The sequence below is a fragment of the Cupriavidus sp. Agwp_2 genome (assembly GCF_040784895.1).
Taxonomy (GTDB): Bacteria; Pseudomonadota; Gammaproteobacteria; order Burkholderiales; family Burkholderiaceae; genus Cupriavidus.
Window position 1 is genome coordinate 2,711,261 of record NZ_CP088083.1, and the last position, 56,177, is coordinate 2,767,437.

Annotated in this window: 52 protein-coding genes (1 of these 52 cut by a window edge); 35 read left to right on the top strand and 17 right to left on the bottom strand. The window is 67.7% G+C overall.

Features of this window, described 5'->3' with window-relative positions; translation table 11 throughout:
* The 3 genes from LPA45_RS12715 to LPA45_RS12725 all read left to right on the top strand — a co-directional run.
* Positions 1–445 carry the end of a LysR substrate-binding domain-containing protein gene (locus tag LPA45_RS12715; RefSeq protein ID WP_116320844.1) on the top strand. The gene continues 452 nt to the left of window position 1, outside the view, so the window shows 445 of its 897 coding nt (coding positions 453–897); the start codon falls outside the window, past its left edge; it ends in the stop codon at positions 443–445.
* Between the two features lie 126 nt (positions 446–571).
* Positions 572–2,056 (top strand): nodulation protein NfeD, encoded by a 1,485-nt coding sequence (locus LPA45_RS12720; protein WP_317924123.1) that lies wholly within the window; start codon positions 572–574, stop codon positions 2,054–2,056.
* A gap of 2 nt (positions 2,057–2,058) precedes the next feature.
* On the top strand, positions 2,059–2,832 hold the full coding sequence (locus tag LPA45_RS12725) for a slipin family protein (protein WP_317924121.1): 774 nt from the start codon (positions 2,059–2,061) through the stop codon (positions 2,830–2,832).
* Between the two features lie 62 nt (positions 2,833–2,894).
* Here LPA45_RS12725 and ltrA read toward each other — a convergent pair whose 3' ends face one another.
* Positions 2,895–4,292, bottom strand: a complete 1,398-nt coding sequence (gene ltrA, locus LPA45_RS12730; protein ID WP_317925466.1) for a group II intron reverse transcriptase/maturase — start codon at positions 4,290–4,292, stop codon at positions 2,895–2,897.
* 478 nt (positions 4,293–4,770) lie between these two features.
* Positions 4,771–7,395 (bottom strand): alanine--tRNA ligase, encoded by a 2,625-nt coding sequence (gene alaS, locus LPA45_RS12735; protein ID WP_317925464.1) that lies wholly within the window; start codon positions 7,393–7,395, stop codon positions 4,771–4,773.
* Positions 7,396–7,690: 295 nt separating this feature from the next.
* Between alaS and LPA45_RS12740 the strand changes: the two genes are divergently transcribed.
* From LPA45_RS12740 to LPA45_RS12750, 3 genes are all read left to right on the top strand, one after another.
* Positions 7,691–8,911 (top strand): CaiB/BaiF CoA-transferase family protein, encoded by a 1,221-nt coding sequence (locus LPA45_RS12740; protein WP_317925462.1) that lies wholly within the window; start codon positions 7,691–7,693, stop codon positions 8,909–8,911.
* A gap of 134 nt (positions 8,912–9,045) precedes the next feature.
* Positions 9,046–9,501, top strand: coding sequence for a DUF2214 family protein (locus LPA45_RS12745; protein ID WP_116320839.1), 456 nt, complete (start codon positions 9,046–9,048; stop codon positions 9,499–9,501).
* Positions 9,502–9,537: 36 nt separating this feature from the next.
* A complete protein-coding gene (locus LPA45_RS12750) occupies positions 9,538–10,536 on the top strand; it encodes a tripartite tricarboxylate transporter substrate binding protein (RefSeq protein WP_317925459.1) in 999 nt (332 codons plus the stop codon).
* A gap of 293 nt (positions 10,537–10,829) precedes the next feature.
* On the opposite strand, the gene LPA45_RS12755 is transcribed toward LPA45_RS12750, so the two are convergent.
* The gene (locus LPA45_RS12755) at positions 10,830–12,611 is read right to left on the bottom strand and encodes a potassium/proton antiporter (protein ID WP_317920116.1); all 1,782 of its coding nucleotides are present in this window, start codon (positions 12,609–12,611) and stop codon (positions 10,830–10,832) included.
* A gap of 376 nt (positions 12,612–12,987) precedes the next feature.
* Between LPA45_RS12755 and LPA45_RS12760 the strand changes: the two genes are divergently transcribed.
* From LPA45_RS12760 to LPA45_RS12770, 3 genes are all read left to right on the top strand, one after another.
* Positions 12,988–13,449 carry a tripartite tricarboxylate transporter TctB family protein gene (locus tag LPA45_RS12760; RefSeq protein ID WP_116320836.1) on the top strand — a complete coding sequence of 154 codons (462 nt, stop codon included), beginning with the start codon at positions 12,988–12,990 and terminating at the stop codon, positions 13,447–13,449.
* Between the two features lie 13 nt (positions 13,450–13,462).
* Positions 13,463–14,965: a tripartite tricarboxylate transporter permease gene (locus LPA45_RS12765; RefSeq protein WP_116320835.1), complete on the top strand. Its 1,503-nt coding sequence runs from the start codon at positions 13,463–13,465 to the stop codon at positions 14,963–14,965.
* Positions 14,966–15,140: 175 nt separating this feature from the next.
* Positions 15,141–15,614, top strand: coding sequence for an aminoacyl-tRNA deacylase (locus LPA45_RS12770; protein ID WP_116320922.1), 474 nt, complete (start codon positions 15,141–15,143; stop codon positions 15,612–15,614).
* 109 nt (positions 15,615–15,723) lie between these two features.
* Here LPA45_RS12770 and katG read toward each other — a convergent pair whose 3' ends face one another.
* Together katG and LPA45_RS12780 are read right to left on the bottom strand one after the other, a co-directional pair.
* The gene (katG, locus tag LPA45_RS12775; RefSeq protein WP_317920115.1) at positions 15,724–17,988 is read right to left on the bottom strand and encodes a catalase/peroxidase HPI; all 2,265 of its coding nucleotides are present in this window, start codon (positions 17,986–17,988) and stop codon (positions 15,724–15,726) included.
* 348 nt (positions 17,989–18,336) lie between these two features.
* Complete coding sequence (locus tag LPA45_RS12780) at positions 18,337–19,221, bottom strand: LysR substrate-binding domain-containing protein (protein ID WP_116320833.1); 885 nt, start codon at positions 19,219–19,221, stop codon at positions 18,337–18,339.
* 157 nt (positions 19,222–19,378) lie between these two features.
* Here LPA45_RS12780 and LPA45_RS12785 point away from each other — a divergent pair, with 157 nt between their 5' ends.
* From LPA45_RS12785 to LPA45_RS12800, 4 genes are all read left to right on the top strand, one after another.
* Positions 19,379–20,356, top strand: a complete 978-nt coding sequence (locus LPA45_RS12785; protein ID WP_317920114.1) for a tripartite tricarboxylate transporter substrate binding protein — start codon at positions 19,379–19,381, stop codon at positions 20,354–20,356.
* 71 nt (positions 20,357–20,427) lie between these two features.
* A complete protein-coding gene (gene ggt, locus LPA45_RS12790) occupies positions 20,428–22,053 on the top strand; it encodes a gamma-glutamyltransferase (RefSeq protein ID WP_317920113.1) in 1,626 nt (541 codons plus the stop codon).
* A gap of 170 nt (positions 22,054–22,223) precedes the next feature.
* Entirely contained in the window at positions 22,224–23,084 is an 861-nt protein-coding gene (locus tag LPA45_RS12795; protein ID WP_317920112.1) for a PhzF family phenazine biosynthesis protein, read from the top strand.
* Between the two features lie 76 nt (positions 23,085–23,160).
* On the top strand, positions 23,161–23,778 hold the full coding sequence (locus LPA45_RS12800) for a pyridoxamine 5'-phosphate oxidase family protein (RefSeq protein ID WP_317920111.1): 618 nt from the start codon (positions 23,161–23,163) through the stop codon (positions 23,776–23,778).
* 3 nt (positions 23,779–23,781) lie between these two features.
* On the opposite strand, the gene LPA45_RS12805 is transcribed toward LPA45_RS12800, so the two are convergent.
* On the bottom strand, positions 23,782–25,218 hold the full coding sequence (locus tag LPA45_RS12805) for a CoA transferase (RefSeq protein WP_317920117.1): 1,437 nt from the start codon (positions 25,216–25,218) through the stop codon (positions 23,782–23,784).
* Between the two features lie 256 nt (positions 25,219–25,474).
* Here LPA45_RS12805 and LPA45_RS12810 point away from each other — a divergent pair, with 256 nt between their 5' ends.
* From LPA45_RS12810 to LPA45_RS12840, 7 genes are all read left to right on the top strand, one after another.
* Complete coding sequence (locus LPA45_RS12810) at positions 25,475–27,232, top strand: glutamine--tRNA ligase/YqeY domain fusion protein (RefSeq protein ID WP_116320827.1); 1,758 nt, start codon at positions 25,475–25,477, stop codon at positions 27,230–27,232.
* Entirely contained in the window at positions 27,232–27,468 is a 237-nt protein-coding gene (locus LPA45_RS12815; protein WP_116320826.1) for an RNA-binding S4 domain-containing protein, read from the top strand. Before LPA45_RS12810 ends, LPA45_RS12815 begins: the two co-directional genes overlap by 1 nt.
* A gap of 73 nt (positions 27,469–27,541) precedes the next feature.
* Entirely contained in the window at positions 27,542–27,925 is a 384-nt protein-coding gene (locus tag LPA45_RS12820; protein ID WP_116320825.1) for an MAPEG family protein, read from the top strand.
* A 3-nt stretch (positions 27,926–27,928) separates the two neighbouring features.
* A complete protein-coding gene (locus tag LPA45_RS12825; RefSeq protein WP_367394578.1) occupies positions 27,929–28,528 on the top strand; it encodes a YceI family protein in 600 nt (199 codons plus the stop codon).
* A gap of 102 nt (positions 28,529–28,630) precedes the next feature.
* Positions 28,631–28,939 (top strand): hypothetical protein, encoded by a 309-nt coding sequence (locus LPA45_RS12830; RefSeq protein ID WP_116320823.1) that lies wholly within the window; start codon positions 28,631–28,633, stop codon positions 28,937–28,939.
* A 136-nt stretch (positions 28,940–29,075) separates the two neighbouring features.
* Positions 29,076–29,624, top strand: coding sequence for a YaeQ family protein (locus tag LPA45_RS12835; RefSeq protein ID WP_116320822.1), 549 nt, complete (start codon positions 29,076–29,078; stop codon positions 29,622–29,624).
* Between the two features lie 61 nt (positions 29,625–29,685).
* Positions 29,686–30,033, top strand: a complete 348-nt coding sequence (locus LPA45_RS12840) for an FKBP-type peptidyl-prolyl cis-trans isomerase (protein WP_116320821.1) — start codon at positions 29,686–29,688, stop codon at positions 30,031–30,033.
* Between the two features lie 72 nt (positions 30,034–30,105).
* Here the strand turns inward: LPA45_RS12840 and LPA45_RS12845 are convergent, their stop codons facing one another.
* Positions 30,106–30,426: a hypothetical protein gene (locus LPA45_RS12845; protein ID WP_116320820.1), complete on the bottom strand. Its 321-nt coding sequence runs from the start codon at positions 30,424–30,426 to the stop codon at positions 30,106–30,108.
* Between the two features lie 267 nt (positions 30,427–30,693).
* On the opposite strand from LPA45_RS12845, the gene LPA45_RS12850 reads away from it, so the two are divergent.
* Positions 30,694–31,449, top strand: a complete 756-nt coding sequence (locus LPA45_RS12850; RefSeq protein ID WP_317924911.1) for a gamma-glutamylcyclotransferase — start codon at positions 30,694–30,696, stop codon at positions 31,447–31,449.
* A 15-nt stretch (positions 31,450–31,464) separates the two neighbouring features.
* Positions 31,465–32,265 carry an ankyrin repeat domain-containing protein gene (locus tag LPA45_RS12855; protein ID WP_116320818.1) on the top strand — a complete coding sequence of 267 codons (801 nt, stop codon included), beginning with the start codon at positions 31,465–31,467 and terminating at the stop codon, positions 32,263–32,265.
* Between the two features lie 68 nt (positions 32,266–32,333).
* On the opposite strand, the gene LPA45_RS12860 is transcribed toward LPA45_RS12855, so the two are convergent.
* Positions 32,334–34,049: a long-chain fatty acid--CoA ligase gene (locus LPA45_RS12860; protein ID WP_317924913.1), complete on the bottom strand. Its 1,716-nt coding sequence runs from the start codon at positions 34,047–34,049 to the stop codon at positions 32,334–32,336.
* A gap of 189 nt (positions 34,050–34,238) precedes the next feature.
* Between LPA45_RS12860 and trxA the strand changes: the two genes are divergently transcribed.
* Together trxA and LPA45_RS12870 are read left to right on the top strand one after the other, a co-directional pair.
* Positions 34,239–35,084 carry a thioredoxin gene (trxA, locus tag LPA45_RS12865; RefSeq protein WP_317924914.1) on the top strand — a complete coding sequence of 282 codons (846 nt, stop codon included), beginning with the start codon at positions 34,239–34,241 and terminating at the stop codon, positions 35,082–35,084.
* A gap of 17 nt (positions 35,085–35,101) precedes the next feature.
* The gene (locus LPA45_RS12870; RefSeq protein ID WP_317924915.1) at positions 35,102–35,479 is read left to right on the top strand and encodes a cupin domain-containing protein; all 378 of its coding nucleotides are present in this window, start codon (positions 35,102–35,104) and stop codon (positions 35,477–35,479) included.
* Positions 35,480–35,523: 44 nt separating this feature from the next.
* On the opposite strand, the gene LPA45_RS12875 is transcribed toward LPA45_RS12870, so the two are convergent.
* Positions 35,524–35,964, bottom strand: a complete 441-nt coding sequence (locus tag LPA45_RS12875) for a bacteriohemerythrin (protein WP_317924916.1) — start codon at positions 35,962–35,964, stop codon at positions 35,524–35,526.
* 133 nt (positions 35,965–36,097) lie between these two features.
* Here LPA45_RS12875 and LPA45_RS12880 point away from each other — a divergent pair, with 133 nt between their 5' ends.
* On the top strand, positions 36,098–36,676 hold the full coding sequence (locus LPA45_RS12880; protein WP_317924917.1) for an ATP-binding protein: 579 nt from the start codon (positions 36,098–36,100) through the stop codon (positions 36,674–36,676).
* 13 nt (positions 36,677–36,689) lie between these two features.
* Here LPA45_RS12880 and tcdA read toward each other — a convergent pair whose 3' ends face one another.
* Positions 36,690–37,559, bottom strand: a complete 870-nt coding sequence (gene tcdA, locus LPA45_RS12885) for a tRNA cyclic N6-threonylcarbamoyladenosine(37) synthase TcdA (protein ID WP_317924918.1) — start codon at positions 37,557–37,559, stop codon at positions 36,690–36,692.
* Positions 37,560–37,763: 204 nt separating this feature from the next.
* Between tcdA and LPA45_RS12890 the strand changes: the two genes are divergently transcribed.
* From LPA45_RS12890 to LPA45_RS12910, 5 genes are all read left to right on the top strand, one after another.
* A complete protein-coding gene (locus LPA45_RS12890) occupies positions 37,764–40,097 on the top strand; it encodes an AsmA family protein (protein ID WP_317924920.1) in 2,334 nt (777 codons plus the stop codon).
* A gap of 339 nt (positions 40,098–40,436) precedes the next feature.
* Complete coding sequence (locus tag LPA45_RS12895; protein WP_317924922.1) at positions 40,437–41,630, top strand: MFS transporter; 1,194 nt, start codon at positions 40,437–40,439, stop codon at positions 41,628–41,630.
* A gap of 161 nt (positions 41,631–41,791) precedes the next feature.
* Positions 41,792–42,430, top strand: coding sequence for a pyridoxamine 5'-phosphate oxidase (gene pdxH / locus LPA45_RS12900; RefSeq protein WP_116320809.1), 639 nt, complete (start codon positions 41,792–41,794; stop codon positions 42,428–42,430).
* A 210-nt stretch (positions 42,431–42,640) separates the two neighbouring features.
* Positions 42,641–43,882, top strand: a complete 1,242-nt coding sequence (locus tag LPA45_RS12905; protein ID WP_116320808.1) for a cyclopropane-fatty-acyl-phospholipid synthase family protein — start codon at positions 42,641–42,643, stop codon at positions 43,880–43,882.
* A 27-nt stretch (positions 43,883–43,909) separates the two neighbouring features.
* Positions 43,910–44,977, top strand: coding sequence for a DUF72 domain-containing protein (locus LPA45_RS12910; RefSeq protein ID WP_317924944.1), 1,068 nt, complete (start codon positions 43,910–43,912; stop codon positions 44,975–44,977).
* 12 nt (positions 44,978–44,989) lie between these two features.
* Here LPA45_RS12910 and msrA read toward each other — a convergent pair whose 3' ends face one another.
* The 5 genes from msrA to LPA45_RS12935 all read right to left on the bottom strand — a co-directional run bounded on the left by msrA (position 44,990) and on the right by LPA45_RS12935 (position 50,432).
* Positions 44,990–45,532 carry a peptide-methionine (S)-S-oxide reductase MsrA gene (msrA, locus tag LPA45_RS12915; protein ID WP_116320807.1) on the bottom strand — a complete coding sequence of 181 codons (543 nt, stop codon included), beginning with the start codon at positions 45,530–45,532 and terminating at the stop codon, positions 44,990–44,992.
* Positions 45,533–45,644: 112 nt separating this feature from the next.
* A complete protein-coding gene (locus LPA45_RS12920; RefSeq protein ID WP_317924925.1) occupies positions 45,645–47,216 on the bottom strand; it encodes a class I adenylate-forming enzyme family protein in 1,572 nt (523 codons plus the stop codon).
* Positions 47,213–48,466, bottom strand: a complete 1,254-nt coding sequence (locus LPA45_RS12925) for an acyl-CoA dehydrogenase family protein (protein ID WP_317924926.1) — start codon at positions 48,464–48,466, stop codon at positions 47,213–47,215. The genes LPA45_RS12920 and LPA45_RS12925 overlap by 4 nt, the downstream gene beginning before the upstream one ends.
* An 80-nt stretch (positions 48,467–48,546) precedes the next feature.
* Positions 48,547–49,365 carry an alpha/beta fold hydrolase gene (locus LPA45_RS12930; protein WP_317924927.1) on the bottom strand — a complete coding sequence of 273 codons (819 nt, stop codon included), beginning with the start codon at positions 49,363–49,365 and terminating at the stop codon, positions 48,547–48,549.
* On the bottom strand, positions 49,362–50,432 hold the full coding sequence (locus tag LPA45_RS12935) for a peptidase M29 (protein WP_317924928.1): 1,071 nt from the start codon (positions 50,430–50,432) through the stop codon (positions 49,362–49,364). The genes LPA45_RS12930 and LPA45_RS12935 overlap by 4 nt, the downstream gene beginning before the upstream one ends.
* 153 nt (positions 50,433–50,585) lie before the next feature.
* On the opposite strand from LPA45_RS12935, the gene LPA45_RS12940 reads away from it, so the two are divergent.
* Entirely contained in the window at positions 50,586–51,146 is a 561-nt protein-coding gene (locus LPA45_RS12940) for a flavin reductase family protein (RefSeq protein WP_317924929.1), read from the top strand.
* A gap of 17 nt (positions 51,147–51,163) precedes the next feature.
* A complete protein-coding gene (locus LPA45_RS12945; protein WP_116320801.1) occupies positions 51,164–51,601 on the top strand; it encodes a MarR family winged helix-turn-helix transcriptional regulator in 438 nt (145 codons plus the stop codon).
* Between the two features lie 19 nt (positions 51,602–51,620).
* Here LPA45_RS12945 and LPA45_RS12950 read toward each other — a convergent pair whose 3' ends face one another.
* Positions 51,621–52,106 carry an Lrp/AsnC family transcriptional regulator gene (locus LPA45_RS12950; RefSeq protein WP_116320800.1) on the bottom strand — a complete coding sequence of 162 codons (486 nt, stop codon included), beginning with the start codon at positions 52,104–52,106 and terminating at the stop codon, positions 51,621–51,623.
* Positions 52,107–52,255: 149 nt separating this feature from the next.
* On the opposite strand from LPA45_RS12950, the gene kynB reads away from it, so the two are divergent.
* The 3 genes from kynB to kynA are packed head-to-tail and all read left to right on the top strand — an operon-like array spanning position 52,256 to position 55,120.
* The gene (gene kynB / locus LPA45_RS12955; RefSeq protein WP_317924932.1) at positions 52,256–52,906 is read left to right on the top strand and encodes an arylformamidase; all 651 of its coding nucleotides are present in this window, start codon (positions 52,256–52,258) and stop codon (positions 52,904–52,906) included.
* Positions 52,907–52,941: 35 nt separating this feature from the next.
* Positions 52,942–54,198 (top strand): kynureninase, encoded by a 1,257-nt coding sequence (kynU, locus tag LPA45_RS12960; RefSeq protein WP_317924933.1) that lies wholly within the window; start codon positions 52,942–52,944, stop codon positions 54,196–54,198.
* A 13-nt stretch (positions 54,199–54,211) separates the two neighbouring features.
* On the top strand, positions 54,212–55,120 hold the full coding sequence (kynA, locus tag LPA45_RS12965; protein ID WP_317924935.1) for a tryptophan 2,3-dioxygenase: 909 nt from the start codon (positions 54,212–54,214) through the stop codon (positions 55,118–55,120).
* An 89-nt stretch (positions 55,121–55,209) separates the two neighbouring features.
* Here kynA and LPA45_RS12970 read toward each other — a convergent pair whose 3' ends face one another.
* A complete protein-coding gene (locus LPA45_RS12970) occupies positions 55,210–56,019 on the bottom strand; it encodes an IclR family transcriptional regulator (RefSeq protein WP_317924936.1) in 810 nt (269 codons plus the stop codon).
* Between the last annotated feature and the right edge of the window lie 158 nt (positions 56,020–56,177).

The following is a 56,177-nucleotide window of genomic DNA, read 5'->3' on the forward strand; positions in this document are numbered from 1 at the left end:
GGGACTGGCGGCCATTCCCGCCTTCGAGGAAGAACTGGTGGTGATCGCGCGTGCGGGCCATCGCCCGATCCACTCCTCCGCCGACCTCGAAGTGCCGACGCTGCTGGCGTTCGAGCCCGGCTGCAACTACCGCGCGCGGGTCGAGGCCTGGTATGCCGGCGGCGACTCGGCGCCGCCGCCGCGCGTGCTGGAACTGGGCTCCTACCATGCCATCGTCGCCTGCGCGGCGGCCGGGATCGGCGCCGCGATCGTGCCGCGTTCGGTGCTGGGCCTGTACCGGGACCTGCCCGCCATCAGCCAGCACAGCCTGGGGCTTGCGGGCCGCGTGCGCACCATGCTGGCCTGGCATCCGGCCATGGCCGGCGCCGCGCTGCATGCCCTGGTCGATATGCTGCGGGCGCACGCGCCCGGGCCGCAGGGCGAGGCCGAACTCGTCGCCGCCTGAACGACGGCCGGCGGCGACCGGCTGTCGCAGCATGCATCCGCCATGCATTGCCGGCATGCAAGATGTGGCCGGTGGCCTACACTGAAAGTGGCGCCACCCCGGCACCTTGCGTGCCCCGCCCTTGCGATGAAACCTGCCACCGCGTCCATGCGGGCGATTCGGCTGCTGGCCGGCCTGCTGCTGGCATGCAGCGCTGCATTGGCCATCGGCTTCGCTGCCCTGCATGCCCGCGCCGCACCCGCGTCCGCCCCCGCCTCCGCGCCCGCCGCCACGGCCACCGCGCCGGTCTACGTGATCCCGCTCAAGGGCGCGGTCAGCCCGGCCAGCGCCAGCTTTATCCTGCGCAGCATGGCGCGCGCCCGCGAAGCCGGCGCGCAACTGGTGGTGCTGGAGATGGACACGCCGGGCGGGCTCGACGCATCGATGCGCGAGATCATCCAGGCCATCCTGGCCTCGCCGGTCCCGGTGGCCACCTATGTCTATCCGGGCGGCGCCCGCGCGGCCAGCGCGGGCACTTACATCCTCTACGCCAGCCACGTCGCGGCGATGGCGCCGGGTACCAACCTGGGCGCGGCCAGCCCGGTGCAGATCGGCATCGGCGGGCCACAGAAGCCGGACGCCCTGCCGGGCGCGACGCCGGCCTCGTCTCCCGCCAGCGAACCGGCCGCGGCCGACACCATGGCCCGCAAGCAGATGCACGATGCCTCGGCCTATATCCGCGGCCTGGCCCAGTTGCGCGGGCGCAATGCCGAATGGGCCGAGCGCGCCGTGCGCGAAGCTGTCAGCCTGTCGGCTGACGAAGCCCTGGCCCAGAAGGTGATCGACGTGGTCGCGCCAGACCTGCCGGCGCTGCTGCGCCAGGTCGAAGGCCGCAAGCTGGCCACCGCCGGCGGCAAGACCAGCGAATTGCGCACGCGCGATGCCCCGGTGGTGACGCTGGAACCTGACTGGCGCAACCGCTTCCTGGCCGTGATCACCGAGCCCAGCGTGGCGCTGATGCTGATGATGATCGGCATCTACGCGCTGATCTTCGAGTTCTCCACCCCGGGCATGGTGGTGCCCGGCATCGTCGGCGCGATCTGCCTGCTGCTGGCGTTGTTCGCGCTGCATATGCTGCCGGTCAACTACGCCGGGCTGGCGCTGGTGGTGCTGGGCATCGGCTGCATGGTGGCGGAGCTGTTCCTGCCGACCTTCGGCGCGCTCGGCGTGGGCGGCATCATCGCCTTTGCCTTCGGCGCGGTGATGCTGATCGACACCGACGTGCCGGGCTTCGGCGTGCCGCTGTCGATGGTGGCAGCGCTGTCGGCGATGTCCGCGTTCTTCGTATTCGGCATGTCGGCGCTGCTGGTGCGCTCGCGCAGGCGGCCGGTGGTCAGCGGCGCCGACACGCTGGTCGGCAGCCGCGGCGAATTGCTCGACGACCTGCGCGATGAAGGCTGGGCCATGGTGCGCGGCGAGAACTGGCGCGTGCGCAGCGCCAGCCCGCTGGCGCGCGGCACGCCGGTGGTGGTCACTGCGCGCCACGGCCTGCTGCTCGACGTGATCCCCGCCGGTAACGCCCCGCCCTGCTCAACGACTCCACCCCAACCGACTCCAGACAAGGGAGCCTGACCATGGCATTCGGAATCAGCTTCGGCGGTTTCATCTTCCTGCTGGCACTGCTCGTCATCATGTCGTTCCGCGTGCTGCGCGAGTACGAACGCGGCGTGGTGTTCATGCTCGGGCGCTTCTGGCGGGTCAAGGGTCCGGGACTGGTGCTGCTCATCCCGGCCGTGCAGCAGATGGTGCGGGTGGACCTGCGCACGGTGGTGATGGATGTGCCGCCACAAGACGTCATCTCGCGCGACAACGTCTCGGTCAAGGTAAATGCGGTGGTGTACTTCCGCGTGGTGGACCCGGAACGCGCCATCATCCAGGTCGCTAACTTTCTCGAAGCCACCAGCCAGCTGGCGCAGACCACGCTGCGCTCGGTCTTGGGCAAGCACGAACTGGATGAAATGCTGGCCGAGCGCGAGAAGCTGAACCTCGACATCCAGCAAGCGCTGGACGCGCAGACCGACGGTTGGGGCATCAAGGTTTCAAACGTCGAGATCAAGCATGTCGACCTGAACGAGACCATGATCCGCGCGATTGCGCGGCAGGCCGAGGCGGAACGCGAGCGGCGCGCCAAGGTGATCCATGCCGAGGGCGAACTGCAGGCTTCGGTGAAGCTGCTCGAAGCCGCCCAGATGCTGGCGCGCGAGCCGCAGGCCATGCAGCTGCGCTACCTGCAGACCTTGACGCAGATCGCCGGCGACAAGAGTTCGACCATCGTTTTTCCGCTGCCGATCGACATTCTCACCCGGCTGGCCGGCAAGCCGACCAGCGGCGAGGATCGCATCGAGTAGGGTGAGGGGTTACCCCCTCAGCCCTCTCACACCACCGTACGTGCGGTTCCGCATACGGCGGTTCACGAACGAGACTGCAAGCGCCGCTGAGTATCAAGCAGCGAGATCAGCCCCATGGCGTCGAAGTAGCTTTTGGGGAAGGCATCGCGCATGTGTAGGGCACCTGCGCTCCACCATGGCCCGCGCCCATTGAGGGCGGACTGGGCTGCCCGCTTGGGGGCCAGCCCTTGACGCCGCATGAGCGCCAGTCGAGTTCGCCAGCCTTTGGCTTGCCGCCATATCAGACAGCGCAACCGCCGGCGCACCCACCCGTCCAGTTCCTCCAATGGCCTCTTGCTCTGCGAGTACTGGAAGTAGCCAATCCATCCGCGCAGCACCGGATTCAGCACCGCTATCGTATGAGCCAGGCTCCTCCCTCGCCCCTTGCGCATCAGTTCCTTGATTCGTCCGGCCAGCCTTTGCAGACTTTCCGGTGCAATACGCAGCTTGGCCTGACGATGTGCTGTCACGCTGTAGCCTAGGAACTTGCGCGCCCACGGGCGACCACACGTGCTCTTGCCTTCGTTGACTTGCAGTTTGAGCCGTTCCGCAAGGAACGCCGTCATCCCGGCCAACAGCTTCTGTCCCGCCGCCTTGCTTCGGACGTAGATATTGCAGTCATCCGCGTAACGGCAGAACGCCAGCCCACGCTTCTCCAGTTCGCGGTCCCAATCCGTCAACAGGATGTTCGACAGCAGTGGCGACAGCGGCCCGCCCTGTGGCGTGCCCTGCCTCCTTGCCTCGACCACCCCGCTACGCATCAACCCCGCTTCCAGATACCGCCGGATCAGCTTGAGCACCCGGGCATCCTTCACCTGCCGGGCCACCCTCGACATCAGGATGTCGTGGTTGACCCTATCGAAGAACTTCTCCAGGTCGATGTCCACCACCCAGCGCCGTCCTTCCTGCACGTACCGCTGTGCCTGCAAGACCGCCTGCTGAGCGCTGCGCCCCGGCCGGAAGCCGTAGCTCGACTCGGAGAATCCCGGTTCGTAAATCGGTTGGAGTACTTGCAACAACGCCTGCTGGATCAGCCGGTCCACCACCGTCGGGATGCCCAGTGTCCTCATCCCACCCGAAGGCTTGGGGATGTCCACCGCGCGCACCGCCTGCGGGATGTACTGGCCGGCCAGCAGCGCCGCCCTGACGCTCGGCCAGTGCACCTTCAGCCAGTCGCGCAACGCCGTCACCGCCAGGGCATCCACCCCAGCCGCGCCGCCATTGCTGACCACCCTCCGGTACGCCAGCCACATGTTGCTTCTCTCGACCACCGCCTCCATCAGCGATGGCGCCTGCGCTTTCGTTTGCCCAACAGCCGCCGTGCCAGCCTCCGCACCCCCATCGGCACCAGGCAGGTTCCGCCCGCCTTCCTCCGCTGTGGGCTGCACTCGTTCGTGCATTTGGGCTTCGTCGGTAAGCATCGAGGCCGGTCGTCCTAATCGCGCTCATTCATGTTCGGCCCTTCAGTGCCAACCGCGCACCTAATATGGCCTCTGCTGACTTCTGCACTGCCATCCCAGCGCCTCTCGACGCCGGTAGCACACCATGGCAGCAGTGCAGATCTCCCCGGGTATGACACACTCACCTTCACGCTTATGCCTGTCGGATATACGCCGCACCGTTCCGTGCAAGTACCGGGCTTTGGCTCTTTGGGCCGCCTCACCCCGATGCGTCGCCTCGTATCCGCTTCCTGTTCGTCAGGCCAGCGCTTTGCCTCGGGCTTCCTTCAGACCCCCAGTCGCCCGGGGAACCCTTGCCTCCGGCTAACACTTCCCCTTGCCGGGTGTGTAGGGGACTTGCACCCCCAAGTAAGTGCGCCCTGCCGGGCGCACCCATAGAAAATGGCGCCGAAGCGCCATTGAGGGAGTGCTGTTGGCGGGGGTTGCCCCCCTCAGCCGATCAGACCTTGCCCGCCACCCACTCGCTGACACCCGCCAGCGCCTGCGGCAGCTTGGCCGGCTCGGTGCCGCCAGCCTGCGCCATGTCCGGACGGCCGCCGCCCTTGCCACCCACCTGCTGGGCGACAAAGTTGACCAGTTCGCCGGCCTTGACCTTGCCGGTCGCATCGGCGGTGACGCCGGCGATCAGGCTGACCTTGCCGTCGGCCACGGCCGCCAGCACGATGGCCGCGCTCTGCAGCTTGTCCTTGAGCTTGTCCATGGTCTCGCGCAGCGTCTTGACGTCGGCGCCGTCGAGCTGGGCAGCCAGCACCTTCAGGCCCTTCACGTCGACTGCCTGCGCCGCCAGCTCATCGCCCTGCGACGCCGCCAGCTTGCTCTTCAGGCGCTCCAGTTCCTTCTCCAGCGCGCGCACCTGCTCCTGCACCTGGCCGATACGCGGCACCAGTTCGGACGGCTGCGCCTTCAGCACGGCAGCGGCTTCGTTCAGCCTGGCATCGAGGCTCTGCAGGTAGTGCAGCGCGTTATCGCCGGTGATCGCTTCCACGCGGCGGATGCCGGCAGCGACGCCGCCTTCCACCACGATCTTGAACAGGCCGATATCGCCGGTGCGGTGCACGTGGGTGCCGCCGCACAGTTCCTTCGAGGTGCCGATCGACAGCACGCGCACGTCGTCGGCGTACTTCTCGCCGAACAGCGCCATCGCGCCGCTCTTGACGGCATCGTCGAACGGCATGATCTCGGCGTGCGTATCGTCGTTGCGCAGGATCTCGGCGTTGACGATCTCTTCCACCCGGCGGATCTGGTCTTCCGTCAGCGCGGCGTTGTGCGAGAAGTCAAAGCGGGTCTTGTCCGCATCCACCAGCGAGCCCTTCTGCTGCACGTGCGTGCCCAGCACCTCGCGCAGCGCCTTGTGCATCAGGTGCGTGGCCGAATGGTTGCGCACGGTGCGCGCGCGGCGCTGCGCGTCGACCTGCGCCGACACGGCGTCGCCCACCTTCAGCGCGCCGCCTTCCAGCGTGCCCTGGTGGCCGAACACGTCGGCCTGGACCTTGGTGGTGTCGGCGACCGCGAATGCAGCATTGCCGGCCTTCAGCACGCCCTGGTCGCCAGCCTGGCCGCCTGACTCGGCGTAGAACGGCGTGTTGTCCAGCACCACCACGCCGGTCTGGCCGGGTTGCATGGTATCGACCGACGCGCCATCCACATACAGCGCGATGACCTTGGCCTGCGGCAGTTCCAGCTTTTCGTACCCGTGGAACACGGTCTTGTCGCCCGTGTACTCCAGGCCGGCGGCCATCTTGAACTTGCCGGCGGCGCGTGCCTGCTCGCGCTGGCGGTTCATGGCGGCGTCGAAGGCGGCCTCGTCCACCGCGATTTCCTGCTCGCGGCACACGTCCTGCGTCAGGTCCAGCGGGAAGCCGAAGGTGTCGTGCAGCTTGAACGCCAGTTCGCCGTCCAGCGTCTTGCCGCCCTTGAGCTTCAGGTCGGCCAGCGCGGCGTCCAGGATCGACATGCCGTTCTCGATGGTCTCGAAGAAGCGTTCTTCCTCGGCCTTCAGCACTTCGATCACGCGCGACTGGGCTTCGGCCAGTTCCGGATAGGCTTCGCCCATCTGCGCGACCAGGTCCGGCACCAGCTTGTGGAAGAACGGGGTCTTCTGGCCCAGCTTGTAGCCGTGGCGGATGGCGCGGCGCACGATGCGGCGCAGCACGTAGCCGCGGCCTTCGTTGCCGGGGATCACGCCGTCGACGATCAGGAACGAGCACGCGCGGATATGGTCGGCGATGACCTTCAGCGAGTTCTGGTTCAGGTTGTCGATATGGGTCTCGCGCGCGGCGGCCTTGATCAGTGCCTGGAACAGGTCGATCTCATAGTTGCTGTGCACGTGCTGCAGCACCGCGGCGATGCGCTCCAGGCCCATGCCGGTGTCCACGCACGGCTTGGGCAGCGGCGTCATGTTGCCCTGCTCGTCGCGGTTGAACTGCATGAACACCAGGTTCCAGATCTCGATGTAGCGGTCGCCGTCTTCCTCCGGCGATCCCGGCGGGCCGCCCCACACGTCCGGGCCGTGGTCGTAGAAGATTTCCGAGCACGGGCCGCACGGGCCGGTGTCGGCCATTTGCCAGAAGTTGTCCGAGGCGTAGCGCGCGCCCTTGTTGTCGCCGATGCGCACGATGCGATCGGTTGGCACGCCCACTTCCTTGGCCCAGATGTCGTAGGCTTCGTCGTCTTCCGCGTAGACCGTCACCCACAGCTTCTCGGCCGGCAGCTGGTAAGTCTTGGTCAGCAGTTCCCAGGCGTACTGGATGGCTTCGCGCTTGAAGTAGTCGCCAAACGAGAAATTGCCCAGCATTTCGAAGAACGTGTGGTGACGCGCGGTGTAGCCCACGTTCTCCAGGTCATTGTGCTTGCCGCCGGCGCGCACCGAACGCTGCGACGAGGTCGCGCGGGTGTAAGGGCGCTTGTCGGTGCCCAGGAACACGTCCTTGAACTGCACCATGCCGGAATTGGTGAACAGCAGCGTCGGGTCGTTCGCCGGCACCAGGCTGGACGAGCGGACCACGGTATGGCCCTTCGATTCGAAGAACTGCAGGAACTTGCTGCGAATGTCTGAGACTTTCATGGGATGGCGGACGCTTGCCGCTGCGTGGCAGGGCGCGACGAATGATGTTGGATTTGCAAACCGTTGATTATACGGGCAAGCCAGCCCGCAAGGCACACCGGGCGCGGCGTCACGGGGCCGGCCGGCTATCGCCCAAATCGAACACCAATAAGCGCCTCATGAATCACCCGCAACCTCGCCTTGCCGGTCCCCGATGGTAGAGTGCAGGCAACCCGCAGCCGGCCGCAACGCGATGCAGCGCCACAGCCGGATTTCCGATTCTTCCCCCAGCATTTCTCAGCCTTCGCCTATCGCCATGGGAGCTTTAAGCCATCTCCGCGTCCTCGACCTGACCCGCGTCCTCGCCGGGCCATGGTGCGCCCAGAACCTAGCCGACTTCGGCGCCGATGTGATCAAGATCGAGCGCCCCGGCGCCGGCGACGACACCCGCACCTGGGGCCCGCCCTGGCTCAAGGACGAAGACGGCCGGGACACCGCCGAGGCCGCCTACTACCTGGCCGCCAACCGCAACAAGCGCTCGGTCACCTGCGACATCAGCACGCCCGAAGGCCAGCAGATCGTGCGCGACCTGGCCGCGCAGAGCGACGTGGTGCTGGAGAACTACAAGGTCGGCCAGCTGAAGAAATATGGCCTGGACTACGACTCCCTGAAGCAGGTCAGGCCCGACCTGATCTACTGCTCGGTCACCGGATTCGGCCAGACCGGCCCGTACGCCGCGCGCCCCGGCTATGACTTCATCATCCAGGGCATGGGCGGCTTCATGAGCCTGACCGGCGAACGCGACGACCTGCCCGGCGGCGGCCCGCAAAAGGCCGGCGTGGCGATTTCCGATCTGATGACCGGCCAGTACGCCACCATCGCCGTGCTGGCGGCGCTGGCGCACCGCGACCGCACCGGCGAGGGCCAGTACATCGACATGGCGCTGCTCGACGTGCAAGTGGCGATGCTGGCCAACATGAACACCAATTACCTGGCCAGCGGCGAGGCGCCGCGCCGCTGGGGCAACGCGCATCCGAACATCGTTCCCTACCAGACCTTCCAGGCGGCAGACGGCTGGCTGATCGTGGCGGTAGGCAATGACGGGCAGTTCCGCAAGTTCGTCACCGACGGCGGCAAGCCCGAGCTGGCCGACGACCCGCGCTTTGCCAGGAACCCGCAGCGCGTGGCCAACCGCGACATCCTGGTGCCGATCCTGGCCGAGATGGTGCGCCCGCGCACCCGGGACCAGTGGATCCGCGACCTGGAAGCCGCGGGCGTGCCGTGCGGCCCGATCAACACGCTCGACGACGTGTTCGAGGACGACCAGGTCAAGGCGCGCGGCCTGCGCGTGGACCTGCCGCACCCGAGTGCCGGCGAGGTCAAGCTGGTCGGCAGCCCGATCAAGATGAGCGCGACGCCGCCGCAGGCGCTGCGCCACCCGCCGCTGCTGGGCGAGCACACGGACACGGTGCTGGCCGACGCGCTCGGCTACAGCGCCGGGCAGATTGCGGCACTGCGCGCAAAGGGTGTGCTGTAAGATTCTCCTCCTGCCGGCGGCGGCCGGATGGTCCAGGCGCGCCGCCGGTGCTTTCCCGGAAGTTCAGTCCCCACTGAAGCACTTTCGACGGGCCGGCGCGCCAGCGCGGGCCCGCGCAAAGCAAAGGAGAACCCATGCTGACCGATGCCATCCTGGCCTTCCTGCATTTCCTTGCGATCTTTGTCCTGATCACGCTGATGGCCGCCGAGGCCGTGGTGCTGCGCCCCGACCTGACCCCGGCCACGGTGCGGCGCCTGTCGCTGTACGACCTGTTCTATTTCCTGTCCGCGATGGTGGTGCTTGGCACCGGCCTGCTGCGCCTGTTCTACGGCGCCAAGGGCCTTGATTTCTACCTGCACAACCCGTGGTTCCACGCAAAGGTGGGCCTGTTCGTGCTGATCGCGCTGTGCTCGCTGCCGCCGACCTTTGCCATCTCGCGCTGGCGCAAGCAGGCGCGCCGGCTGCCCGATTACGTGCCGCCGCCGTCCGAGATCAAGGCGGCGCGGCGCTGGGTCATGATCGAATCGCACCTGGTGATCCTGCTGCCGCTGTGCGCCGTGATGATGGCGCGCGGCATCGGGGCCCGATGAGTTGCTTGAGAATTTCAATCCTTCCGTAGTCCAGACATGCTGAAGAAACTGCTTGCCGCCGCGCTGACCGCGGCGCTGCTGCCCGCCACCGCCGCCGTGGCGGCGACCAACGCCTACCCCACCAAGCCGGTCCGCTTCGTGGTTCCCTACCCGGCCGGCGGGCCGCTCGACACCGTGGCGCGCGCCATCGGCGAGAAGCTGCGCGACAGCCTCGGCCAGCCGGTGGTGGTGGAAAACAAGCCGGGTGCCGGCGGCAACCTGGGCGCGGACTACGTCGCCAAGCAGCCGGCCGACGGCTACACCATCGTCATGGGCGCGGTGGCCACGCATGCCATCAACCCGACGCTGTTCAGCAAGATGCCGTACGACCCGGTGAAGGACTTCGCGCCGATCACGCTGGTCGCCGACGTGCCCAACGTGCTGGTGATGCACCCGGGCAAGGCCGCGGAACTGCATATCAACAATGTGCGCGACCTGGTCGCCTATGCGCGCAAGAACCCGGGCAGGCTGGATTACGCCTCGGGCGGCAACGGCAGCGCCGGTCACCTGTCGGGCGAGCTGTTCAAGAGCATGGCGAAGATCAGCATGGTCCATATCCCGTACAACGGCGCGTCGCCCGCGCAGTTGTCGGTGCTGTCGGGCCAGACCGACCTGATCTTCGACAACCTGGCTTCGGCGTCGGCCAATATCAAGGCGGGCAAGCTCAAGGCCTTCGCCGTGACCACCGCCAGCCGCGCGGCGGCGTTCCCCGAGCTGCCGACGATTGCCGAGGCCGGCAAGGGGCTGGGGCTGGAAGGCTTCGATATCTCGACGTGGTTCGGCGTGTTCGCGCCGGCCAATACGCCGCGCGAGATCGTGGACAAGCTGAACCACGAGATCGTGGCGATCCTGAAGACGGATGACATGAAGGCACGCCTGGCCCGCATCGGCGCCCAGCCCGCGCCGACCACGCCGGAGCAGTTCGCGGCGTTGATCCAGAAGGAACTGAAGAAGTACGCGCAGATCGTGAAGGTGTCGGGGGCGAAGGTCGACTGAAGACAGGCGCTCGCAGCCCCAACGGTTTTCGGGTGCTCCCAAGCCGCGCGAGCTAGCCAAAGCAAGGTGTTCTCCCTCTCCCCTCAGGGGTCCTCAGGGGAGAGGGATGGGGAGAGGGGTGGGGAGAGGGGTGGGGAGAGGGGTGGGAGAGGGGTGGACTAGCCAGGTACCACATCAAGCAAGGCCAACGGTGTTACCCCACGGCCGTCAGCCTTTGATCCTCCTGCCCTCTCCCCCGGCCCCTCTCCCCGGCCCCTCACCCGCGGGCGGGAGAGGGGCGAAAACCGGAACAATTACACGCGATCGCGGCTCTCGTCGCCCCTGCGCCGCCGCACCCACAGTTTCCCGCCGGAATCCCCCTCCAGCCGCGGCAGCAGCAATCCCACCTGCACGATCTCCGCGCCCTCCATCCGCGTTACCGTCAGCGGCAGCCCCGCGATCTCGACGCTGTCGCCTTCCACCGGCGGCGACGTGAACACGCGCTGCATCGCCGTTTCCAGCGTGAGCGGTGCTTCCTCGGGCGTCAGCTCGCGCGTGCCATAGAGCGCCGCCACGTCCCGCAGCGGCGCATCGCCTGACAGCAGGAAATCGTGCGACACCTCTTCCCAGGTAGGCGCCCGGCCCGGGGTCTGGAACAGCGCCGACAGCATCGGCAATGTGGTGGTCGGCGCCAGCACGCAGACCGCGTCGCCGGCGCGCAAGACGGTCTGGCCCGGGTCGGCCAGCGCGTCGTCGCGCGCCACGGTCAGCAGGCGGCTGCGCGGCGGCAGCTCGAGCTGGTCGGCGCGTACGTTTTCCACGGGTGCATTCGGGCCCACGCAGAACTGCATGACTTCCAGGATCGGCGCGAGCGTGCCGCGCAGCCGCGAACGCGCCACCGGTTCCGGATAACCGGGCCGGCGCACGCGCGCCAGCCGCGCCGCGACCGATACGGTAGTGCCCTGGAACAGCAGGCTGGCCAGCACCACGGCAAAGGCAATGCGGAACAGCAGGCCTGCCTCGGGCACCTCGCGCAGCAGCGGGAACAGCGCCAGCACGATCGGCACGGCGCCGCGCAGGCCCATCCACGCGATAAAGCCCTTTTCGCGCGAATTGAAGCGGAACGGCAGCAGCGCGATCCATACTGCCACCGGCCGCGCCACCAGCATCAGGAAGGCGGCGACCGCCACCGCGGGTCCGGCCACTTCCCAGATCCGGTGCGGCGCTACCAGCAGGCCCAGCAGCAGGAACATCGCCGACTGCGCCAGCCACGCCATGCCGTCCATCGCGCGCATGGTGTCGGCGGTGACCGCGCGCTCGCGGTTGCCGATCAGCATGCCGGTCAGGTACACCGCAAGAAAGCCGCTGCCGCCGGCGGTCTGCACCAGCGCGAACACCATCGCCCCGCCGGCGCACAGCAGGATCGCCTGCAGCCCTTCGGCCACGTGGATGCGCTCCAGCACCAGGGCCAGGCAGTATCCCAGCCCCAGCCCGAGCGCGCCGCCCACCCCGAACTGCACCAGCAGCCGCGTCGCCAGCCCCAGCGGCGTCAGCCCGCCGGGGGCGGTCAGCCATTCGATCAGCGTCAGCGTCAGGAAGATCGCCATCGGATCGTTGATGCCGGACTCGATTTCCAGCACGCTGGCGACCCGGTCCTTGAGCCGGATGCCGCTGCTGTGCAGCATCGAGAAGACCGCGGCCGCATCGGTCGAGCCGACGATGGCGCCAAGCAGCAGCCCGAGCCGCCAGTCGATACCGAGCAGCCATGACGCAAACACGCCCACCAGCGCGGCCGTGGCCAGCACGCCCACGGTCGCCAGCGACAGCGACGGCTTGAGCGCGACCCGGAAGGTCGCAAAGCGCGTACGCAGGCCGCCGTCGAGCAGGATTACCGCCAGCGCCAGGTTGCCGACCAGGAAACTGAGCCAGGTGTCGTTGAAGCGGATGCCGCCGGGGCCGTCCACGCCGGCCAGCATGCCGACGGCCAGGAACACGAGCAGGAACGGCACGCCGAAGCGTGCCGAGAACGCCCCCAGCACGATGCCTAGCGACATCACGATGCCGCCGATCAGGATGACGTGGTCGATGCTCTCCAAGCTGCTCCTTGCGTCACGTTGAGGTTCCTTGCCGCAACCTTTCAAACCTTACAGGGCTTTCAGGCCGGCGACCCCGCGAGAGGCCGCTTCAGGATGCGCGAACTGCACCGGATGATAGCGCAGCACGCCTGCCGCCTCGCCCGCCAGCCCGCCTCCAGACTGGATTTGCGGAATGCGCCAGTGCCCTTTTAAGCGCCATCTCACTAGGGGATACCCGAACCATGACCCTGTTTGCAGACATCTGAAAGGTAGCTGAAAGGTCGCCCCCTTAACTTCCACCCTGCCCCGCAGGAGGGCCCTTCGCTGCAGACCGCATTGATGCGATGCAACAAAGGGTCAACCGCAGATTTCAAGCGTCTTAACGAGGAGATTCACTTTGCGCATACGTAGCCAAAAGGACTTTGCCTCCGGCCTGATGTTCATCCTGGTCGGATTCGGCTTTTCCTGGGTCGCCCGCGGCTATTCCATGGGAACCGCCGCAAAAATGGGACCGGGATACTTCCCGTTCTGGCTCGGCATCGTGCTCGCCCTGCTGGGCGTGCTGGTGCTGGCAGGCTCGCTGTCTTCCAAGATGGAAGAGGATCAGCTGGCCCGCTGGGATATCAAGACGCTGCTGTGGATCCTCGGCTCGGTGGTGCTGTTCGGCCTGCTGCTCAAGCCGCTGGGCATGGTGCTGTCGGTGCTGGTGCTGGTACTGGTGTCGTCAATGGCCAGCCACGAGTTCAGCTGGAAGGGTGCCATCCTGAACGCCATCATCCTGGTGCTGATCAGCCTGGGCGCGTTCGTGTACGGGATCAACCTGCAGATGCCGGTGTGGCCGGCTTTCCTGGCAAGCTAAGGAGCCCGCCAACATGGAACTACTCACTAACCTGGGCCTGGGCTTCTCCACCGCCCTGACCTTCCAGAACCTGGCCTACGCCTTCCTGGGCTGCGTGCTGGGTACCCTGATCGGCGTGCTGCCGGGCCTGGGGCCGCTGGCGACCATCGCCATGCTGCTGCCGGTGACCTACACGCTGCCGCCGGTGGCCGCGCTGATCATGCTGGCCGGCATCTACTACGGCGCCCAGTACGGCGGTTCGACCACCGCCATTCTGGTGAACCTGCCGGGTGAATCGTCGTCGGTGGTGACAACCATCGATGGCTACCAGATGGCAAGACGAGGGCGAGCGGGGGTGGCGCTAGCGACAGCGGGCCTGGGCTCGTTCTTCGCTGGCTGCGTGGCCACCATGATCCTGGCCGCCTTTGCCGCGCCGCTGTCGGAACTGGCCTTCAAGTTCGGCCCGGCCGAGTACTTCTCGCTGATGGTGCTGGGCCTGATCGGGGCCGTGGTGCTGGCCTCGGGTTCGCTGGTCAAGGCGATCGCCATGATCGTGCTGGGCCTGCTGCTGGGCCTGGTGGGTACCGACGTGAACTCGGGCGCCGCGCGCTTCTCGTTCGACGTGCCGGAACTGACCGACGGCCTGAACTTCGTCTCGGTGGCAATGGGTATCTTCGGCTTTGCTGAAATCATCGCCAACCTGGAGCAGAAGGAGCAGCGCGAGACCTTCACCGACCACATCACCAACCTGTTCCCGACCAAGGAAGACTTCAAGCGCATGATCCCGGCTGTGCTCCGTGGCACGGCACTGGGCTCGGCGCTGGGCATCCTGCCGGGCGGCGGCGCTTCGCTGGCTTCGTTCGCCGCGTACTCGCTGGAGAAGAAGACCTCCAAGTACCCGCAGGAATTCGGCAAGGGCGCGATCGAAGGCGTGGCGGGTCCGGAATCGGCCAACAACGCGGCTTCGCAGACCTCGTTCATCCCCCTGCTGACGCTGGGCATTCCGCCCAACGCGGTGATGGCGCTGATGGTGGGTGCGATGACCATCCACAACATCCAGCCCGGCCCGCAGGTGATGACCAGCAACCCGGCGCTGTTCTGGGGCCTGATCGCCTCGATGTGGATCGGCAACCTGATGCTGATCGTGCTGAACCTGCCGCTGATCGGCATCTGGGTGAAGCTGCTGAAGGTGCCTTACCGCTACCTGTACCCGGCCATCCTGACCTTCTGCTGCATCGGCGTGTACTCGGTCCAGAACACCACCTTCGACGTGTTCCAGACCGCCGCCTTCGGCGTGATCGGCTACCTGTTCATCAAGCTGCGCTGCGAACCCGCTCCGCTGCTGCTCGGCTTCGTGCTGGGACCGATGATGGAAGAAAACTTCCGCCGCTCGCTGCTGCTGTCGCGTGGTGACTTCAGCGTGTTCGTGACGCGCCCGCTGTCGATGGGCCTGCTGATCGCCGCTGCGGTGCTGGTGGTGATCGTGGCGCTGCCGTCGATCAAGGCCAAGCGCGAAGAAGCGTTCCAGGAAGAATAAGCAGGACTTGCCGCCGGCCTGCGGGCCGGCCCGCAATGCAACACTGGGGGCACCGCAAGGTGCCCTTTTTTTGTTGCCGGAATTGACGCAACGACCCGCCTCCGGCGGGCCCGCCGCGACCTATAGTATTAGCACTCGGACAACTGTCGCGATGAGCGCGTCGGAGGTTGACATCATGACCATGGCTAATACGCTGGCGAAATGCCTGAGCAACAAGCACAGCCAGTTCGACACCGTTCGGCACCCCTACAGCCTGAGCAGCATGGCCACTGCACACGCTGCACACATTCCCGGAGACCGGCTGGCCAAGACCGTCCTGCTGGAAGACGACAGCGGCTACGTCGCCGCGGTGATCCCTTCCACGCACCACCTGAAACTGTCGGAAATCCGCGAGCAGACCGGACGCAACCTGTCGCTGGCGCATGAGGATGGCGTGCGCGAAGTGTTCAGGGACTGCGATCACGGCGCGATCCCGCCCGTCGGCATGGCGTATGGCACGCAGACCTGGCTGGACGACAGCCTGTTGACGCATGCCGATGTCTATTTCGAAGCGGGCGACCACCAGGAACTGGTGCACATGAGCACCGACGAGTTCATGTCGCTGATGGTCGATGCAAAGCGCGGACATTTCGCGCACAGGATGATGTAGGGCAAAGCCAAACCATGGCGGCCGGCGCATGCCGGCCGTTTTTTTTTGCGCGGCCCACGCCACGGCATGACACCGTGACGGGGCCGCGCTGCCGCTCAGGCAGCAGGCGTCAATCCAGCAGGTCGAAGCGGTCCAGGTTCATCACCTTGGTCCAGGCCGCGACGAAGTCCCTGACGAATTTATCCTGCGCATCCTCGCTGGCATAGACCTCGCAAAGCGCCCGCAACTGCGAGTGCGAACCGAACACCAGGTCGACACGCGTGCCGGTCCACTTCTTCGCTCCGGTCTTCCGGTCGCGCCCTTCGAACAGCTCGCGCGCGTCTGACTGCGGCTTCCATTCCAGACCCATGTCGAGCAGGTTGCGGAAGTAGTCGTTGGTCAGCGTTTCCGGCCGGTCGGTGAGGACGCCATGCGCATCGGGGCCGGTATGCACGTTCAGCACGCGCAGGCCGCCGATCAGTACCGTCATCTCGGGCACGGTCAGTGTCAGCAGTTGCGCCTTGTCGATCAGCAGGTGCTCCGGCGGGATGCTGTACTTCGCCTTGACGAAGTTGCGGAAGCCGTCCGCCTTCGGCTCCAGCGATGCCATCGCCTCGACGTCGGTCTGTTCCTGCGATGCATCCGTGCGGCCCGGCGAGAACGGCACGGTGACCTTGTGGCCCGCCTTCTGCGCCGCCTGCTCGACGGCCGCGCCGCCGGCCAGCACGATCAGGTCCGCCAGCGAGATCTTCTTGCCGCCGGACTGCGCGCCGTTGAACTCGGCCTGGATGCCTTCAAGCGCCTTGAGCACCTTGCCCAGTTGTTCGGGCTCATTCGCGGCCCAGTCCTTTTGCGGCGCCAGCCGGATGCGGGCGCCATTGGCGCCGCCCCGCTTGTCCGAACCGCGGAAGCTCGATGCCGACGCCCAGGCGGTCTGCACCAGCTGCGATAGCGGCAGGCCCGAAGCCAGCACCTTCTGCTTCAGCGCGGCGACATCCTGGTCGCCGACCAGCGGATGGTCGGCCTCCGGCACCGGGTCCTGCCAGAGCAGGTCTTCCTTCGGGACTTCCGGGCCCAGGTAGCGCGCGCGCGGGCCCATGTCGCGGTGGGTCAGCTTGAACCAGGCGCGGGCAAAGGCATCGGTAAGCTGGTCGGGATGTTCCAGGAAGCGCCGCGAGATCTTCTCGTACTCGGGGTCGAAACGCAGCGACAGGTCCGTGGTCAGCATCGTCGGCCGCAGCTTCTTCGACGGATCGAACGCATGCGGGATGGTTTCGCCACCATCCTTGGCCACCCACTGGTTGGCGCCGGCGGGACTCTTGGTCGGTTCCCAGTCATGGCCGAACAGGTTTTCCAGGTAGCTGTTGCCCCATTTCGTTGGCGTCTTGCTCCAGGTCACCTCCAGCCCGCTGGTGATGGTATCGGCGCCCCTGCCGGTGCCGAAGCTGCTCGACCAGCCCAGGCCCTGCAATTCGAGATCCGCGCCTTCAGGTTCGGCCCCGACGTTGTCCGCCGGTCCGGCACCGTGGGTCTTGCCGAAGGCATGCCCGCCGGCGATCAGCGCGACGGTTTCTTCGTCGTTCATGGCCATGCGCGCGAAGGTCTCGCGGATATCGTGCGCCGCGGCAAGCGGGTCCGGGTTGCCCTCCGGGCCTTCCGGATTCACGTAGATCAGGCCCATCTGCACGGCGGCCAGCGGGTTTTCAAGGTGGCGGCCGTGGTCGGTGCGGCTGGCTTCGGCGCCATGCATGTCCTCGTCGGCAACCAGCACGCCGGCGTCGTCGTACTTGCCCGCGGCACCCTTGCCATAGCGCACGTCACCGCCGAGCCAGGTCTTTTCATCGCCCCAGTACACATCGCCGTCAGGTTCCCAGGTGTCTTCGCGGCCACCACCGAAGCCGAAGGTCTTGAAGCCCATGGTCTCCAGCGCGACGTTGCCGGTCAGCACCAGCAGGTCGGCCCACGAGATGTTCTGGCCGTACTTCTGCTTGATCGGCCATAGCAGGCGGCGCGCCTTGTCCAGGCTGACGTTGTCCGGCCAGCTGTTGAGCGGCGCGAAACGCTGCTGGCCGCGCCCTGCGCCGCCGCGGCCGTCGCCGATGCGATAGGTGCCGGCGGCGTGCCAGGCCATGCGGATGAACAGCGGGCCATAGTGGCCGAAGTCCGCCGGCCACCAGTCCTGCGAGTCGGTCATCAGCGCCGCCAAATCCTTCTTCACCGCGGCCAGGTCCAGGTCCTTGAACGCTTTACGGTAATTGAAGTCCGTGCCCAGCGGGTTGGACTTGCCCGAATGCTGGGAGAGCAGGTCCAGCCGCAACTGCCTCGGCCACCACTCGCGATTGGTCGTACCGCCGCCGGCGGTATGCGTGAAGGGACACTTTGCTTCGTTAGACATACGTTCTCTCCTTGTGGGGACGTACCGAACACGCATGCAGCGTTATCGCCAGCGTTCGCTCGTTTGCTCGTCTGCTCGATTGCTCGTTTCTTGTCTGACTTCGACGATCCCGCTCCGGCACTTGCGCCGGATCTTTCTGCATCGCAACACGGCTGGATACCGCCGGTGCGCGGACGCATGCGGGCGCGCAACGGCATGACGATCCGGGCGCGCCCAGGGCGAAGCCGCGCTTGTCTGAGTTCCGCGGCGGTGTCCGCAACCAAAATATATGCACAGCAAGGCCTGAGGAGAATGCGATTCTGTCTATCTGGCCGATAGATCGCGCTTATAGCTCCAGGACGACCTCCTTCAGGCGCCAAACAGCTCGCTGCACGCCGCTCGCACCGCTGCCGTTACCTGGCCGCGCCCGTGGTCGCGCCGCTCCAGCATGCCGATGTGGCGCATGACCGGCTCGCCGTGGACCAGCAGTGGCAGGATCCGCAGCGCCTCGTCGTCGTGCCAGCGCGCGCGCCGCAGCAGCGGCACCACGGTCACACCGACTTCCTGGCGCACCAGCTCGACCAGCGCCTCGATGGCGTTCAGTTCCAGGAACTCGTTGACCTTCAGGTGCGCGCGGCGCAGCGCGCGCTCGACCAGCACGCCGGTGCGCTGGCTGCGGTCGAAGCGCAGGTAGGGGTTCTGGGCCAGCGCCTCGCGCGCATCATGGCCGGGGCTGCCGCGTGCCGCGATCGCCACCAGCGGCTCCTGGTACAACGGCGTCCAGCGCAGCGTGCCGGGCACGCGCGTGGCGCCTTCGACCAGGATCGCCGCGTCGAGCTCGCCGGCCTCGACCTGTGCCGCCAGTTCGATCGACTTGGCGCCGACCAGGCGCACATCGAGCGCGGGGTAGGTGCGCTTCATGCGCGCCACCGCGTGCGACAGGCCGCCCATCACCGACACCACCGCGCCCACGGCCACGGCACCGGCCATGGCCTGGTCCGAGGCCAGCGGCAGGCGCATCTCGTCGTACAGCGCGAGCAGGCGCCGGGCCTGCGGCAACAGCGCGCGGCCATCGGCATTGAGCACCGCGACGCGGCCGTTGCGGTCGAACAATTCGCGCCGCAACTCGGTTTCCAGCGCGCGCATCTGCAGGCTGACGGCGGCCTGGGTCAGTGCCACCTGGCCGGCGGCCGCGGCGAAGGAGCCTTGTTCGGCCACGGTGACGAAGGTACGGATGAATCGGATAGTGCTCATCGGTGCAAGTGCAGAAGGGTTGCGAGGGTTCGCCGATACTTAAGATTTTCTTGTGACATCGGCAAGAAATATTAGCTTTCTTTGTGAACGGCGCCACGGAATAATTAAGCCGGCTCATCAATCCTTGCCCGCCTTTCGCCTGACTCCGGAGACAAGCATGAAATCCTGGCTGCGCCTCGCCGGCATCGCCGCTGCCTGCGGCATGTGCCTGGCCGCCACGCCCGCACTGGCCGACAACTTTCCCAGCAAGCCGATCCGCCTGATCGTGCCGTTCCCGGCCAGCGGCGCGACCGATTTGCTGGCCCGCGCCATTGCGCAGAAAGTGGGCGCCAACATGGGCCAGCAGATCGTGGTCGACAACCGCCCGGGCGCCGGCGGCGCGATCGGTTCGGACATGGCGGCCAAGGCCGCGCCGGACGGCTACACGCTGCTGATCGCGACCACCAGCACGCACTCGATCGGCCCGTACATCAACACCCGCCTGCCGTACAACACCGACACCGACTTCACCCCGGTCGGCCAGGTGGCGATCGCCACCAATGTGCTGGTGGTGCCGAACAGCCTGCCGGCGAAGAACGTGCGCGAGCTGGTCGACTACGCCAAGAAGCACCCCGGCGAGCTCAACTACGCCTCCAGCGGCAATGGCACCGTGGTGCACCTGACCGCCGAGGCCTTCAAGGCGCAGGCCGGCGTGTTCATCACCCATATCCCGTACCGCGGCACAGCGCTGGCCGTGCCAGACCTGATTTCGGGCAAGGTGCAGGTGCTGTTCGACAGCATCGTCTCAGGCCTGCCGCACGTGAAGGACGGCAAGCTCAAGGCGCTGGCAGTGACCAGCGCGAAGCGCTCGCCACTGGCACCGGAGATCCCGACGGCCAGCGAGTCGGGGCTGCCCGGCTTTGAGTCCGATACCTGGTTCGGCATCTACGGACCCAAGGGCATGCCGGCGGACATCGTCAACCGGCTGAATGCCGAATTCAACAAGGCAATCCAGTCGCCGGAAGTCAAGGAACGCCTGGGCAAGCTGGGCGCCGAGCCGGTCGGCGGCACGCCGGCGCAGTTCGCCGCCATGGTGAAGAAGGACAGCGCCCGCTGGGGCAAGCTGATCAAGGATCGCAAGATCACGGCAGAATAACGGCGCGGCGAGTGCCAACGCGGCCGGCGCCGACAACCGGCCGGCCGCCTCCTGAAACGACAGACAAAGCCATGCAGAACTTCAACTGGACCAACCCCTACCCCTCCGTGCGCATCCCGCTGTTTGCGCGCAACGTGGTGTCCACCTCGCACCCGCTGGCCGCGCAGGCCGGCCTGCGCATGCTGCTCAAGGGCGGCAACGCCGTCGACGCGGCCATCGCCGCGGCGGCCGCGATCACCATCGTCGAGCCGGTATCGTGCGGCCTGGGCAGCGATGCCTTCGCCATCCTGTGGGACGGCAAGGAACTGCATGGGCTGAACTCCTCCGGCGTGGCCCCGGCCGCCTGGAACCCGGAGTATTTCAAGAACAAGTACGGCACCGATGCCAACGGCCTGGCCAACCGCCCGATCCGGGGCTGGGACTCGGTCACGGTGCCCGGCGTGATCGCCGGCTGGGCGGCAATGCACGAGCGCTTCGGCAAGCTGCCCTTCGCCGACCTGATGGAGCCGGCGATCGAGATCGCCGAGCGCGGCTACGCCGTGCCGCCGGTGGTGGCGCACAAGTGGGCCGCCGCGGTGCCCGAGCTGAAGGACCAACCCGGCTATGCCGAGACCTTCATGCCCAACGGCCGCGCGCCGCTGGTCGGCGAGAAGTTCACCATGAAGGCCGCCGCCGAGACGCTGCGCAAGATCGGCGAGACCCAGGGCCGCGCCTACTACGAAGGCGAGATCGCCGAGAAGATCGCCGCCTTCAGCAAGCAGTGCGGCGGCGCGATGACGCTGGACGACCTGCGCAACTACCGTCCCGACTGGGTCAAGCCGATCAGCCAGGCCTACCGCGGCTACGAGCTGCACGAGATCCCGCCCAATGGCCAGGGCATTGCCGCGCTGGTGGCGCTGGGCATCCTCGGCCAGTTCGACATGGCCTCGATCCCGGTGGACTCGGTCGATTCGCAGCACCTGCAGATCGAAGCAATGAAGCTGGCCTTCGCCGACCTGTACCGCTACGTGGCCGATCCCCGCAGCATGGAGGTCACGCCCGAGCAGATGCTGGACGACGCCTACCTCAAGTCGCGCGCCAAGCTGATCGACATGCAGCGCGCCACGCATTTCAACTTCGGCATGCCCAAGGTGGGCGGCACCATCTACCTGACCGCCGCCGACGAGAACGGCATGATGGTCTCGTTCATCCAGTCGAACTACATGGGCTTCGGCTCGGGCGTGGTGGTGCCGGGCACCGGCATCAGCCTGCAGAACCGCGGGGTGGGCTTCTCGATGGATCCCAAGTCCGCCAACGCGGTGGCCGGCGGCAAGCGCCCGTTCCACACCATCATCCCGGCCTTCCTGACCAAGGGTGGCCACCCGGTGATGAGCTTCGGCGTGATGGGCGGCGACATGCAGCCGCAGGGCCATCTGCAGACGGTGGTGCGCATGCTGGACTACAACCAGCAGCCGCAGGCCGCGTGCTGCGCGCCGCGCTGGAAGGTCAACCGCGATTTCACGCTGGACGTGGAGGGCACCATGGACCCGGCCACGGTCGAAGGGCTGAAGGCACGCGGGCACCAGTTGAAGTCGGTGGAAGACCCGTACATGGACTTTGGTTCGGGACAGTTCATCTGGCGCCTGTCGGACGATCCGGAGCAAGGGTACGTGGCGGCCAGCGACAGCAGGCGCGACGGGCAGGCGGTAGGCTTCTGAGCCACGCCGGCCTGAACTGCCAAAGCCATGCAAAACGCCCCGAACGGGGCGTTCTTGCTTTCCGCCCCCCCATCCCGCAACTGGCCCGCTCGCGATCGCAGCAACTGTGCATGGCGCGGGCGCCACGGCTCCGTACACTGGTTCCCCGACAAGCCTCCGGAGCCTGCACCATGCCCACCTACGCCTTCCGCCTGCTCAACGTCTTCGCCGAATCCACCTTCGGCGGCAATCCCCTGTGCGTGTTCGAAGACGCGCGCGGCATGGACGAGGCCACCATGCAGGCGCTGGCGCTGCAGTTCAACCTGTCGGAAACCACCTTTGTCCTGCCGTCGGACAACGCCAGCGCGCGCGTGCGCATCTTCACGCCCGGCTATGAGATGCGTTTTGCCGGCCACCCCACGCTGGGCACCGCGCACGTGGTGCGCGAACTGGCTGGCACCAGCGACACGCTGACGCTGGAATTTCTCGCCGGCGTGGTCCCGGTGACGGCGCAGGGCGATGTCTGGACCTTCACCGCGCCCCACAGCGGCATGCCGAAGACCGCCCCGGCCAGCCTGCCCGATGCCGAGATGGCAAGCCTGCTCGGCCTGCAGGAAAGCGACCTGCTGGTTTCGCCGATGTGGGTCGACACCGGCGCCGACCAGCTGCTGGTGGCCGTGCGCAGCACCGATGCCGTGCGCCGCGCCAACCCCGACAGCGCGCGCCTCGACATCTGGCCGCAGAGCAGCCTGGGCCGCAAGACCGCCTACGTGTTCGCCTTCGATCCCGAGCAGCCTGGCCGCGTGCTGTCGCGCTACTTCTTCACCAAGCAGGGCGGCGGCGTCGCCGAGGACCCCGGCACGGGCTCGGCCTGCGCCAATCTCGGAGGCTGGTTGCTGGCCACCAGCCGCGCGCTGCCGGCCGAATACGCCATCGACCAGGGCGAGGCCGTCGGCCGCCCGTGCCAGCTGCGCTTGTCGGTCGACACCGGCGGCGACATCCGCGTGGGCGGGCGCGTGCTCGAGATCGGCCGCGGCACCGTGACACTCTGAGCGCACAGAGCGTCACGATGCCGCCCCGCCGGCTGCGCTACATTGTGGGCTTGCCCGCCAACCGCCCCGATCCGCCATGACCTCGCACGCCATCACCTCCCTGGCCGAACTGGAAGCGCTCTACGCCCAGCCCGCGGCGCCGTCGCTGTCAAAGGAAGTCGACTACCTGCACCCACACTACCGCGCCTTTATCGAGGCCGCACCGTTGTGCCTGCTGTCGACGGTCGCCGACGGCTGGGCCGAATGCTCGCCGCGCGGCGACACGCCCGGCTTCGTGCAGGTGCTGGACGAACGCACGCTGCTGCTGCCCGACCGGCGCGGCAACAACCGCATCGACAGCCTGCGCAATATCGTGGCCGATCCGCGCGTGGGCCTGCTGTTCGTGATCCCCGGCGTCAACGAGACCATCCGCGTCAACGGCACCGCGCAGATCAGCGTCGACCCGGCGCTGATCGCGCGCTGCGTGGTTGACGGCAAGGCGCCGACCACGGTGCTGGTGATCACGGTGCAGTCGATATTCTTCCAGTGCGCCCGCGCGCTGATCCGCTCGCGCCTGTGGGCCACGGATGCGCAGGTCGCGCGGCAGACGCTGCCGAGCAATGGCGAGATCCTGGCCACGCTGAGCCAGAACGCCATCGACGGCGCCGCCTATGACCGCGACCTGCCCGAGCGGCAGCGCAACACGCTCTACTAGCTGCTAGCGCGGCAGCCACACCGGCGCATGCGTGCCGAGCGGCTCGGACGGCAGCGTCCAGCGCGCCGGCGTCTCGGACAGCTGCGCGGCGTGGCGCACCACGGTCAGCATGCCAAAGCCGGATGGCACCGCTTCAAGCAGGTCGGCGACATCGTCGATCTTCTGCTCGGGCGCCTTCAGCCCCTCCGGCACCCGCCCCTGCCCGCGCAGCCACTGTCCCACCTGCGCCAGCGACACGCGCACGTGCCAGCTGCCGCCTTCCACCGCGCGCCGCTGCAGCGCGGCCATCGCGCCGAATGCCAGCAGGTAGCCCGCGGCGTGGTCAAGCACTTGCGCCGGCAGCGGCCGCGGCGTGTCGCTGCCGGCCGCCCCGGCCTCCGCATGGTTGAAGCCGGTGGCGGTCTGCACCAGCGAATCGAAGCCGCGCTTGTGCGCCCACGGCCCGACGTGGCCATACGCGCTCAGCGACACATAGACGATGCCCGGCCGCGCCCGCGCCGCTGCCTCGGGGCCGACGCCCAGTTCCGCCAGGCCACCGGGGCGGTAGCCCTGCACCATCACGTCGGCGCCGTGCAGCAGCTTGTGCAGCGTGCGCTTGTCGTCGGGATCACGCAGGTCGAGCTGGCAACTGCGCTTGCCGCGGCCGGTGTCGATCACCAGCGGCGCGATCGACGGCAGGTGCGCGGCGGTCACCAGCAACACGTCTGCGCCATGCGCGGCCAGCGTGCGCCCCGCCACCGGGCCGGCGATGATGCGGGTGAAGTCGAGCACGCGCACGCCCGACAGCGGCTGCGCGTCGGCGGACGCCGCCGGCGGCAAGGGCATCGGCGGCGCCTCGCCGATGCGCTCCAGCGTCACCGGCGGCAGGCCGCGCAACGCCGCGGCCTGCGGGTGCTGGTCCCATTCGTCGAAGCTGCGCAGCGCGGCGACCACCAGGCCGGCGTCGGAGGCGGCGGTTTCGAAAGTTTCGGCTTCCCACTTTTCCAGCGCCGCCTGCACCGCGGCCTTTTCATAGGCGCAGCCCAGCAGCCGCAGCACGCCGTCGCGGTGATGCGGGAAGTTGGTGTGCAGCCGGACCCAGCGGCCGTCGCCGCAGCGGTAGATGCCGGCGATCTTGTCCCACAACTCGGGCGCGGGGCCGCCGTCGACGCGCAGGTAGCGCTCGCTGCGGAACTCGGTGATGGCATGGCGCATGTCGACGCTGACTTCCTGCCAGCGGCCGGTGCGTCCCTGCCACAGCGCCGCCGCGGCGAGCGCCGAAGCGGCCAGGCTGGCCTGCGCCGCGGTGCCCACGGCAAAGCCTGAAGGCAGCACCGGCTCGGCGCCGTCCAGGCGCAGATGGGCCAGCGCCTCGGCCGGCAGCCCGGCATCGCGCCACAGCGCGCCGACAACATCGAGGGGCATGGGCGGCACTTGTGCCGCATCGGGGTGGGCGTTCATGGGCGTTCCTGCTGCGATGGACGACAGCCGGCCGCGGCCGGCACGGGTCTCCATGCTACTCCGACGCGTCACTTTCGGCGCGGTCAATCGGGACTGGCGACGGACAAGACCACAAATGAGCCGATGCTCACGGCGTGCGGCGCCGCCGGCACGGTAAAATCCCGGTATTGGCATTCCGCCACGCAATCTGACGATCCGACCGGCCAAGTATCGATCCCTACGTCGATCGATATCCGGCCGGCCAACCGGCGCCACCATGAGCCACGACAACAAGCCTACCGACAGCACCCCAGCCGCCTCCAACTTCCTGCGGAGCATCATCGACCAGGACCTCGCCGCCGGCACCTATGCCGGCCGCCAGGACAAGCAGGGCGAGCCGCTGCCGACCGTCATCACCCGCTTCCCGCCGGAGCCCAATGGCTACCTGCATATCGGCCATGCCAAGAGCATCTGCCTGAACTTCGGGCTGGCGCGCGACTACGGCGGCCGCTGCCACCTGCGCTTCGACGACACCAACCCGGTCAAGGAAGACACCGAATACGTCGATTCGATCATCGACGCCGTGCACTGGCTCGGTTTCTCCTGGGACAGCGAGGGCAAGGACGGCCAGAAGCAGCCGCACCTGTACTACGCCAGCGACTACTTCGACCAGCTCTACGCCTTTGCCGAGACCCTGATCGAGCGCGGCGCCGCCTATATCGACAGCCAGTCGGCCGAGCAGATCGCCGCCAGCCGCGGCAATTTCTCCGAGCCGGGCAAGCCGTCGCCCTACCGCGACCGGACCGTCGAAGAAAACCTGCAGCTGTTCCGCGACATGCGCGCCGGCAAGTACGGCGACGGCGAGCACGTGCTGCGCGCGAAGATCGACATGACCGCGCCCAACATCGTGATGCGCGACCCGGTGCTCTACCGCATTCGCCACGCCCATCACCACCGCACGGGCGACAAGTGGTGCATCTATCCGATGTACGACTTCACCCATTGCATCTCGGACGCGCTGGAGAATATCTCGCACTCGCTGTGCACGCTGGAGTTCGAGAACAACCGCCCGCTGTACGACTGGGTGCTGGAGCACCTGCGCGACGCCGGCGTGTTCGGCGACCCGCTGCCGCACCAGTATGAGTTCGCGCGCCTGAACCTGACCTACGCCATCACCAGCAAGCGCAGGCTCAAGCAACTGGTCGACGAGAACCGCGTCGACGGCTGGGACGATCCGCGCATGCCCACGCTGGTCGGCGTGCGCCGCCGCGGCTATACGCCGGAATCGATCCAGCTGTTCTGCGACCGCGTCGGCGTGGCCAAGGCCGACAGCTGGATCGACATGAGCACGCTCGAAGGCTCGGTGCGCGACGACCTGGACGGCCGGGCCGCCCGTGGCGTGGCCGTGCTGGACCCGCTCAAGCTGATCATCGACAACTACCCCGAAGGCCAGAGCGAGGAATGCTCGGCGCCGGTCCATCCGAAGAAACCGGAACTGGGCAAGCGTGTGTTCCCGCTGTCGCGCGAACTGTGGATCGAGCGCGAGGACTTCAACGAGACCCCGCCAAAGGGCTATTTCCGCCTGTTCCCGGGCAACAAGGTGCGCCTGAAGTACGGCTACGTGGTCGAGTGCACCGGCGTGGACAAGGACGCCGACGGCAAGGTCATCGCCGTGCATGCCAGCTACCTGCCCGACACCAAGAGCGGCACCCCGGGCGCAGACAGCGTCAAGGTCAAGGGCGTGATCCACTGGGTCAGCGCGGCGCACGGCTACGAGGCCGAGGTGCGCCTGTACGACCGCCTGTTCAACGACCCCAACCCGGATGCGGGCGGCAAGAACTTCCTGGACGCACTGAATCCGGATTCCAAGAAGGTGATCACCGCCTACCTGGAGCCGGGCCTGCGCGAGGCACAGCCGGAAGACCGCTTCCAGTTCGAGCGCCATGGCTACTTCGTGGCCGACCGCAATGATTCGCAGCCAGGCAAGCCGGTCTTCAACCGCATCGTCGGGTTGAAGGACAGCTGGGGCAAGTGATGGGCAAGGCAAGTTCGGTACAAACCATCACCTTCCCGCTCGAGGGCGAGTTCATCGCCCTCAACGACCTGCTCAAGCTGGCTGGCGTGTGCGACAGCGGCGGCGCCGGCAAGGCGCTGGTCGCCGCCGGCGAAGTCTCGGTGGACGGCGCGCCTGAATCGCGCAAGACTGCGAAGATTCGTGCCGGGCAGGTGGTGGGCCTGACGGGCATCGAGATCCGCGTGGTCGCCGCCTGACCGCGCTACCGGCCGCAGTGGCTGCCGCAGCCGCCGCGGCCGCTCCGGCACTGCAACGGAGAGGACGGGAACCATGCCGATCGCGTTCTGGTGCGTCTTGCTGGCCGGCGTGCTGCCGCTCGCCACGGTAGCCATTGCCAAGGCCAGCGGACCGGGTTTCGACAACCATGACCCGCGCGGCTGGCTCGACCGGCAATCCGGCCGGGCGCGGCGCGCCGACATGGCGCACCGCAACCACTTCGAGGCCTTTCCGTTCTTTGCCGCGGCGGTGCTCACCGCCAGCTATCTTCAGGCGCCGCAGGCGCGCATCGACGAACTGTCGATGGTCTTCATCCTCACCCGCATCCTCTACACCGTGTGCTACCTGACCGACCGGGCCACGCTGCGCACGCTGTGCTGGACCATCGGGTACCTGACGGTGGTGGGGATCTTCCTGCTGCCGGTGTTCGTGCACTGAGCCATGGCAACACGCGCCCCTCTCCTGGCCGCTGTTGCGATCGCGCTGCTAGGCAGCATCGGCGCCAGGGCCGCGCCGGTCGAGTACGTGCTCGACCCGGTCCACACCTCCGTCTATTTCGCCGCCAGCCATTTCGAGCGCAGTTCGGTGCGCGGGCGCTTCGGCAAGATCGACGGCCGCATCGTGTATGACGCCGACAGCGGCGCCGGCGCGGTCGACGTGACCGTCGACCTGGCCTCGGTCGACACCAACAACCGCACGCTCGACGGGGTGCTGCGCTCGGCACAGTTTTTCGATGTCGCGCAGTTTCCCCTGGCGCGGCTGCGCGCCGATCGCTTTATCAGCGACGGCGGCCGGCTCGTGGCGGTAGAGGGCGAGCTGAGCCTGCACGGCGTCACCCGCCCGGTCCGGCTGCAGGCCGAGCGTTTCCGCTGCGGCGAGGTTTCGCTGTTCGGTGTGGCGCGGCAGGTGTGTGGCGGCGACTTCCGCGTCGAAGTGCCGCGCAGTGCCTTCGGCATGACCCGTTTCCTGCCCGACGCGGGCGACATCGTGACGCTCCATGTGGCGGTCGAGGCATCGCCGGCGAGCAGCGCCCCGCGCTAGCCCGACGCGTTCACCTTCGGAACGGATTTCTCTTGTAGAATCAGCGCTTTGCCGAAATCCCTGCCACGCCCGCCGCGTGCGCGGCAACGCGAGACAGAGACCATGTTCGAGATCCATTCCGGCGACATCGTGGCGGCCGCCCTGGCCGCCGCTGGCGCCTGCCTGCTGTGCAGCATCCCCGGCGACTTCCTGCGCCGCTTCCCGCTGTGGGCGGTGCGTACCTATGGCCGCGGCGCCCTGCTGATGCCGTTCCTGGCCATGATGGTCGGAACGTGGCTGTTCCGCCTCGGTGTGGCCGGCCAGCTCGAGTCCGACGCCGGCCAGGCCTTGGTGGTGGCAGCCGGCTTCCTGAGCACGCTGCTGCTGTCGGCACTGCTGCGCTTCTACCTGAAGGAATACCGCAAGCGCTAAGCTCCCGGCCGGCGCCGAGTGCCGGCTGGCCCGCCTTGCCCCGCCTTCGCGCGTACGGCGGCGCCGCCGAATCGCGTATGATGCGGCCTTTCGCGCTCCGCGCCGCCGCGCCGGACGCAGCCGCACACTTCACCTCATGGCGCTCAAGTCCACCATCTTCAAAGCCGAACTGGCCGTCTCCGACATGGACCGGCCCTACTACGGCAGCCACGCCCTCACCATCGCCCAGCATCCGTCCGAGAACGACGCGCGCATGATGGTGCGCCTGCTCGCCTTTGCCTGCGAGGCCACCGAGACGCTGGCCTTTACCCGCGGTCTGGACGAGCCTGACGAGCCCGACCTGTGGGACAAGCGCCTGACCGGCGACATCGAACATTGGGTCGAGCTGGGCCAGCCCGACGAAGCGCGCCTGAAGCGCGCCGCCGCCCGCGCCGAGCGCGTGACCGTCTACACCTACAGTGGCGCCAGCGCGCGCGAGTGGTGGAAAGGCATGGCGGGCAAGGCCGGCAAGCTGCGCAACGTCACCGTCTACAATGTCCCGACGGAAGCGGTCGACGCGCTCGCGGCGCTGGCGCAGCGCGCGATGCGCCTGTCGGTGACGATCCAGGATGGCGACATCTGGGTCGCCGACGACGACCGCAACGTGCAACTGCAACTGGACGTGCTGCAGCGCGCCCAAGGCTGAGCGCAGCGCCCACGCTGCGCTCCCGATTCACCCCGTCTGTCCTCATCGGAAGGAAATCACCATGCAAACCACGCCCTCTGGCCTGCAATACGAAGACACCACCGTCGGTTCCGGCACCGAAGCCACCGCCGGCAAGCACGTCACCGTGCACTACACCGGCTGGCTGTACGAAAACGGCCAGGCCGGCCGCAAGTTCGATTCGAGCAAGGACCGCAACGACCCGTTCGTGTTCCCGCTGGGCGCCGGCCATGTGATCCGCGGCTGGGACGAAGGCGTGCAGGGCATGAAGGTCGGCGGCGTGCGTCGCCTGGTGATTCCGGCCGACCTCGGCTATGGTGCGCGCGGCGCCGGCGGCGTGATCCCGCCGAACGCGACGCTGCTGTTTGAAGTGGAACTGCTGGCGGTCTGATTGCCGCCGAGTCGCTCCCGCGCTGGCGGGAGCGGCATCGTGGGGCGCGCCGCGCGCGCCCCGGAACCCGACTCAGAACCCGATGGCGGCGTTGCCGACATCGACCCGGACCTTGTCGCGGTCCAGCAGCCGCGCCGCATGGCGCGCATAGTCCTGCGCCCAGGCAGGATCGCCGGAGAAGCGCGATTCTCCGGAAAACTTGGCGACATTCAGGATCTTGTCGATCACCAGCACCTTGCCAACCGGGCTCGACGCCTGGCAATCCAGCTCGGTGTACTCCCGGTCGAACCAGCGCCACGCCGCATCCTCGCTGACCGCGGCCAGCTCGTCCGCGCCGATCGTGAAGTCATATTCCTTGCCGCTTCCGAACACCACCGTAAGCGTACGCGCCATCGCAGGTTCCTCCTGGTCGGATTGAGGCTCCCATTGTAAAGACTGCCCGCCACCGCGGGCCAGCAAAACGCCCCGGGCTGACCGCGGACAAGCGTGCGCGGGCACGCATCGGTCCTGCTCCATGCCGGGTGGCAAGGCCGCCACGCGGCGGCAACCGTTGTCAGGCGCCCACACCGGCGCCGCAGACTCGGACATTTCCGGGAAAAACTGGCACTTATGTCATTTCCCCCACCTGCCCGGGACGCAGCTTTGATTTATGCTTGCAGCATGGCCATTACGCGACAGGACCTCGAATCCGACCGGCTGCGCACCTCGCTGTGCAGTACCCCGGTCGCGTCCTCGCTGTTGCCCGAACACGTGCTGGAGCAGTCCCTCTGCGACGCGCTGGCTTGCAAGCCCGACGATGCCGCGCTCGGCGGCGATGTCTGGGTGTTCGGCTATGGCTCCCTGATCTGGAACCCGATGGTGGTGCACACCGAGCGCCGGCGCGCGACCGTGCATGGCTACCATCGTGGCTTCTACCTCTACTCCCGCATCAACCGCGGCACCTGGGACAACCCGGGACTGGTGCTCGGCCTGGACCGCGGCGGCTGCTGCCACGGCATGGTGTTCCGCATCCCCAGCCACGTGGTCGAGCAGGAATTCCGCGTGCTGTGGCGCCGCGAGATGCTGACCGGCGCCTACCACCCACGCTGGCTGCGCATCCGCACCGGCGAGGGCGGCGAAAGCGGCGAGGGCCCGGAGCAACGCGCCCTGGCCTTCGTCATGAACCGCGCGCACGAGTCCTACGCCGGCCGGCTGCCGGACACCAGCGTGGTCGAACGGCTGCGCCACGCCGCCGGGCTGTATGGCCCGGCGCGCGAATACCTGCAGCAAACCCTGCTGGGGCTGGCCACCAACGGCGTCGACGATCCCTACCTGGGCCGGCTGTGGCGCCAGCTCCAGGCGGACGATGCCGCCGATGCCGAACGCGCTTGCGCAACGTCGCCCCTGGCGGCCAGCAACCCTCACGAAACCGTCTGAGCCAAGGAGCCCGCCATGACGCGCGCCGCCGCCCGCACCCGCAGACAGGCACTCAATGAGATGCTGGGCCTGATGGGCCTGCTGGTCGGGGGCAGCCTGCTGGCGGCGCAAGGCGGGCAGACGCTGGCGGCGCGCCCCGGCGCCGGTTCAGCCAGCCAGCCTGGCGCCGCCCGCGCCCCGCGCAGCACCGCGCACGTGCCGCTGCGCAGCGATGGCATCAGCGCACTCGACCGCAACCTGATCACCGCCGCCAGCATCGGCGACCAGGACATGGTGGCGCGCCTGCTGGCCGCGGGCGCCACCGCGCGCGCGGCCGATGAACGCGGGCGCAGCGCGTTGCTGGCCGCCGTGCAGACCCGCCACGTCGACGTCGCGCGGATGCTGATGCTGGCCGGCGCGGACGTGAACCACAAGGATGCCGACGCCAACAGCCCCTTCCTGCTGGCCGCCGCCAGTGGGCAGGCCGAGATTGTCCGGCTGGCGCTGGCGCACGGCGCGGACCTGGGCAGCACCGACCGCTACGATGGCACCGCGCTGATCGCCGCGAGCCAGCAAGGGCATGTGGAAGTGGTGAAGCTGCTGCTGAAAGCAGGTGTCGCCGTTGACCACGTCAACAACCTTGGCTGGACGGCACTGCTGGAAGCTGTGGTGCTGGGCGATGGCAGCACGCGCTACGAGGAAACAGTGCAGCTGCTGCTGGACGCCGGCGCGGACGCCAACCTGGCCGACCGCGAAGGCGTGACGCCGACGCGCCACGCCCGCGAGCGCGGGTACAAGACGATGGTGAAGATGTTGATGCGGGTGCGGGGGCATTGAGCCGACCTTGCCCCGCGCGGTTCCCTTTGCGATGGGAACCCGCCGCGGGCATAGGCCGGTAGCATGGATCAGGCCGCTGCGGGCTTCTGTTCCCCTGCATTCCGCGCGTTCTCGCTCTCCTGCAGCTGCCGCCACATCACCTTGCCGGTTCCCGACTTGGGCAGCGCCTCAACGAACTCCACCACCCGCGGATACTTGTACGCGGCCATGTTCTCCTTGGCCCATTCGATGACCTCGTCCGGCGTGGTCTTGCCCTTGGCATGGGCGCGCAGCACCACCACCGCCTTGACGGTCTCGCCGCGGTACGGATCGCGCGTGCCGATGATGCAGGCCTCCTGCACGTCGGGGTGCTTGTACAGCAGGTTCTCCACCTCGGCCGGCCACACCTTGAAGCCCGACGCATTGATCATGCGCTTGAGGCGGTCGGTGATGAAGTAATAGCCCTCCTCGTCCATGCGCCCGAGGTCGCCGGTGCGGAAGAAGCTCTTGCCCTCGAACTCGATAAAGGCCTCGCGGGTGGCATCTTCCTTCCCCCAGTAGCCCTTGAACACCTGCGGGCCGCTGACGATGATCTCGCCGATCTCGTTGGGTGGCAGTTCCTTGAGCGTGACCGGGTCGATCACGCGCGCATCGGTATTGAAGGTCGGCACGCCCAGGCACTGCAGCTTGGGCCGGTCCGACGGGTTGCTGTGCGTCGGCGCCATGGTCTCGGACAGGCCGTAGCCTTCCAGGTAGTGCAGCCCGAACTGCTCGCGCAGGCGCTCGGCCACGGCCTGCGGCATGGCCGCGCCGCCGCCGCCGATATAGCGCAGGCTCGACAGGTCGAACTGCGCCAGGTTGGGGCTGGCCAGGAAGTCGATCACCATGGTCGGGATATTGGTCCAGTGCGTGACCTGGTAGCGCGAGATCAGGCGGCCGGCCACCTCGCGGTCCCAGCGCGGCAGCATCACCACGGTGGCGCCACTGTAGATCGGGCCGTTCATGCCGTACTGCATGCCGGTGACGTGGAACAGCGGCAGCACCGACAGGATCACCGACTCGGCGCCCGAGCCAGACCAGGTCGCGCCGCCGACGATGTTGTGCATGACCGAGCGGTGCGTATGGATGCAACCCTTGGGGAAGCCGGTGGTGCCGGATGTGTATGGCATCACCGCCAGGTCGTCCGGGCCGGCGGTGTGCGGGCCGGGCTGCATGCCGGCGCCCAGCGCCTCGGGCCACGCGGTGGCGCCCGCGGGCAGCGGGTGCGGCGTGGTCAGCCAGGCCGGCGGCGCGTCTTCCGGGTGTTCATGGGCGGGCGGCAGCGCGTCGGCATACTGGGTCACGAGCAGGTGCTGCAGGCGCTCGGCCGGCGCCAGCTCGGCCTGTGCCTGCTCGACTCCGGCGGCCAGGTCGGCGGTGAAGATCGCCACGCGCGCCTGCGCATCGGTGACGTAGTGCTTGAATTCCTCGGCGCGGTTCATCGGGTTGACCGGCACCACCACCGCGTCGGCGCGCAGGATAGCGTAGTAGCTGATGATGAACTGCGGGCAGTTTTGCATGTACAGCAGCACCCGGTCGCCCTTCTTCACGCCCGCCTTCTGCTGCAGCCACCCGGCCAGCGCGGTGGCCTGCGCTTCGAGTTCGCGGAAGGTGACGGCGTTGCCGAAATAGCGGATCGCCGCCTTGTCGGCATAGCGGTGCGCCGACGCTTCCAGGTTGTACCAGAGCGACGTTTCAGGCAGAACGATGGCAGTCGGCAAGCGCTTTGGCCAGAACTGGAAATGCGGGCGGGCGGGGTTCTGCATGAAACGTCTCCTGTGCGTCGGTCTTGAGACCGGGTCTGTCGGTATGGTCAATGACTATAACTGAACGATCGTTCTATTTTCAACCGGTGACTTTCCCGAACGCCGGCAGGCGCCTGCAGCGCGCGGCCGTTGTATTTGGCGCCTTCGCCCTCACAATAGAGGGATACCCGCCTCTTTCCAGGATTTCCCATGAGCGACGTCACCCTGCAGAATTTCGAGACCGAAGTGATCGACGCCTCGCGCCAGGCGCCGGTGCTGGTCGACTTCTGGGCACCGTGGTGCGGCCCCTGCCGCACGCTGGGGCCGATGCTTGAACGGCTGGAGGCGGAAGCGGAAGGCCGCTGGAAGCTGGTCAAGGTCAATGTCGACGAGAACCAGGAACTGGCCGCGCACTTTGGCGTGCGCAGCATCCCCCATGTGGTGGCGATCGCCGACGGCCAGGCCGTGGACCAGTTCACCGGCGTGCTGCCGGAATCGGGGCTGCGCGAGTTCCTGGACCGGCTGGCGCCGGGCCAGGCCAGGTCGCCGCTGGACGAGGCACAGGAACTGGCCGCCGCCGGCAACCGCGACGGCGCCGAAACCCTCTTCGCTGAAGCCATCGCCCAGGAGCCGGACTCTGACGCCCCGCGGCTGGCCTATATCGGCTTCCTGCTGGACGGCAGCGCCGTCGACCGGGCCAAGGCAGAATTCGCGGCGCTGTCGGCCCGCGCCGAGCACGAAGATGGCTACGGCGCACTGCGCACGCGCATCGAAGCCATGGAAAGCGCCGCCGGGCTGCCCGATGAGGCCACCCTCACCGGCCGCATCGACGCCGATCCCCGCGACCTGGCGGCCCGGCTGGACCTGGCGCGGCTGATGATCGCGCGCCAGCAATACGAGCCGGCGCTGGAGCAATTGCTGGAAATCGTGCGCACCGACCGCGGCTTCGAAGACGATATCGGCCGCAAGACCATGCTGTCGGTATTCGAGATGCTGGCCGACCGGCCGGACGTGGTGTCGCGCTGGCGCCGGCAGCTCAGCACGTCGCTGAACTAAGCGGGGAGCCGATCGCCATGACCACGCCTCGCCTGATCGATTTCAGGTCCGTACCCGCCCCGACCCACGACCGCCCGCGGCCCGACCGGCTGGTGTCGGGCGACCCCGACCGCACCACCTGGACGCACTACAGCGCCGAACACGGCGATTTCGATTGCGGCATCTGGGCCTGCGAGCCCGGCGCGTGGCGCATCGCCTTCCCGGCGGGCAAGGAAGAGTTCTTCCATGTGATCAGCGGCCGCATCCGCATCAGCGACGAGTCCGGCGAGGCCAGCGAATTCGGCCCGGGCGACGCCTGCGTGATCCCGGCGGGGTTCACCGGCGTGTTCCAGGTGCTGGAGCCGGTGCGCAAGTATTTCGTGGTGATCGACCGCGACGCGGCGCGGCCAGCCTGAGCCCGGCGGGCTTCGGCGCGCTTCAAGCGCGCTTCAAGCGAGCTTCAGGCCGCCGCGGCCGGCCCTTCCACCAGCGTGAAGCCGTTCTCGCGCATATGTTCGACCATCATCGTGTCCATCGACTTGACGTGATGGTCGAACCAGCCTGACAGCTCGGCCACCAGCCGGCGCCCAAGCCCGAACTCGCAGTCGGTGTGGACCTTGTCCCGCACCGCCGCGGCCACGGCCAGCACCTGCTTGTGCTCGCCCGCGTGGCAATGGCGCGGGCCGAAGCCCATCGCCTCCATCCACTGTTCTTCCTGCGCGAAATGGTGACGCGTATGGTCGATCCACTCGTCCATCGCAGCCAGGAAACCGGCATCGTCCGCGCTGGCCACGGCGGCCAGCAGTTGCACGAACTCGGCGTGGGTGGCATCGGTGACCGGTTCGCCAAGATGGAGGTCTTCGGGCAGGCCGGCGGAGGAAAGCTGGTCGTTGGCATCCATGGGGAGCGGCGGCAATCGTGAGGAAACGGCAAGGATACCGAATCGCCGCGGCCCGGACCTGATCTCGCGCAAGCCGGGCGGGTATGCTGTGGGGTATGCGCCCCGCTCGCCACCTCTCTGGCCAACGCCCACCATGCCACGACTGATCTTCTTCTGCGGCCATGCCGGCACCGGCAAGACCACCCTCGCCCACCGCCTGATCGGCCCATTGATGCAGGCCACCGGGGAGCCCTTCTGCCTGCTCGACAAGGACACGCTGTACGGCCGCTACAGCGCCGCCGCCATGGCCGCCATCACCGGTGACCCCAACGACCGCGACAGCCCGGCCTACCTGGATAACCTGCGCGATCCTGAATACCAGGGGCTGCTCGACACCGCGCGCGAGAACCTGATGCTGGGTATCAGCGTGCTGGTGATCGGCCCGCTGTCACGCGAGATCCGCGCGCACCTGCTGAACGATCCGGAATGGCTGCAGGTGCCGCAAGGGACCACCGTCCGGATCGTCTGGGTGCACCTGCCGGAAGACGAGGCGCACGCGCGCATCATCCGGCGCGGCAATCCTAACGACGCCTACAAGCTGCAGCACTGGGATGCGTACCGCACGCGGCGCTTCATGCCGGGCGCGGACGAGTATCCGGAACTGATTTTCTTCGACAACCTGGCGCCGGGCGAGGCCGAGGTCGACGGTCTGCTGCGTGCCTTGAGCGCCTGAACGGAGGGCGGCTTCAGCCGCGCGCGAGCGCGCCGATCGCCGCCGACGCCGCCACGAAGCCGAACACCGCCGTCACCGCCACCGACGAGCCAAACCCGGCGCAGGCCAGCCCCTGCGGCCCGCCAGCAACCGGATGGCCGGCGTGCCCATCGTGCGGCGGCGCCTCGTCGATCTCGCAGGCCTGCTGCTCGGGTTCCGGATACTGCAGCGGCTCGTCGGAATAGACCGCTGCAATGCCGAACTTCTTCTTGGGATCGCGGGTAAAGCCCCACTGCTTGCGCAGCCCGGCGCGCACCTTGGACAACAGCGGATCCTGGATCGTCCGCGCCAGGTCGTCGATGCGCACGCGCGTGGGATCGAGCTGGCCGCCGGCGCCGCCGCAGGTGATCACCGGCACGCCCTGGCGCCGCGCCCAGCCCAGCATTTCGGTCTTGATGCGCACGGCGTCGATGGCGTCGATCACATAGTCGTAGCCGGCGCCGAGCAGCGCTGGCACGTTGTCGGTGGTGACGAAGTCGTCGACCTGCGTCACCCGGCAGCGCGGGTTGATGGCGACGATGCGCTCCGCCATGGCCTCCACCTTGGCGCGCCCGTAGGCGTCGCCCAGCGCGTGGATCTGCCGGTTGGTATTGGACAGCGCGATATGGTCGAGGTCGATCAGCGTGATGCGGCCGACCGCATTGCGCGCCAGCGCCTCGGCGGCCCAGCTGCCGACGCCGCCGATGCCGACCACGCACACGTGCGCCGCCTCCAGCCGTGCAAGTCCTGCGGCACCATAAAGCCGTGCCACCCCACCGAAGCGGCGGTGATAGTCGTCGTCGGCCGGGCTTTCGTGGATCAGCGGCTCGGGCAAGCCGGCCAGGTCGTGTGCGGCATCGTTCATGCTGAAGACTCGGATCGCTTGGGGTGGCGTAAAAACCGGCGCAAAAAGCCGGCATTATCCGGCGGCGATGTCAGCCAATCCCCGACAAAGACAGGAAGCGCGCAACTATACAATAGCAATGCAGTGGTCTGTTCGCCGCCCCACGCAATGCCTTTGCAGGCGGCCGGCGCCAGCGAAGCTGCCCGCCATAGAGGAGCCCGCCTCATGCCCGTGCGCCGCAAGGTCGTCCTGTGGAGTGTGCTGACACCGCTAGCGCTGATCGCGCTGCTGGTGGTCCTGATCCTGACCTTCGACTGGAACCGCCTCAAGCCCTGGCTCAATGACAAGGTGTCGGAGGCCATCGGCCGTCCCTTTGCGATCAATGGCGATCTCACCGTGACGTGGCGCCGCGGCGAGGGCGAGACGGGCTGGCACACGCTGGTCCCCTGGCCACGGCTGTCGGCACGCGACGTCACCATCGGCAACCCGGACTGGGCCAAGGAGCCCAACCTCGCCAGCGTACGCGAGCTGATCTTCGTGCTGCGCCCGATCCCGCTGCTGGCGCACCAGATTGCCGTGCCGACCATCGTCGTCGACAGCCCGGCAGTATGGCTGGAGCGCCTGGCCGACTCCCGCAACAACTGGACGCTCGAGTTCGGCCCCAAGAAAGGCCCGTCGAAATGGGAGCTGGATATCGGCGAGGTGGTGCTGGCGCGCGGCAACCTGGCGATGTCGGACCAGCTCAAGAAGATCGAACTGCAGGCCCAGCTCGATACCATCGGCGAAAACCCGCTGTATGAGAAGGCGCGCGACGGCGCGCTGATCGGGCCGCAGGCATCCGCGGTCCCGCCGGGCCCGCCAGCCAGTACTGTCGCCGCAGCCTCTGCCCCGGCCGCATCGGCACCTTCGGCCTCCGGGCCACCGGCCTCTGCCACCGCCGGCGCCGACCGCTACGGGCTGCGCTGGAAGGCCACCGGCCGCTACAACGACGCCACCATCAACGCCAGCGGCAAGGCCGGCACGGTGCTGAGCCTGCGCAATACCGACGTGCCCTTCCCGTTGCTGGCCGATGTGCGCGTCGGCACCACCCGCGCGGTCATTGAAGGCACGATCACCAATCCCGCGCACCTGGCCGCGGTCGACGTCCACCTGACACTGGCCGGCGACAGCATGGCCAGGCTGTACGCGCTTACCGGCGTAGTGCTGCCGTCGACCCCGCCGTATGAAACCCGCGGCCGGCTGATGGCCACGCTGCGCAAGGAGGGCTCGATCTACGAGTACCAGAAGTTCACCGGCCGCGTCGGCGGCAGCGACCTCTCCGGCACGCTGACCTTTACCAAGCGCGAGCCGCGCCCGCTGCTGGCCGGCACGCTGCTGTCGAACCAGCTGCGCTTCGTCGACCTGGCACCGCTGATCGGCGCCGATGCCAAGCCCGGGCGCCCGGCCAAGGACAGTGTCGTGCGGCAGCCGCCCGACAAGGCGCTGCCGGTGGCGCCGTTCCACACCGAACGCTGGGACAAGATCGACGCCGACGTGCGTTTCACCGGCAAGCGCATCATCCGCGACGCCGAGCTGCCGATCACCAACCTGGTCACCCACGTGAAGCTGCAGGATGGCGTGCTGCTGCTCGATCCGCTCAACTTCGGCGTGGCCGGCGGCAACCTGGTGTCGACCGTGCGCCTTGACGGCAAGCGCGAGCCGATGGGCGCGGTGCTCGACATGACCGCGCGCCACATGAAGCTCAAGCAGCTGTTCCCCACCGTCGACCTGATGCGCGCCAGCATCGGCGAACTCAATGGCAGCGCCAGGCTGTCGGCGACCGGCAATTCGGTCGGGGCGCTGCTGGGGTCGTCCAATGGCGAGGCCAAGCTGCTGGTCGAGAACGGCACCGTCAGCAAGTTCATCCTGGAAGCGATCGGCCTGAACGTGGGCAGCCTGGTGATCAACAAGCTGTTCGGCGACAAGCCGGTGCAGATCAACTGCGGCGTCAGCGACTTTGCCCTCACCAATGGCATCGCCCGCGCGCGCACCTTTGTGCTCGATACCGACGACGCCGTCATCACGACCACCGGCGGCATCGACCTGCGCAACGAGCGGCTGGCACTGACCATCCATCCGGATTCCAAGGGCCTGCGCATCTTTTCCCTGCGCTCGCCGCTGTACGTGGGCGGCACCATGAAGAAGCCGACCGTCAGCCCCGACATCGGCGTGCTGGCGCTGCGCGCCGGCGGCGCGCTGTCGCTGGCGCTGCTGGCGCCAGTCGCCACCGCGGTGCTGCCGCTGGTGGACCTGTCCTCCGGTGGCGACAAGACCCAATGCGCGGCACTGCTGGCCGACCTGCGCAAGCGTCCGGTCGCGCCACCTCCCGGCAAGACCTACAAGGATCCAAAGGCCGGCGGCACCGCGGGCATGACCGCCGGCAGGCCGATTCCGCCGGAAACCCCCGGCACTGCTGCGCAAGCCGAGGCGCAGGCCGGCCAGCCCGCACGCCCTGCCGAGCGCGAAGCACGCAAGCCGCAGCGCCCGAGCAACGACGCCACGCTGTACCAGGGCGGCTGAGCCGACGCAGGGCTGCGGCGCCTGCCACAGCCCGCGTCGGCCACGCTGTTGCCACCCCGCGACATGTCTTCCATTGTCTGAAGCGAAATCGCAACACTTGCGCCCTCTGCGACATCCCGTCGCATATTGCCGTTGTAACGCGCCTACATGCGGCGCATAATTAAACGGCCATTTACAAGAAGTTTAAGCATGGCAAGCATCGGATGCGGTGCGGGCTCGCCCGTCCGTGTCCTTCGGAAGGCGCGGCTCCGGCCGCCCTTTGTTTCCGTTTGATGTCCGCCTCGGCACGGCCGCCGGCCGCCCACGAGCGCGGTCTCACGACGCCACTCGCCCGCCCCCATGTCGCTGCCGCACGCCGCCGTCCCGCCGATCACCTGGCTGATCGCGCTGACGGTGTGCAACCACGTGGCATTCAACGCCAGCCGCGTGGTGGTATCGCTGTTCGCCATTTCCCTGAAGGCTTCGACCGTCACGCTCGGCGTGCTGATGTCGCTGTATGCGCTGCTGCCCATGCTGCTGGCCATCCGTGCCGGCAAGCGCATCGACGAGATCGGCCCGCGCAAGCCGATGACCGCCGGCTCGCTGATGGTGGTTGCCGGCACGCTGTTGCCGGCGCTGTGGCATGAACTTGACGCACTGTATCTGTCGTGCGCGCTGATCGGCGTCGGCTTCATGCTGGTCCAGGTCGCGATGCAGCTATTGATCGGCCAGGTCTCGACCGACGAGACGCGGCTGCGCAACTACACCTGGCATGCGCTCGGGCTGTCGGTGTCGGGCACGCTGGGGCCGGTGGCGATGGGCTACATCATCGAGCATGCCGGCTTCCGCCCCGCCTTTGCCGTGCTGGTCGCGGTGGCGCTGGTCGGCCAGGCCGGCCTGCAGTGGGTCCGCCCGCGGCTGCCTGCGCAAGGCGGCAATGCCGGCCGCATCGCCATCGAGGACGGCAGCCGCCGTTCCACGCTCGACCTGCTGCAGTATCCCGAGCTGCGCGCCGTCTTTGTCGCCAGCGCGGTGCTGTCGGCGGCCTGGGACCTGCATGCCTTCCTGATCCCGATCCAGGGCTCGCGCATCGGCCTGTCGCCGTCGTCGATCGGCTGGGTGCTGGGCGCCTTTGCCATTGCCACCCTGATCATCCGCGTGGCGATGCCAGTGGTGTCGCGCCGCCTGTCGGAGTGGAAGATCATCCGCACCGCGCTGCTGGTGGGTGCGCTGGCCTACCTGGTCTACCCGTTCGTCACGCACTTCTGGCTGATGTGCGGGCTGGCCTTCGTACTCGGGCTGGCGCTGGGCAGCGCGCAGCCCAATGTCATGAACATCCTGCACACGGTATCGCCGCACGGGCGTGCCGGCGAGGCGCTGGGGCTGCGCTCGGCGGTGCTCAATACCAGCCAGGTGGTGTGGCCGCTCACCTTTGGCGTGGTCGGTACGGCACTCGGCATGCTGCCGATCTTCCTGTCGATGGCCGGCGCGATGGGCGCGGCGGGTTACTACTCGCGGCGCCAGGGCCGCCGCAGGGCGCTGCCGCCGGCCTGAACACGCGCCGTCAGTGGCAGTGGCCGCGGTGACGACGCCCGCACGCCTTGCCGGCGCGCAAATGCGCCCCCCGGCGCATTCGCTATACTCAAATCAGCCGGACCTGCGCCCCCGCCCCCGGGCACGCCGCGCATCCCGACCGATTCCTTGATGATTGCGACATGACTCAACTCGCCGACCTTCGCCGTACCTATGTCCTGGGCTCGCTGACCGAAACCGACGTGGCCCCCGACCCGATGAGCCAGTTCAAGCGCTGGTTCGACGAAGCGGTCACGGCCAAGCTGCCTGAACCCAATGCCATGACGCTGGCTACCGTCGGCGCCGATGGCCAGCCCTCCGCGCGTATCGTGCTGCTCAAGGGCATCGACGACCGCGGCTTCACCTTCTTCACCAACTACGAGAGCCGCAAGGGCCTGGACCTGGCGGCAAACCCCCGCGCCGCGCTGCTGTTCCACTGGGTACAGCTGGAGCGCCAGGTGCGCGTGGAAGGCATCGTCGAAAAAGTTGCCGAAGACGAGAGCGATGCCTATTTCGCCTCGCGCCCGCTGGGCTCGCGCGTGGGCGCGTGGGCTTCCGAACAAAGCCGCGAAGTGCCCGGCCGCGACGTGCTGGAGCAGCGCGAGCTGGAATACCGCAGCAAGTTCGGCGACAACCCGCCGCGCCCGCCGCACTGGGGCGGCTACCGCCTGGTACCGACCGCGCTGGAATTCTGGCAGGGGCGCCCGTCGCGCCTGCATGACCGCATCGTCTTCCGTGTCCAGCCGGGCGGTGCCTGGCAGATCGTGCGCCTGTCGCCCTGACGGCTGGCCACGGAGGTCCGAACGGGTCTGTCCCCGGGGCTTCCCGAGGGTGCGCTGCACTGCCTGCGGAATTCGACTAAAGTGGGACTGGCGTCGCTTGGTGATTTTTACCAAGCGCTCGCGGCGGACTCGGGTCAAGGCTCGGGGCAGTACCTGCCTTGTCCAGAGGATCGGTCGAGCGTGTGCCGCAACCATCGGGAGGTAGAGCGCATGTTTTTCAAGCAAGCCCTGGAAAAGCAACTCGACAACTGGATCGCCGACCTGCGTGACAATGCCAACCTGCCGGTCTGCTTGCGCCTGTGGAATGGCACCGAATATGCCCTTGGCCATTTCGACAAGCCGCAGGTCACGATGACCGTGCGCGAGGCCGCGGCACTGCCGCTGCTGCTGTCGCCAAGCCTGGACAACCTGGGCGAGGCTTACGTGCAGGGCAAGATCGACTTTGACGGCAGGCTGGCCGACATCATCAAGGTCGGCTACGGCCTGTCGTCGGCCGCCACACGGCGAGCCGGCGGTGCACTGGCCAAGGTGGCGCAGCACTTCTCGCACACCAAGCAGGAAGACCGGGAGTCGATCCAGTACCACTACGACGTCTCCAACGACTTCTACAAGCTCTGGCTAGATCCCGGCATGGTGTATTCGTGCGCCTATTTCGAGAACGGCGACGAGGACCTGGCCACCGCGCAGTTGAAGAAGATCGACCATATCCTGACCAAGATCCGGCTGCAGCCCGGGCAGACGCTGCTGGACATCGGCTGCGGCTGGGGCGCGCTGGTGCTGCGCGCCGCGCAGAAGTACGGCGCGCGCTGCGTGGGCATCACGCTGTCGCAGAACCAGTTCGACCTGGCCACCGAGCGCGTCAGGGCGGCAGGATTGTCCGAGCGCATCGAGATCCGGCTGCAGGATTACCGCGACACCAGCGGCACCTTCGACCGCATCACCAGCGTGGGCATGTTCGAGCACGTGGGCAAGGACAACCTGCCCGGGTACTTCCGCCGCATGTGCGAACTGCTGGCCGACGACGGCTACGCGATGAACCACGGCATCACCTCGCCCGATCCTGACAACGGCCAGACGCCGATGGACGGTGCCGAGTTCATGGGGCGCTACGTGTTCCCGCAGGGAGAACTGCCACACATCGGGCTGGTGCTGAAGACGCTGGAGCAAGGCGGCCTGGAAGCGTTCGACGTGGAACTGCTGCGCCGTCACTACGCGCAGACGCTGCGCCACTGGGCCGATAATTTCGAGGCGAATGGCGAAACCATCCGCGATATGGTCGGCGAGAAAAAGTACCGCATCTGGCGTGTCTACCTGGCCGGCTGCTCGCATGCATTCGAGACCGACAAGATGTCCATCTACCAGGTGGTCTGCCACAAGGCCAGGATGTCGGCGAGCACGGTGCCATGGTCGCGCCGCTATATTTATGAGCAGCCCATCGGGGGCAACGACTGAACGATACCGAACCGATTGACCGAAGACCTGACTGAAGACCTGTTTGGCGGGCTGCCGATTCCCGCCCCGCAGCAAGGCCCCGCCCCTTCCGGGGGCGCCGGCGCCAACCCTCCCGTCCCTCCCGGAAAGTCCGTCCGTGCCCAGGGCGTGCAGCCCGCGACCGTGGACGACGCACTGCGCGCGCTGTCGGCGCGCCTGCCCGCCAACCTCTGCTTCGGCACCTCGTCGTGGGCGTACCCCGGCTGGAACCACCTGGTCTATGGCGGCGAGTACGGCGACAGCGTGCTGTCGCGCAAGGGACTGGCCGCGTACTCGCGCCATCCGCTACTGCGCGCGGCGGGTATCGATCGCGGCTTCTACGGGCCGATCCCGCTGGCGGACTACCTGTCCTACGCGGCGCAGGTGCCTGACGGTTTCCGCTTCGTGGTCAAGGCGCCGGCCAGCGTCTGCGACGCCTGGCTGCGCGGCTCGGACGGCGCTGGCCGGCTCGCCAACGCGGCGTTCCTGGATGCGGAGATCGCGGTGCGCGACTTCATTGCTCCGGCGACCGCGGGCCTCGGCAGCAAGTGCGGGCCGCTGCTGTTCCAGCTGTCGCCGATGGGCAGCCTGGCGGACAGCGGCGTGTTCCTGGAGCGGCTCGACGCGTTCCTCGGCGCGCTGCCGCCGCTGGACCCGTCCATCACGCCGCATGCCTGCCATGCCGTCGAACTGCGCGACCCGGCGCTGCTGACGCCGCGCTATATCAAGCTGCTGCGCCGCCACGGCGTGCGCTTCTGCCTGTCGGCGCGCGACCGGCTGCCGCCGGTGCCGCGCCAGGCCGCCGCGCAGGCATTGATGGACGAAGACGGGCCGGGACCGCTGCTGCTGCGCTGGATGCTGCATGCGGGCCGGCCGTACGCGTATGCCGAGAAGCTGTACACGCCGTTCGACCGCATCGTCGACGACGATCCCGACACGCGCCACGCCATCGCCGACGTCGTGGCGCGCACCCTGCGCGCCGGCCAGCCCGCCATCGTTATTGTCAGCAACAATGCCGAGGGCTGCGCGCCAGCCAGCATCGTGCGACTGGCCGAGGCCATCGCCGCGCGGCTCTGAGCCGCGCCGCGTCTACACCCGCAGCTTGGCGGCGAACTGCTTGCGGAACTTGGCCAGCTTGGGCGAGATCACGAAGGCGCAGTAGCCCTGGCTCGGGTGGTCCTGGAAGTAGTTCTGGTGGCCCTCTTCCGCCCGCCAGTACGGCTGCTCGGGCTCGACCTGGGTCACGATCGGGGCATCGAATACCTTGGCCGCGTCCAGCTCGCGCATCACGTACTCGGCGACGGCGCGCTGCGCTTCCGAATGCGTGAAGATCACCGAGCGGTACTGCGGCCCGACGTCGTTGCCCTGCCGGTCCGGCGTGGTCGGATCGTGGATGGCAAAGAAGATCTCGACGATTTCGCGGAAAGTGATCACGGACGGGTCGAAGGTGACTCGCACCACTTCGGCGTGGCCGGTAGCGCCTTCGCACACCTGCTGGTAGGTCGGGTGATCCACATGGCCGCCGGTATAGCCCGACTCCACCGCGACCACGCCCTTGACCTGCTGGTAGACCGCCTCCAGGCACCAGAAGCATCCGCCGCCCAGCGTGGCCGTATCAACTTTTTGTTCCATGTGCGCCGCTCCCTTGGCTGGTATGTGTATGTCTTGGTTGTCCGGTGTCACGGACCTCAAGCATAAGCGCAGACGGGCGCGCGCGCATCGGCCATGCGGCTGGCCTGCCAGATCAGCCAGTCCGGCGTTGCGACTCCAGCAGCGCCCGCAGCTGCGGCTTCATCACCTTGCCCAGCGCGCTGCGTGGCAGGTCATCCAGCAGCACCACCTCGCGCGGGAGCTTGAAGCGGGCGATGCGGGCGGCCAGCGCCGCGCGCACCGACGCCGGCGCCAGCGGCGCGCGGTCGGCGCCCGGCGCCGGCACGATGACCGCCACCGGCACCTCGCCCCAGCGCGCGTCGGCCACGCCCACCACCGCGCATTCCTGCACGCCGGGCAGGCCGAGCAGCACGTTTTCGATCTCGGCCGGGTAGATGTTCTCGCCGCCGGAAATGATCATGTCCTTGCTGCGGCCGACCACTTCGATGCAGCCGTCGGCATCGCGGTGGGCCAGGTCGCCGGAGTGGAACCAGCCGCCGGGCAGGCCATCGCCGGGCTGGTTCCCGCCGGGCTGGTTCCCGCCGGGCTGGTTCCAGTACCCGGCCATGACGTTGGCGCCGCGCACCCACACTTCGCCGACCTCGCCCTGCGCTACCTCGGCGCCGCCGGGGCCGGCCAGCCGCACGGTCACCTCCGGCACCGGCCAGCCGGCATAGCCGGGCCGCGCCATGGCATGTTCCAGCTTCAGCACGGCCGACACCGGTCCGGTCTCGGTCGCGCCATAGACCTGTCCGAGCGGCACGCCACGCGCGTGGAACGCGTCGATATACGACCGCGGGATCGTCGACGAACCGGCCATCACACCGCGCAGCGGCGACAGGTCGGCGTCGCCCCAGCCGGGATGCTCCAGCACCGCACGCAGCGTGGCCGGCACCATCAGCGACAGGCTTGGGCGCGATTGCGCGACCGACGCCAGCCACGCGTCGGGCGCGAAGCGGTCATGCAGCGTCACCTGCGCACCGGCCAGCAGCGCCGGCAGCGTCTGGATGCACAGGCCGCCGACATGAAAGGTCGGCAGCACCGACAGCACGTGGTCGTCCTGCGTCATGCCGTGCGCCCACCAGCTGGCGCGGGCATTGGCCAGCAGGCCGGCCTGCGTATGCACCGCCCCCTTGGGCCTGCCGGTGGTGCCCGAGGTGTAGGCCAGCAGCAGCGGCGCGTCGCCGGCAACATGCGGGAAGCTGGCAACGAGCGGCGCCGGGTGATCGATGATGCGTTCCAGATGCGCCAGCCGGCACTGGCGGTCACCGGCCTCCGGCGCCAGCGTGGCATGCGCGTCATCGTGGAACAGCAGCGCCAGCTGCGCATGCCCGGCAATGGCGTGCAGCTCGGCGGCGGCGAGCCGGTAGTTCAGCGGCACGAACATCGCCCCGACCCGCGCGCAGGCGAACAGCAGCACCAGCTGCAATTCATGGTTCAGGCACAGCGTGCCGACGCGGTCGCCGGGGCGGATGCCCCATGTCGCCGCGAGGTGGGCGCTGGCGCGCTCCACGCGGCGCCACAGCTTGCCGTAGCTGAAGGTGCGGCCGAGGTAATGCAGCGCGGGCCGCTGCGGCGCCGCGTCGGCGTGCGCCCACAGCATGGCCGGCAGCGCGCCGAGTCCGGCGGCACCGGGACGCGAGGAGCCAGGACGGGCGCCGCTCATTCGTCGCGCTCGCCGGATTCGTACAGCGTTTCGCGGCCCATGCGGTCCAGGATCAGTTCCGCGGTCCATGGCAGCATCAGCGCGCCGCAGCGCGAATCGCGGTACAGGCGCTCCAGCGGCAGGTCCTTCAGCATCGACTGCCCGCCGCAGGTGCGGATCGCCAGCCGCGCGATATCGTTGGCGCCTTCCATCACGGTATAGTGCGCGGCGTACAGGCGCAGGCGCTCGTCCTTGGAAGGGTTCGGTTTCGCTTCATGGATCACGCGCCAGAAGATCGAGCGCATGGTCTCGAGCTGGATGCGCATCTGCGCCACCGCGATCTGCTTGGTCGGATACATGCGGCGCTTGACCGGCGGCTGGCCCGGCACCTCGCCGCGCAGGTACTGCACCGTGAAGTCGTAGGCGGCCTGCGCCACGCCCAGGTAGGTCGGCGACAGCGTGAAGAACATCGCCGGCCAGGTCTGCGCGGCGCGGTAGTAGACCCCGCGCGGCATCAGCTGCTCCTGGTCGGGCACGAACACATCCTTCAGCAGCAGCGTGCGCGAGACCGTGCCGCGCATGCCCATCGGGTCCCATTCGCCGGTGACGGTGAGGCCCTCGGCCTTGCCTGGCACGGCGATATAGAGGGTATCGCGCATGTCGGGATGCTGGTCGCCGCGGTCCTCGGTGCAGAGGATGCCGTAATAGTCCGCCGCGCCCGACAGCGAGGCAAAGATCTTGCGGCCGTTCAGCACCCAGCCGCCTTCGACCTTGCGCGCGGTGGTGCCGAACGGCGCCTTGCCGGCCGCCGCTGCCGAGCCTTCCGAGAACGGCTGCGCGTAGACCGCGCCGTCGCGCACCACGCGCCCGAAATGCAGCGCGCGGCGGGCTTCGTGCTCGGCGCGCTGTTCGGGCGTCATCTCGATGCCATCGGACAGCGTGCCGGTCCACATGGTCGAGCAGATATGCATGTTGTACGTCAGCGCCGTGGCGCCGCAGAAGCGGCCGATCTCGGCACCCACCATGCAATAGGTGGCAAAGTCCGCGCCCTCGCCGCCGAACGCTTCCGGCACGCACAGCGCCAGCAGGCCGGCTTCGCGCAGGTCGTCGTAGTTGGCAAAGGGGAAGCTGGCCTCGCGGTCCCAGGTGGCCGCGCGCTCGGCAAAGCGATCACGGCCCAGGCGGTTGGCCAGCGCCAGCAGGCGCGCCTGGCGCGGGGTGAAATCCGCCGTACCGACGGCAGGAATGAAGTCGAGCTGGCCGGATGGCATGTCGCGGTCTCCTTGGCGCCGGTCGATGTGAAGCGGCGCCTTTGTTCTGGTTTTCTGGTACTGGTGGACCGGCGCGCGTTTCAGCGCGCCGGGAAATGCCGCTGGAGGAAATCGAGGACGGGGGCGTTGAAGGCCGCCGGCCGCTCCATGCAGGCCAGGTGGCCGACATCGGGCAGGCAGAGGTACTCGGCACCGGGGATGCGCTGCGCCATGCGCTGCATCACTTCCGGCGCGGCGTTGGTGTCGTGCTGGCCGGCCAGCGCCAGCACCGGCACGGCGATGTCCGGCAGCGCGTCGCGCTGGTTGAAGCGCACCAGCGCGCCCAGCGCGGCGCGATAGGTCGGCGCGGGCACGGCGGCCATCACGGCGGTGGCGAAGACCACGGCGGGAGCATCGGCATCCGGCGCGACCATCGTGCGCACCAGCCCCGCCGCCATCTCGGCCATGGCCTTGCCGGCATCCAGCGGCGCGGTACGCGCGGCGATGAACTCGCGCTGCCACGGCCCGTCGCCCTTGCCAAAGGCAGGAGAGGTGCCGGACAGCACCATGCCGTCGATCAGTGCCGGCGTGGCGGCGTACGCCTGCTGCGCCACCATGCCACCCATGCTGTGGCCGAGCAGTACCACGCGCCGGCCGGCATCGCGCTCGGCCTGCAGCAGCGGCGCCAGCGCGCGGGCCAGGCCGTCGAAGTCATAGGGGTCGATCATGGCACTGCCGCCATAGCCGGGCATGTCCCATGCCAACGCGCGGTAGCCCGCCTGCGCCAGCGCTTCGCCCTGCGCCGGCCACGCGGCCTTGCCGCCGCCGATGCCGTGCAGCATCACCACCGCGACCGGGCCGTCGCCCCATTCCAGCGTGGCGATGCCGTTGGCGTGCTTGCGGAGGTTGGGGGCGCTCATGCCTGCACCTCCACCAGCTGGCCTGCCTCCACTTCATGGCGGCCGTCGAGCGAGACCGTACAGTTGCGCAACGGCAAGTCGAAATGGCCCAGCGTATGGCGGCCGGCGACCTCGTTGGCGCCCGTGGAAAACAGGAAGTTTCCGCCGAACGCGCGCAGCTCGGTGCCGTTGCAGTCGCGCTTGTCGTAGAAGGCCAGCGCGTCCCAGCGCGCCATCCGGTTCAGGCCCCAGCCCACGTGCGAAACCGCATACGCGTCGCGCGTGCCTTCGCGGTCGGCCCACGCCTGGTAGTAGCCGCGCATCATGTCGGCGTCGACGCCCTGCCCTTCGACGGCGACGATGTAGTCGTCCTCGATATGGCAGACCACGGTGTCGCGCAGGTAAGTCTTGAAGGTCAGGTTGACGTCGCCCGGCGCCAGCACCAGCGTGCCGTTGACCTGGCGGCTGGCCGGGAACGCCAGGCACAGGCCGCCCGGCCAGTGCGAGACCTGCCCCGGCTTGTTGCAGAAGCCCCAGACGCCGCCCACGCGCGCGTCGGCCAGACCAATGCGCAGTTCGGTGCCGGCGGCGGAATGCACGCGCATTTCCTTCGCGCCGCGCAGGCGCTTCATGGCGGCGCGAACCGTGCCTTCCAGCGCCGGGTCGGGCTGGCAGCGTTCCAGGATCTCGGGGTGTTCGTTGCTGACCATCAGCATGCGCGGCACCACGCCGTCGGCGCCGCGCAGGATCAACGGCAGCTCGGGCGCGTGCAGCAGGCCTTCGACCGTGCAGTCGAGCACCAGGTGGCAGCGCGACAGCGCCGCGACGACCGGGGCAAGGTTCTGCAGCGCATCGCTGGCGCCGGTCGAGCGCACCGGCGCCGGCGCGCTGAGTGCCGGCGTCGGCACCTGGATCCGGACCGGCGTGGCGCCCAGCGACTGCACCGCCAGCTCGGCCAAGGCCACGTTGACAGGGCGGGATTGCGACTCCGTTACAATTCCAACGACTTCCGCGCCCTGCAGGGCACAGAGTTCCAGGGTTCGCCGGAATGCCGCCAGCCAGCGGTGTTCGATCTGCTCGATGAGCATGACTTGTCTCCTGCTTGTTATCGTGGCGGCATCAGCCGCGTTATTTTTATGCGCCGGCCGTCCCTTTTAGCAGGGCGGCCCGTCAGCGGACTTGGTTGCTGTCCCTGGCGGGAATAATATATATGAAATTTCATGAACTCCAGTGGAGCCCCCATGGGCATGCCTGAAGCCCAGCCACGGATCGCCAACGCCGCCGCCGCGCCAGACTTCGATGTGCAGCACTTCCGCCGCACGCTCTCGCAATTCGCGACCGGCGTCACGGTGATCACCACGCGCGCCAGCGCCGAAATGGTTGCGGCCGGCGCGCCGCCGTTCATCGGCATCACGGCCAGTTCGTTCAATTCGGTTTCGCTGGACCCGCCGCTGGTGCTGTGGAGCATGGGCACCCGCACCAACAGCCTGCCGATGTTCCGCGACGGCACCCACTACATCATCAATGTGCTGTCGGCGTCGCAAATGGACCTGTGCCAGCGCTTCGCCACCCTGAAGGGCGACCGCTTCGCTGGCGTGGACTATCGGCTGTCGGCCACCGGCCTGCCGATCCTGACCAACGCCCTTGCCTGGTTCGAATGCCATAACCGCAGCCGCTACGACGAGGGCGACCATGTGATCTTCGTCGGCGAGGTGGAGCGCTGCGGCGTGCTCGAAGGCCCGGACGGCCCGCTGGTGTTCCAGAGCGGCCAGTTCTCCACCACCACCCCGCTCGAGCCCTGAGCGGCCGCGGCTCCATGATGTCGGACCAGCCTTTCGTCGATGGCTACCTGGCCTACCTGCTGGCCCGCGCGAGCCACCTGATTTCCGGCGAATTCCACCGCGAGGTCGAAGCCCGCGGCCTGTCGGTGCCGGAATGGCGCGTGCTGGCGACGCTGGCCGACCGCGCCGACTGCACCATCGGCGCGCTGGCCGAGATCACGCTGACCAAGCAGCCCACGCTGACCAAGCTGGTCGACCGCATGGCGGCCGAGGGGCTGGTCAAGCGCACCGCCGGCACCACCGACCGCCGCCATGCGCTGATCTCGATCACGCCGCACGGGCTGGCGCTGGCGCGGCCGTTGCTGGAGCGCGCCGCGCAGCATGAGCGCGCGGTGCTGAATGACTTCGGGCCCGAGCAAGGGGCCCAGCTCAAGGAAACGCTGCGGCAGCTGATCGCGCTGCACACACAGCGTTAAGGCCGCTGCCGGCGCAGCATCAGCCTCCCTCCGCACCCGACTTCAGGATCGCCAGCGGCGAGCTGTCGGTCTTGATCCGCTGCAGCACGATGTTCGAGCGGATATCCATCACGCCCTTGGTGCGGTACAGCCGGTTCACGATGAAGTCCGAGTAGTGCTTCAGGTTGCGCGCCTGCACGCGCAAGATGTAGTTGCTGTCGCCGGTGATGATGTACGCCGACAGCACTTCGGGCCAGGCCTGCACCGCGGCGATAAAGGTGTCGTGCCAGCCTTCCACGTCATGGCGCATCGACACCTGCACGATCGCCTCCAGTTCCAGCCCAAGCTGCTCGGCGTCAAACCAGGCGCGGTAGCCGCCGATCACCCCTGACTCCTCCAGCAGCCGCACGCGCCGCAGGCATGCCGAAGGCGACAGCGCCACCCGGTCGGCCAGGTCCTGGTTGCTGATGCGGCCGTTCTCCTGCAGGCAGCTAAGGATGCGTAAATCGACGGGATCAAGGGTCATTCGAATTTCCTGCGATGATTTTTACGATCTTCGAATTTTATGCGAAAGATGGGGTGTATGACGGCCCATTTCGCAAGCCTCTTCCCGGGGAATTTGTCTAATATGCCGACATCGAGGCAGACAAAAGACGGCACCGCCGCCCCATTCCAATGACCGCCCCCAGACAAGACCCGCGCCGGCTGTGGGACATCAGCCCGCCGCTGTCCCCGGCCACCCCGGTGTGGCCCGGCGACACCCCCTTCCAGCAAGCGCCCGCGTGGCAGATGGACGAACACTGCCCGGTGAATGTCGGCCGCATCACGCTGTCGCCGCACACCGGGGCCCACGCCGACGCGCCGCTGCACTACGCGGCCGATGGCGCGCCGATCGGCGACGTGCCGCTGGCGCCGTACCTCGGCACCTGCCGCGTGATCCACTGCATCGGTGCATCGCCTGTGGTGGAACCGCGCCATGTCGAACACGCCCTGCGGGACCTGCCGCCGCGCGTGCTGCTGCGCACGTACCAGCACGCGCCGCTGGCGCATTGGGACCCCGCTTTCTGTGCCGTCGCCGCTGACACCATCGCGCTGCTTGCGTCGCACGGCGTGCAGCTGGTCGGCATCGACACCCCTTCGCTCGATCCGCAGGAATCCAAGACCATGGACGCGCACAACGCCGTGCGCCGCCATGGACTGGCGATCCTGGAAGGCATCGTGCTGGATGACGTCGCCGAAGGCGACTACGAACTGATCGCGCTGCCGCTGCGCTTTGCCGGGCTCGATGCCAGCCCGGTGCGCGCCGTGCTGCGCAGCCTGGACTGAACAACCCAAAGATTCACGCATACCACCATCAAGACATGACGACCATTGACCGCGAGCATTGTCTACAGCTCGACCAGCAAGACCCGCTGCGCCCCCTGCGCGACCAGTTCGCCCTGCCCGAGGGTGTGATCTATCTCGACGGCAACTCGCTCGGCGCCCGCCCGCGCGCCGCCGCCGCCCGCGCCGCCCAGGTAGTGGCCGAGGAATGGGGCGATGGCCTGATCCGCAGCTGGAACACCGCCGGCTGGTTCGAACTGCCGCAGCGGCTGGGCAACAAGCTGGCCCCGCTGGTCGGCGCCGGCGAAAACGAAGTGGTGGTGACCGACACCACCTCGATCAACCTGTTCAAGGTGCTGGCCGCCGCGCTGCGTGTGCAGCAGACGCGCGATCCGGCGCGCAAAGTGATCGTGTCCGAGGCCAGCAACTTCCCGACCGATCTCTATATCGCCCAGGGCCTGGCCGACCTGTTGCAGCAGGGCTATTCGCTGCGCCTGGTCAACTCGCCGGCCGAGATCGACGCCGCCGTAGGCGCCGACACCGCCGTACTGATGCTGACCCACGTCAATTACCAGAGCGGCGAGATGCTCGACATGGCCGGGCTGACCGAGCTGGCCCACGCCCGCGGCGCGCTGACGGTATGGGACCTGTGCCACTCCGCCGGCGCGGTGCCGGTCGACCTGAAGGCTGCCGGCGCCGACTACGCCATCGGCTGCACCTACAAGTACCTGAACGGCGGCCCGGGCTCGCCCGCCTTCGTCTGGGTCGCGCCGGCGCTGCGCGACGCGTTCTGGCAGCCGCTGTCGGGCTGGTGGGGCCATGCCGCGCCGTTCGCGATGGAGCCGCAATACCGCCCGGTCGACGGCGTGCGCCGCTTCCTGTGCGGCACCCAGCCGGTGACTTCGCTGGCGATGGTGGAATGCGGGCTGGATATCTTCGCCCAGACCAATATGCGCGTGCTGCGCGCCAAGTCACTGCTGCTGACCGACTTGTTTATTGAACTGGTGGAGGTACGCTGCGGCCAGCACCCGCTGACGCTGGTCACGCCGCGCGAGCACGCACGCCGTGGCAGCCAGGTCAGCCTTGCGCATCCGGAAGGCTATGCACTGGTCCAGGCGCTGATCGAGCGCGGCGTCATCGGCGACTACCGCGAGCCGCGCATCGCCCGCTTCGGCTTTACGCCGCTGTACACCAGCTTCACGGAAGTGTGGGATGCGGTGGAAATCCTGCGCGATGTACTGGACAGCGGCGCGTATCGCGACGCGCGCTTCCAGGTGCGCGGCCAGGTGACCTGATCGGGAGCGCATCATGAGTGATTTCAAGGGATGCCCTTTCTCGGGCGCGGCGGCTTCAACGCAACCGGCGGCGCAACCAGCAGCGCAAACGGCGGCGCAAGGCGATGGCTGGCATGGCGCGCAGATGGATTTCGCCAGGGACATGAGCTATGGCGACTATCTCGGCCTGGACCAGATCCTGAGCGCACAGCACCCGCTGTCGCCGGACCACAACGAGATGCTGTTTATCGTGCAGCACCAGACCACCGAGCTGTGGATGAAGCTGATGCTGCACGAGTTGCGGGCCGCGCGCGAATCGGTCAAGACCGATAGTTTGCCGCCGGCGTTCAAGATGCTGACGCGCGTGTCGCGCATCATGGACCAGCTGGTGCAGGCCTGGAATGTACTGGCGACAATGACGCCGCCGGAGTACTCGGCGATGCGGCCTTACCTCGGGATGTCGTCTGGCTTCCAGTCGTACCAGTATCGTGAGATCGAATTCATTCTCGGCAACAAGAATGCGGCGATGCTGAAGCCGCATGCGCATCGGGCTGAGCATCTGGCGCTGGTGGAGACGTCGTTAAAGACGCCGTCGCTGTATGACGAAGCGATCCGGCTGATGGCGCGGCGTGGGTTTGCTATCGATGCGGAATGCGTCGAGCGCGACTGGACGCAGCCTACTGCCTACAATGCTTCGGTTGAAGCGGCATGGCTGCAGGTTTATCGCAATCCTTCCGCACACTGGGAACTGTATGAGCTGGGGGAAAAGTTCGTCGACCTGGAGGATGCCTTCCGGCAATGGCGGTTCCGGCATGTGACGACGGTTGAACGCGTGATCGGGTTCAAGCGTGGCACGGGCGGCACCGAGGGCGTCAGCTATTTGCGCAGGATGCTGGATGTGGTGTTGTTCCCTGAGCTCTGGAAGCTGAGGACGGATCTTTGATCCTTGCTGCCGCACTCCGACTGCGGCGGCGGCTGCCGGGCATCTGTCAGATGCCCGGCCGCAAGGCAGAAGCACCAGGCGCAAGCCAGCTAGACCCCATCCGACAACCTGCCTGCCAGCGCCACCAGCGCCGGCGCCAGCGTTTGATGGAAAACCTCTTCCTCCACCGCCCCATATGAAGCGCTGCAACTCAGCAGATGCAGATCCTTCTCCCCAACGGGCCTGAACGCCACCGCGCAAGCATGGATAGCGGGATGCCAATCCCGGAATGAGGATGCATACCCCCGCTGCTGCGCATCCGCCAACGCCACCCGCGTCGGCCCTTCCTGCTGCTTCCACTGCTCCGGAAACGCCTGGCTGAATTCAGCCAGTACCCGATCCCGCCGCGCCGGCGGCAGAGCCGCCAGATACGCCCGTCCCATCGAACTGGACACCAGCGACAGCCGCGATCCCACCCCCAGCCCCAGCATCACGCCAGCGTCGTTACGGATCGACTCGAGATAAATCACCTCCATCCGCTCACGCTTGCCCAGCGACACCGACACGCCGTACGACTGCGCGAACGCCAGCATATGCGGCCGCGCCAGCGCCACCACGTCGGATGCCGACAGGTATGCATACCCCAGCGCCAGCACACCCGCATCGAGCGCGTACTTGCCCAGGCTGTCGTCATAGCGCAGGTAACCCAACTGCACCAGCGTGCCGGCCAGGCGGCTGACCGTGGCCTTGGGAAACCCCGTGCGGCGTACGAAATCCTGGTTGCCAAGCATCGCTTCGCCGGTACGGAAGCAGCGCAACAGCTCCAGCCCGCGCGCCAGCGCGGTGACGAAATTGGGATCGCTCTCACGTACCGGTGTGTCCGGTGTCGGGGCGTCGTTCGAAAGTGACGGACTGTTCAAGATGTGCTCCTCTCTGGCCGGCGGTTGTCCGCTCATCGCACAAGGCATCGGTGGCTCGGGGTTTTGCCTGTTGCATGGCAAAGCCATTGCGATATACTAATTCAACGGAACACAGTTCCGCAATGCGGAACCAAAAAATCCTCCGCCAACGATCATCG

Bases quoted from the DNA above. Each gene is read 5' to 3' on its own strand.
- LPA45_RS12720 (WP_317924123.1), top strand. From the start codon at position 572: ATGAAACCTGCCACCGCGTCCATGCGGGCGATTCGGCTGCTGGCCGGC.
- LPA45_RS12725 (WP_317924121.1), top strand. From the start codon at position 2,059: ATGGCATTCGGAATCAGCTTCGGCGGTTTCATCTTCCTGCTGGCACTG.
- ltrA (WP_317925466.1), bottom strand. From the start codon at position 4,292: ATGCTTACCGACGAAGCCCAAATGCACGAACGAGTGCAGCCCACAGCG.
- alaS (WP_317925464.1), bottom strand. From the start codon at position 7,395: ATGAAAGTCTCAGACATTCGCAGCAAGTTCCTGCAGTTCTTCGAATCG.
- LPA45_RS12740 (WP_317925462.1), top strand. From the start codon at position 7,691: ATGGGAGCTTTAAGCCATCTCCGCGTCCTCGACCTGACCCGCGTCCTC.
- LPA45_RS12745 (WP_116320839.1), top strand. From the start codon at position 9,046: ATGCTGACCGATGCCATCCTGGCCTTCCTGCATTTCCTTGCGATCTTT.
- LPA45_RS12750 (WP_317925459.1), top strand. From the start codon at position 9,538: ATGCTGAAGAAACTGCTTGCCGCCGCGCTGACCGCGGCGCTGCTGCCC.
- LPA45_RS12765 (WP_116320835.1), top strand. From the start codon at position 13,463: ATGGAACTACTCACTAACCTGGGCCTGGGCTTCTCCACCGCCCTGACC.
- LPA45_RS12770 (WP_116320922.1), top strand. From the start codon at position 15,141: ATGACCATGGCTAATACGCTGGCGAAATGCCTGAGCAACAAGCACAGC.
- katG (WP_317920115.1), bottom strand. From the start codon at position 17,988: ATGTCTAACGAAGCAAAGTGTCCCTTCACGCATACCGCCGGCGGCGGT.
- LPA45_RS12780 (WP_116320833.1), bottom strand. From the start codon at position 19,221: ATGAGCACTATCCGATTCATCCGTACCTTCGTCACCGTGGCCGAACAA.
- LPA45_RS12785 (WP_317920114.1), top strand. From the start codon at position 19,379: ATGAAATCCTGGCTGCGCCTCGCCGGCATCGCCGCTGCCTGCGGCATG.
- ggt (WP_317920113.1), top strand. From the start codon at position 20,428: ATGCAGAACTTCAACTGGACCAACCCCTACCCCTCCGTGCGCATCCCG.
- LPA45_RS12795 (WP_317920112.1), top strand. From the start codon at position 22,224: ATGCCCACCTACGCCTTCCGCCTGCTCAACGTCTTCGCCGAATCCACC.
- LPA45_RS12800 (WP_317920111.1), top strand. From the start codon at position 23,161: ATGACCTCGCACGCCATCACCTCCCTGGCCGAACTGGAAGCGCTCTAC.
- LPA45_RS12805 (WP_317920117.1), bottom strand. From the start codon at position 25,218: ATGAACGCCCACCCCGATGCGGCACAAGTGCCGCCCATGCCCCTCGAT.
- LPA45_RS12810 (WP_116320827.1), top strand. From the start codon at position 25,475: ATGAGCCACGACAACAAGCCTACCGACAGCACCCCAGCCGCCTCCAAC.
- LPA45_RS12815 (WP_116320826.1), top strand. From the start codon at position 27,232: ATGGGCAAGGCAAGTTCGGTACAAACCATCACCTTCCCGCTCGAGGGC.
- LPA45_RS12820 (WP_116320825.1), top strand. From the start codon at position 27,542: ATGCCGATCGCGTTCTGGTGCGTCTTGCTGGCCGGCGTGCTGCCGCTC.
- LPA45_RS12825 (WP_367394578.1), top strand. From the start codon at position 27,929: ATGGCAACACGCGCCCCTCTCCTGGCCGCTGTTGCGATCGCGCTGCTA.
- LPA45_RS12830 (WP_116320823.1), top strand. From the start codon at position 28,631: ATGTTCGAGATCCATTCCGGCGACATCGTGGCGGCCGCCCTGGCCGCC.
- LPA45_RS12835 (WP_116320822.1), top strand. From the start codon at position 29,076: ATGGCGCTCAAGTCCACCATCTTCAAAGCCGAACTGGCCGTCTCCGAC.
- LPA45_RS12840 (WP_116320821.1), top strand. From the start codon at position 29,686: ATGCAAACCACGCCCTCTGGCCTGCAATACGAAGACACCACCGTCGGT.
- LPA45_RS12845 (WP_116320820.1), bottom strand. From the start codon at position 30,426: ATGGCGCGTACGCTTACGGTGGTGTTCGGAAGCGGCAAGGAATATGAC.
- LPA45_RS12850 (WP_317924911.1), top strand. From the start codon at position 30,694: ATGGCCATTACGCGACAGGACCTCGAATCCGACCGGCTGCGCACCTCG.
- LPA45_RS12855 (WP_116320818.1), top strand. From the start codon at position 31,465: ATGACGCGCGCCGCCGCCCGCACCCGCAGACAGGCACTCAATGAGATG.
- LPA45_RS12860 (WP_317924913.1), bottom strand. From the start codon at position 34,049: ATGCAGAACCCCGCCCGCCCGCATTTCCAGTTCTGGCCAAAGCGCTTG.
- trxA (WP_317924914.1), top strand. From the start codon at position 34,239: ATGAGCGACGTCACCCTGCAGAATTTCGAGACCGAAGTGATCGACGCC.
- LPA45_RS12870 (WP_317924915.1), top strand. From the start codon at position 35,102: ATGACCACGCCTCGCCTGATCGATTTCAGGTCCGTACCCGCCCCGACC.
- LPA45_RS12875 (WP_317924916.1), bottom strand. From the start codon at position 35,964: ATGGATGCCAACGACCAGCTTTCCTCCGCCGGCCTGCCCGAAGACCTC.
- LPA45_RS12880 (WP_317924917.1), top strand. From the start codon at position 36,098: ATGCCACGACTGATCTTCTTCTGCGGCCATGCCGGCACCGGCAAGACC.
- tcdA (WP_317924918.1), bottom strand. From the start codon at position 37,559: ATGAACGATGCCGCACACGACCTGGCCGGCTTGCCCGAGCCGCTGATC.
- LPA45_RS12890 (WP_317924920.1), top strand. From the start codon at position 37,764: ATGCCCGTGCGCCGCAAGGTCGTCCTGTGGAGTGTGCTGACACCGCTA.
- LPA45_RS12895 (WP_317924922.1), top strand. From the start codon at position 40,437: ATGTCGCTGCCGCACGCCGCCGTCCCGCCGATCACCTGGCTGATCGCG.
- pdxH (WP_116320809.1), top strand. From the start codon at position 41,792: ATGACTCAACTCGCCGACCTTCGCCGTACCTATGTCCTGGGCTCGCTG.
- LPA45_RS12905 (WP_116320808.1), top strand. From the start codon at position 42,641: ATGTTTTTCAAGCAAGCCCTGGAAAAGCAACTCGACAACTGGATCGCC.
- msrA (WP_116320807.1), bottom strand. From the start codon at position 45,532: ATGGAACAAAAAGTTGATACGGCCACGCTGGGCGGCGGATGCTTCTGG.
- LPA45_RS12920 (WP_317924925.1), bottom strand. From the start codon at position 47,216: ATGAGCGGCGCCCGTCCTGGCTCCTCGCGTCCCGGTGCCGCCGGACTC.
- LPA45_RS12925 (WP_317924926.1), bottom strand. From the start codon at position 48,466: ATGCCATCCGGCCAGCTCGACTTCATTCCTGCCGTCGGTACGGCGGAT.
- LPA45_RS12930 (WP_317924927.1), bottom strand. From the start codon at position 49,365: ATGAGCGCCCCCAACCTCCGCAAGCACGCCAACGGCATCGCCACGCTG.
- LPA45_RS12935 (WP_317924928.1), bottom strand. From the start codon at position 50,432: ATGCTCATCGAGCAGATCGAACACCGCTGGCTGGCGGCATTCCGGCGA.
- LPA45_RS12940 (WP_317924929.1), top strand. From the start codon at position 50,586: ATGGGCATGCCTGAAGCCCAGCCACGGATCGCCAACGCCGCCGCCGCG.
- LPA45_RS12945 (WP_116320801.1), top strand. From the start codon at position 51,164: ATGTCGGACCAGCCTTTCGTCGATGGCTACCTGGCCTACCTGCTGGCC.
- LPA45_RS12950 (WP_116320800.1), bottom strand. From the start codon at position 52,106: ATGACCCTTGATCCCGTCGATTTACGCATCCTTAGCTGCCTGCAGGAG.
- kynB (WP_317924932.1), top strand. From the start codon at position 52,256: ATGACCGCCCCCAGACAAGACCCGCGCCGGCTGTGGGACATCAGCCCG.
- kynU (WP_317924933.1), top strand. From the start codon at position 52,942: ATGACGACCATTGACCGCGAGCATTGTCTACAGCTCGACCAGCAAGAC.
- kynA (WP_317924935.1), top strand. From the start codon at position 54,212: ATGAGTGATTTCAAGGGATGCCCTTTCTCGGGCGCGGCGGCTTCAACG.